This window comes from Bradyrhizobium sp. SZCCHNPS1003, assembly GCF_032381555.1.
GTDB lineage: Bacteria > Pseudomonadota > Alphaproteobacteria > Rhizobiales > Xanthobacteraceae > Bradyrhizobium.
In genome coordinates this window covers 1-56,494 of the sequence record NZ_JAUHIU010000019.1, presented here as the reverse complement: position 1 = coordinate 56,494, position 56,494 = coordinate 1, and the positions used below count along the sequence as shown (strand labels likewise).

General features: G+C 65.6%; 53 protein-coding genes and 2 tRNA genes (1 of these 55 cut by a window edge). 25 read left to right on the top strand and 30 right to left on the bottom strand.

Annotated features, from left to right (window positions below):
• The 4 genes from pheS to infC form a co-directional block, all read right to left on the bottom strand.
• Positions 1 to 463, bottom strand: the start of a protein-coding gene (gene pheS, locus QX126_RS27125; protein WP_315778125.1) for a phenylalanine--tRNA ligase subunit alpha. Its footprint begins 620 nt before the window's first position; the window shows 463 of its 1,083 coding nt (coding positions 1-463); the start codon lies at positions 461 to 463; the stop codon falls past the left edge of the window.
• Between the two features lie 143 nt (positions 464 to 606).
• A complete protein-coding gene (gene rplT, locus QX126_RS27120) occupies positions 607 to 966 on the bottom strand; it encodes a 50S ribosomal protein L20 (RefSeq protein WP_012040570.1) in 360 nt (119 codons plus the stop codon).
• A gap of 77 nt (positions 967 to 1,043) precedes the next feature.
• A complete protein-coding gene (gene rpmI / locus QX126_RS27115) occupies positions 1,044 to 1,244 on the bottom strand; it encodes a 50S ribosomal protein L35 (RefSeq protein ID WP_008539890.1) in 201 nt (66 codons plus the stop codon).
• A 466-nt stretch (positions 1,245 to 1,710) separates the two neighbouring features.
• Positions 1,711 to 2,250, bottom strand: coding sequence for a translation initiation factor IF-3 (infC, locus tag QX126_RS27110; RefSeq protein ID WP_315740503.1), 540 nt, complete (start codon positions 2,248 to 2,250; stop codon positions 1,711 to 1,713).
• A gap of 327 nt (positions 2,251 to 2,577) precedes the next feature.
• Here infC and QX126_RS27105 point away from each other — a divergent pair, with 327 nt between their 5' ends.
• Positions 2,578 to 3,363, top strand: a complete 786-nt coding sequence (locus QX126_RS27105; protein ID WP_315784921.1) for an alpha/beta hydrolase — start codon at positions 2,578 to 2,580, stop codon at positions 3,361 to 3,363.
• A gap of 11 nt (positions 3,364 to 3,374) precedes the next feature.
• Here QX126_RS27105 and queG read toward each other — a convergent pair whose 3' ends face one another.
• Positions 3,375 to 4,559: a tRNA epoxyqueuosine(34) reductase QueG gene (gene queG / locus QX126_RS27100; protein WP_315785044.1), complete on the bottom strand. Its 1,185-nt coding sequence runs from the start codon at positions 4,557 to 4,559 to the stop codon at positions 3,375 to 3,377.
• The gene (locus QX126_RS27095; RefSeq protein WP_315758183.1) at positions 4,508 to 5,200 is read right to left on the bottom strand and encodes a glutathione S-transferase family protein; all 693 of its coding nucleotides are present in this window, start codon (positions 5,198 to 5,200) and stop codon (positions 4,508 to 4,510) included. Before QX126_RS27095 ends, queG begins: the two co-directional genes overlap by 52 nt.
• 357 nt (positions 5,201 to 5,557) lie before the next feature.
• Between QX126_RS27095 and QX126_RS27090 the strand changes: the two genes are divergently transcribed.
• Positions 5,558 to 6,364 (top strand): undecaprenyl-diphosphate phosphatase, encoded by an 807-nt coding sequence (locus QX126_RS27090; protein WP_315740364.1) that lies wholly within the window; start codon positions 5,558 to 5,560, stop codon positions 6,362 to 6,364.
• A gap of 124 nt (positions 6,365 to 6,488) precedes the next feature.
• Here QX126_RS27090 and QX126_RS27085 read toward each other — a convergent pair whose 3' ends face one another.
• The gene (locus QX126_RS27085) at positions 6,489 to 7,457 is read right to left on the bottom strand and encodes a complex I NDUFA9 subunit family protein (protein ID WP_315784918.1); all 969 of its coding nucleotides are present in this window, start codon (positions 7,455 to 7,457) and stop codon (positions 6,489 to 6,491) included.
• A 222-nt stretch (positions 7,458 to 7,679) separates the two neighbouring features.
• Here QX126_RS27085 and QX126_RS27080 point away from each other — a divergent pair.
• From QX126_RS27080 to QX126_RS27070, 3 genes are all read left to right on the top strand, one after another.
• A tRNA-Leu gene (locus QX126_RS27080) sits at positions 7,680 to 7,766 on the top strand.
• Between the two features lie 906 nt (positions 7,767 to 8,672).
• The gene (locus QX126_RS27075; protein WP_315739830.1) at positions 8,673 to 10,289 is read left to right on the top strand and encodes an IS1182 family transposase; all 1,617 of its coding nucleotides are present in this window, start codon (positions 8,673 to 8,675) and stop codon (positions 10,287 to 10,289) included.
• A 270-nt stretch (positions 10,290 to 10,559) separates the two neighbouring features.
• Positions 10,560 to 11,276 (top strand): hypothetical protein, encoded by a 717-nt coding sequence (locus QX126_RS27070; RefSeq protein WP_315784916.1) that lies wholly within the window; start codon positions 10,560 to 10,562, stop codon positions 11,274 to 11,276.
• A gap of 489 nt (positions 11,277 to 11,765) precedes the next feature.
• On the opposite strand, the gene QX126_RS27065 is transcribed toward QX126_RS27070, so the two are convergent.
• From QX126_RS27065 to QX126_RS27050, 4 genes are all read right to left on the bottom strand, one after another.
• A complete protein-coding gene (locus QX126_RS27065) occupies positions 11,766 to 12,356 on the bottom strand; it encodes a hypothetical protein (protein ID WP_315784913.1) in 591 nt (196 codons plus the stop codon).
• 489 nt (positions 12,357 to 12,845) lie between these two features.
• On the bottom strand, positions 12,846 to 14,138 hold the full coding sequence (locus tag QX126_RS27060) for a TRAP transporter large permease (protein ID WP_315784909.1): 1,293 nt from the start codon (positions 14,136 to 14,138) through the stop codon (positions 12,846 to 12,848).
• Positions 14,129 to 14,674, bottom strand: a complete 546-nt coding sequence (locus QX126_RS27055) for a TRAP transporter small permease (RefSeq protein WP_315784906.1) — start codon at positions 14,672 to 14,674, stop codon at positions 14,129 to 14,131. Before QX126_RS27055 ends, QX126_RS27060 begins: the two co-directional genes overlap by 10 nt.
• Positions 14,675 to 14,749: 75 nt before the next feature.
• Positions 14,750 to 15,721, bottom strand: coding sequence for a TRAP transporter substrate-binding protein (locus QX126_RS27050; RefSeq protein ID WP_315784903.1), 972 nt, complete (start codon positions 15,719 to 15,721; stop codon positions 14,750 to 14,752).
• A gap of 467 nt (positions 15,722 to 16,188) precedes the next feature.
• Between QX126_RS27050 and QX126_RS27045 the strand changes: the two genes are divergently transcribed.
• From QX126_RS27045 to ptsN, 7 genes are all read left to right on the top strand, one after another.
• A complete protein-coding gene (locus tag QX126_RS27045) occupies positions 16,189 to 16,803 on the top strand; it encodes a ribonuclease D (protein ID WP_315784900.1) in 615 nt (204 codons plus the stop codon).
• A 159-nt stretch (positions 16,804 to 16,962) separates the two neighbouring features.
• Positions 16,963 to 17,664, top strand: coding sequence for an LPS export ABC transporter periplasmic protein LptC (gene lptC, locus QX126_RS27040; RefSeq protein WP_315716868.1), 702 nt, complete (start codon positions 16,963 to 16,965; stop codon positions 17,662 to 17,664).
• Positions 17,665 to 17,668: 4 nt separating this feature from the next.
• A complete protein-coding gene (locus QX126_RS27035) occupies positions 17,669 to 18,355 on the top strand; it encodes an LptA/OstA family protein (RefSeq protein WP_315784897.1) in 687 nt (228 codons plus the stop codon).
• 352 nt (positions 18,356 to 18,707) lie between these two features.
• Positions 18,708 to 19,718 carry an LPS export ABC transporter ATP-binding protein gene (gene lptB, locus QX126_RS27030; protein ID WP_315784894.1) on the top strand — a complete coding sequence of 337 codons (1,011 nt, stop codon included), beginning with the start codon at positions 18,708 to 18,710 and terminating at the stop codon, positions 19,716 to 19,718.
• Between the two features lie 212 nt (positions 19,719 to 19,930).
• Positions 19,931 to 21,568 (top strand): RNA polymerase factor sigma-54, encoded by a 1,638-nt coding sequence (gene rpoN / locus QX126_RS27025; protein ID WP_315784891.1) that lies wholly within the window; start codon positions 19,931 to 19,933, stop codon positions 21,566 to 21,568.
• Between the two features lie 72 nt (positions 21,569 to 21,640).
• Positions 21,641 to 22,243, top strand: a complete 603-nt coding sequence (gene hpf, locus QX126_RS27020; protein WP_315741249.1) for a ribosome hibernation-promoting factor, HPF/YfiA family — start codon at positions 21,641 to 21,643, stop codon at positions 22,241 to 22,243.
• Between the two features lie 328 nt (positions 22,244 to 22,571).
• On the top strand, positions 22,572 to 23,033 hold the full coding sequence (gene ptsN / locus QX126_RS27015; RefSeq protein ID WP_315716874.1) for a PTS IIA-like nitrogen regulatory protein PtsN: 462 nt from the start codon (positions 22,572 to 22,574) through the stop codon (positions 23,031 to 23,033).
• On the opposite strand, the gene QX126_RS33615 is transcribed toward ptsN, so the two are convergent.
• From QX126_RS33615 to QX126_RS26965, 10 genes are all read right to left on the bottom strand, one after another.
• On the bottom strand, positions 22,994 to 23,992 hold the full coding sequence (locus QX126_RS33615) for a sulfotransferase domain-containing protein (protein WP_409999128.1): 999 nt from the start codon (positions 23,990 to 23,992) through the stop codon (positions 22,994 to 22,996). The two genes, ptsN and QX126_RS33615, sit on opposite strands and share 40 nt — an antisense overlap.
• Before the next feature lie 186 nt (positions 23,993 to 24,178).
• Positions 24,179 to 24,685, bottom strand: a complete 507-nt coding sequence (locus tag QX126_RS27005) for a GNAT family N-acetyltransferase (protein ID WP_315784884.1) — start codon at positions 24,683 to 24,685, stop codon at positions 24,179 to 24,181.
• Positions 24,686 to 24,853: 168 nt separating this feature from the next.
• A complete protein-coding gene (locus QX126_RS27000) occupies positions 24,854 to 25,117 on the bottom strand; it encodes a DUF1150 family protein (protein WP_009026315.1) in 264 nt (87 codons plus the stop codon).
• Positions 25,118 to 25,175: 58 nt separating this feature from the next.
• Positions 25,176 to 25,601 (bottom strand): Hsp20 family protein, encoded by a 426-nt coding sequence (locus QX126_RS26995; RefSeq protein ID WP_006613108.1) that lies wholly within the window; start codon positions 25,599 to 25,601, stop codon positions 25,176 to 25,178.
• A 134-nt stretch (positions 25,602 to 25,735) separates the two neighbouring features.
• Positions 25,736 to 26,815 (bottom strand): sn-glycerol-3-phosphate import ATP-binding protein UgpC, encoded by a 1,080-nt coding sequence (locus QX126_RS26990; protein ID WP_315758164.1) that lies wholly within the window; start codon positions 26,813 to 26,815, stop codon positions 25,736 to 25,738.
• Between the two features lie 110 nt (positions 26,816 to 26,925).
• A complete protein-coding gene (gene ugpE, locus QX126_RS26985) occupies positions 26,926 to 27,774 on the bottom strand; it encodes a sn-glycerol-3-phosphate ABC transporter permease UgpE (RefSeq protein WP_315758163.1) in 849 nt (282 codons plus the stop codon).
• Positions 27,774 to 28,655: a sn-glycerol-3-phosphate ABC transporter permease UgpA gene (ugpA, locus tag QX126_RS26980; RefSeq protein WP_315741244.1), complete on the bottom strand. Its 882-nt coding sequence runs from the start codon at positions 28,653 to 28,655 to the stop codon at positions 27,774 to 27,776. Before ugpA ends, ugpE begins: the two co-directional genes overlap by 1 nt.
• Positions 28,656 to 28,704: 49 nt before the next feature.
• Entirely contained in the window at positions 28,705 to 30,024 is a 1,320-nt protein-coding gene (gene ugpB / locus QX126_RS26975) for a sn-glycerol-3-phosphate ABC transporter substrate-binding protein UgpB (protein WP_315741243.1), read from the bottom strand.
• 210 nt (positions 30,025 to 30,234) lie between these two features.
• The gene (locus tag QX126_RS26970) at positions 30,235 to 31,437 is read right to left on the bottom strand and encodes a CaiB/BaiF CoA-transferase family protein (RefSeq protein WP_315784881.1); all 1,203 of its coding nucleotides are present in this window, start codon (positions 31,435 to 31,437) and stop codon (positions 30,235 to 30,237) included.
• A gap of 151 nt (positions 31,438 to 31,588) precedes the next feature.
• A complete protein-coding gene (locus tag QX126_RS26965) occupies positions 31,589 to 32,014 on the bottom strand; it encodes an organic hydroperoxide resistance protein (RefSeq protein ID WP_315741241.1) in 426 nt (141 codons plus the stop codon).
• 170 nt (positions 32,015 to 32,184) lie between these two features.
• Here QX126_RS26965 and QX126_RS26960 point away from each other — a divergent pair, with 170 nt between their 5' ends.
• Positions 32,185 to 32,646 (top strand): MarR family transcriptional regulator, encoded by a 462-nt coding sequence (locus tag QX126_RS26960; RefSeq protein ID WP_315785041.1) that lies wholly within the window; start codon positions 32,185 to 32,187, stop codon positions 32,644 to 32,646.
• Between the two features lie 7 nt (positions 32,647 to 32,653).
• Here QX126_RS26960 and QX126_RS26955 read toward each other — a convergent pair whose 3' ends face one another.
• The 3 genes from QX126_RS26955 to QX126_RS26945 all read right to left on the bottom strand — a co-directional run bounded on the left by QX126_RS26955 (position 32,654) and on the right by QX126_RS26945 (position 33,714).
• Entirely contained in the window at positions 32,654 to 32,905 is a 252-nt protein-coding gene (locus QX126_RS26955) for a GIY-YIG nuclease family protein (RefSeq protein ID WP_315784879.1), read from the bottom strand.
• A 247-nt stretch (positions 32,906 to 33,152) separates the two neighbouring features.
• Positions 33,153 to 33,228: transfer RNA gene (locus QX126_RS26950), tRNA-Ala, on the bottom strand.
• A gap of 81 nt (positions 33,229 to 33,309) precedes the next feature.
• A complete protein-coding gene (locus QX126_RS26945) occupies positions 33,310 to 33,714 on the bottom strand; it encodes a TIGR02300 family protein (RefSeq protein ID WP_315741238.1) in 405 nt (134 codons plus the stop codon).
• A gap of 151 nt (positions 33,715 to 33,865) precedes the next feature.
• Between QX126_RS26945 and aroA the strand changes: the two genes are divergently transcribed.
• The 12 genes from aroA (at position 33,866) to QX126_RS26885 (ending at position 45,866) form a co-directional block, all read left to right on the top strand.
• On the top strand, positions 33,866 to 35,203 hold the full coding sequence (aroA, locus tag QX126_RS26940; protein ID WP_315784876.1) for a 3-phosphoshikimate 1-carboxyvinyltransferase: 1,338 nt from the start codon (positions 33,866 to 33,868) through the stop codon (positions 35,201 to 35,203).
• Positions 35,200 to 35,838 carry a (d)CMP kinase gene (gene cmk / locus QX126_RS26935; protein ID WP_315784873.1) on the top strand — a complete coding sequence of 213 codons (639 nt, stop codon included), beginning with the start codon at positions 35,200 to 35,202 and terminating at the stop codon, positions 35,836 to 35,838. The genes aroA and cmk overlap by 4 nt, the downstream gene beginning before the upstream one ends.
• Positions 35,839 to 36,086: 248 nt before the next feature.
• Positions 36,087 to 37,796, top strand: coding sequence for a 30S ribosomal protein S1 (rpsA, locus tag QX126_RS26930; protein ID WP_315716886.1), 1,710 nt, complete (start codon positions 36,087 to 36,089; stop codon positions 37,794 to 37,796).
• 219 nt (positions 37,797 to 38,015) lie between these two features.
• Complete coding sequence (gene sppA, locus QX126_RS26925) at positions 38,016 to 38,996, top strand: signal peptide peptidase SppA (RefSeq protein ID WP_315741234.1); 981 nt, start codon at positions 38,016 to 38,018, stop codon at positions 38,994 to 38,996.
• 169 nt (positions 38,997 to 39,165) lie between these two features.
• Positions 39,166 to 39,483, top strand: a complete 318-nt coding sequence (locus tag QX126_RS26920) for an integration host factor subunit beta (RefSeq protein WP_315716888.1) — start codon at positions 39,166 to 39,168, stop codon at positions 39,481 to 39,483.
• A 77-nt stretch (positions 39,484 to 39,560) separates the two neighbouring features.
• Positions 39,561 to 39,953 (top strand): lipopolysaccharide assembly protein LapA domain-containing protein, encoded by a 393-nt coding sequence (locus QX126_RS26915; protein WP_315784870.1) that lies wholly within the window; start codon positions 39,561 to 39,563, stop codon positions 39,951 to 39,953.
• 77 nt (positions 39,954 to 40,030) lie between these two features.
• On the top strand, positions 40,031 to 40,690 hold the full coding sequence (locus QX126_RS26910) for a phosphoribosylanthranilate isomerase (RefSeq protein ID WP_315784867.1): 660 nt from the start codon (positions 40,031 to 40,033) through the stop codon (positions 40,688 to 40,690).
• Positions 40,687 to 41,910, top strand: coding sequence for a tryptophan synthase subunit beta (gene trpB / locus QX126_RS26905; protein WP_315741231.1), 1,224 nt, complete (start codon positions 40,687 to 40,689; stop codon positions 41,908 to 41,910). Before QX126_RS26910 ends, trpB begins: the two co-directional genes overlap by 4 nt.
• Positions 41,907 to 42,743 carry a tryptophan synthase subunit alpha gene (gene trpA, locus QX126_RS26900; RefSeq protein WP_315784864.1) on the top strand — a complete coding sequence of 279 codons (837 nt, stop codon included), beginning with the start codon at positions 41,907 to 41,909 and terminating at the stop codon, positions 42,741 to 42,743. Before trpB ends, trpA begins: the two co-directional genes overlap by 4 nt.
• Before the next feature lie 94 nt (positions 42,744 to 42,837).
• Positions 42,838 to 43,776: an acetyl-CoA carboxylase, carboxyltransferase subunit beta gene (gene accD / locus QX126_RS26895; protein ID WP_315741229.1), complete on the top strand. Its 939-nt coding sequence runs from the start codon at positions 42,838 to 42,840 to the stop codon at positions 43,774 to 43,776.
• A complete protein-coding gene (locus tag QX126_RS26890; RefSeq protein WP_315784861.1) occupies positions 43,773 to 45,113 on the top strand; it encodes a folylpolyglutamate synthase/dihydrofolate synthase family protein in 1,341 nt (446 codons plus the stop codon). Before accD ends, QX126_RS26890 begins: the two co-directional genes overlap by 4 nt.
• A 12-nt stretch (positions 45,114 to 45,125) precedes the next feature.
• Positions 45,126 to 45,866: a metallophosphoesterase family protein gene (locus QX126_RS26885; protein ID WP_315784858.1), complete on the top strand. Its 741-nt coding sequence runs from the start codon at positions 45,126 to 45,128 to the stop codon at positions 45,864 to 45,866.
• Positions 45,867 to 45,868: 2 nt separating this feature from the next.
• On the opposite strand, the gene QX126_RS26880 is transcribed toward QX126_RS26885, so the two are convergent.
• From QX126_RS26880 to QX126_RS26855, 6 genes are all read right to left on the bottom strand, one after another.
• The gene (locus tag QX126_RS26880; RefSeq protein ID WP_315785038.1) at positions 45,869 to 46,882 is read right to left on the bottom strand and encodes an ATP-dependent DNA ligase; all 1,014 of its coding nucleotides are present in this window, start codon (positions 46,880 to 46,882) and stop codon (positions 45,869 to 45,871) included.
• A 142-nt stretch (positions 46,883 to 47,024) separates the two neighbouring features.
• The gene (gene trxA / locus QX126_RS26875; protein ID WP_015663255.1) at positions 47,025 to 47,345 is read right to left on the bottom strand and encodes a thioredoxin; all 321 of its coding nucleotides are present in this window, start codon (positions 47,343 to 47,345) and stop codon (positions 47,025 to 47,027) included.
• 98 nt (positions 47,346 to 47,443) lie between these two features.
• A complete protein-coding gene (gene addA / locus QX126_RS26870; protein WP_315784855.1) occupies positions 47,444 to 50,917 on the bottom strand; it encodes a double-strand break repair helicase AddA in 3,474 nt (1,157 codons plus the stop codon).
• Positions 50,911 to 54,057 carry a double-strand break repair protein AddB gene (gene addB, locus QX126_RS26865; RefSeq protein ID WP_315784853.1) on the bottom strand — a complete coding sequence of 1,049 codons (3,147 nt, stop codon included), beginning with the start codon at positions 54,055 to 54,057 and terminating at the stop codon, positions 50,911 to 50,913. Before addB ends, addA begins: the two co-directional genes overlap by 7 nt.
• Positions 54,058 to 54,951: 894 nt before the next feature.
• Positions 54,952 to 55,674, bottom strand: a complete 723-nt coding sequence (locus QX126_RS26860; protein WP_315778422.1) for a nucleotidyltransferase family protein — start codon at positions 55,672 to 55,674, stop codon at positions 54,952 to 54,954.
• 156 nt (positions 55,675 to 55,830) lie between these two features.
• Complete coding sequence (locus QX126_RS26855; protein WP_008963143.1) at positions 55,831 to 56,136, bottom strand: PilZ domain-containing protein; 306 nt, start codon at positions 56,134 to 56,136, stop codon at positions 55,831 to 55,833.
• Between the last annotated feature and the right edge of the window lie 358 nt (positions 56,137 to 56,494).

Genomic DNA, 56,494 nt, shown 5'->3' with positions numbered 1-56,494 from the left:
CCCGCGCCGGATGGCCTTCCGGGAAGTTCAGCTTGGTGAAGTTGTAGTCGTCGGTCTCGACATCGGGGCCCTCCGCGATCGAGAAGCCCATGTCGGCGAAAATCGTGGTCAATTCGTCCATCACCTGGCTGAGCGGATGGATGCGGCCGGTCTCGGCCGGCGAATCCTGCAGCGGCAGGGTGACGTCGATGGTCTCGGCCGCGAGCCGCGCGTCCAGCGCAGCGGCCCGGAGCACCTCGCGGCGCGCGGTGAGCGCCTGTGTGACCTTGTCCTTGGCAAGGTTGATCGCAGCACCCTGCGTTTTGCGCTCGTCCGGCGACATCTTGCCGAGGGTGGCCAGCAGCGCCGAGATCGAGCCCTTCTTGCCGAGGGCGGCGACGCGCACGGCTTCCAGCGCGGCTTCATCGCCGGCGGTGGCGATCTGGTCGAGGATCGAGGTCTCGAGCGAGGCGAGGTCGGACACGGTCAAAATCTCCGCGGGACAAAGGCGGCTGGGTTGTCGCCGCGCGGGCGACAGGGGTCAAGCGAAAGGATCGATGTCGCCGAACAGCAAAAAGCGGCCGAGATCGTCGGCCGCTTCGCAGTCCTCGCGATGAGGAAGGGCGATCAGGCGGCGAGCGCCGCCTTGGCCTTCTCAACGATCGCCTGGAACGCGGCGGGCTCGTTGATCGCGAGATCCGACAGCACCTTGCGGTCGACGGTGATGCCGGACTTGGACAGGCCGTCGATAAATCGGCTGTAGGTCAGCTCGAACGGACGCACAGCGGCGTTCAGGCGCTGGATCCAGAGCGCGCGGAAGGTGCGCTTCTTGCGCTTGCGATCGCGGAACGCATACTGGCCGGCCTTCTCGACGGCCTGCTTGGCGGTGCGGATCGTGTTCTTGCGGCGGCCGTAATAGCCCTTGGCGGCCTTGAAGACTTTCTTGTGCTTGGCGTGGGCGGTCACACCGCGTTTGACGCGAGACATGCCGGGTATCCTTGGATTCAGAGATGACGATCAGCCGCGGCTTGGAGGCGGCCAGGGTTTCGGAAGCGAGAGGCCGGTCAGGCGTTCGGCAAGAAGTACTTCTTGACGTTGTCGCCGTCGGTCTTGAACAGCACGCGGGTGCCGCGCAGCTGCCGGATCTGCTTCTTCGTCCGCTTGATCATGCCGTGGCGCTTGCCGCGCTGGGCGTGCATCACTTTGCCGGTGGCAGTCACCTTGAAGCGCTTTTTGGCGCCGGATTTGGTCTTCAGCTTGGGCATTTGGCTCTCCTTCATGCCAACGGCAAGCCGCCCGCTAAAGCGGCGCCATCAGGCGAAAATGCTCGTTAGAGCGTTGGTTGTGCTCAGGTATTGGGTCCAAACAAGGATCCACCCGCACAGGGACATCGCCACGGCAGCCCTTGATCAGCCGGGCGACGAAGGCCGCGCTTATGCCAGAGACGGTGGCTCTTGGCAACGCTGAACCGCCGAATCGGCTCGTCCGAGCCATGGTCAGCCGACATGGTCAGCCGACATGCGAGCCGCGGGTACAGGTATCCCAGGGCGGCCCTCGGCCACCAGCACCGGCCGGCTCCGTTCGGTGGAGCCGCAAAGGCTCCTCCGGCAGCTGCAGCGGGCGGTGGCAGGTCCTGATCCGCGCCCGCAAAGAGCGGTTCTGACGGGGGCCTCAAGAGAAAAGCCCGCCAGACGTGTGGCGGGCTCGGTTTGGTGCGTCGGTGGCTGGCGACTAGCGCGGGGCCAGAACCATGACCACCTGGCGTCCCTCGAACCGCGCGTCCTGCTCGACCTTGGCGAAAGCCGCGACGTCGGACTTGACCTTGTCGAGCAGCTTGGTGCCGATCTCCTGGTGCGCCATTTCGCGGCCGCGATAGCGCAGTGTGATCTTGACCTTGTCGCCCTCTTCGAAGAAGCGCTGCATCGCCCGCATCTTCACGTCGTAGTCGTGATCATCGATCATCGGGCGGAGCTTGATCTCCTTGATCTCGACGACCTTCTGCTTCTTGCGGGCCTCGGCGGCCTTCTTCTGCGCCGAATACTTGTACTTCCCGTAGTCCATGATCTTACAGACGGGAGGATTGTTGTTCGGCGAAATCTCGACCAGATCCATGCCGGCATCAGCGGCCATCTTGATCGCAACCACGGTCTCGACAGTGCCGCGGTTGGTACCTTCTGAATCGATCAGCTGGATCTGCGCATTGCGAATCTCATCATTTGTGCGCGGCCCGTCTTTGACGGCAGCGGGCGGGGCTCGATTGGGGCGGCGAATGGGTAGTTCTCCAAGGTTGTGGAAGAAGGCGACTATTTTGAAGGAAGATGCCCTCGCGGGCAAGACAGCTGGCGTCCCGTGCGTCGAATTAACATCCGGCCGTCATGGCTCTTGCGTCGCACGCGCAGGACTTCGGCGCGGCCGTGCATTCCCCCAAAGGGACCACATGGCCAAGAATGGCGATCAAAACCGCACTTTCGAGGCCTCGTGGCTCCGCTGGCGGACATAGAGTGCGCGGGGCCCTTTCGCAAGCGGCAGCGCCCGGTCGACCGGATTGACGCGACCGGCTGGTTCGCCCACACAGCCCCCGAAATCGAGTAACGATCCATGAACCCTGCTGCAGAAAATGCCGATACGCCCGTCTTCGTCACCGTCGGCGCGGGCGAATCGTCGCGCCGGATCGCGGTGCGGGCGCGGCCAGGCCGCCCGCCTGGGCTGTTCTGGCTCGGTGGCTTCAATTCCGACATGAAAGGCACCAAGGCCCTGACCCTCGACGCCTGGGCCGCCGAGCGCGGCCGCGCCTGCGTCCGCTTCGACTATTCCGGTCACGGTGAATCCGGCGGACGCTTCGTCGACGGCACCATCAGCCGCTGGCTCGAGGAGAGCGTCGCGGTGTTCCGGCAATTCTGCCGCGGACCCCAGGTCGTGATCGGTTCCTCGATGGGCGGCTGGATGGCGCTGCTGCTGGCGCGCGAGCTGCTCAAGGACCCGGCGGAGGCGACGCTGGCGGGCCTGGTCCTGATCGCCCCGGCGCCCGATTTCACCGAGGAGCTGATGTGGAAGGGCTTTGCGCCGGCGGTCCGGACCGAGATTGAGATCAACGGCGTCTGGATGCGTCCGTCGGAGTATGGCGAGCCCTATCCCATCACCAGGGCGCTGATCGAGGACGGGCGCAATCATCTCCTGCTCGGCGGTGCCATCAAGGTCGGCTGCCCGGTGCGCATCCTGCAGGGCGCGCAGGACCGCGACGTCCCCTGGCAGCATGCGTTCGCACTGACCCACCGCCTGCCGGCCGAAGACGTGGTGCTGACCATGATCCAGGACGGCGACCACCGGCTGTCGCGTCCGCAGGACATCACGCGCATGCTGGCCGCCGTCGGCGAGATGGGCTAACGCGGCCCGCCTCAGCATCGCGCCTGCCATTCCGCGCGGACGCTCTCGTCGGTCTCCGACGTCAGCGCCGCCTCCGCACGTCGCGCGTAAGCAGCCTCGTCGAGCAGCCAAGCGAGCGCCCAGGCGGCGGCACCGCGCACCAGCGGACTCGGATCGGTCGCCAGCCGCTCGGCGGACGGCGTCAGCGCCGCATCGCCGGAGTTGCCGATCGCGATCAGCACGTTGCGCAGGAAGCGGTCGCGGCCGACGCGCTTGATCGGCGATTTCGTGAACAGTGCGCGAAACGCGGCGTCGTCGAGCGCCGCCAGCGCGGCGAGATCGGGGGACCGCAGCGATTCGCGGGCCGCCAGCTTCGCCTCGCGCCCCGCTTGCGCGAACTTGTTCCACGGGCAGGCGGCGAGGCAGTCATCGCAGCCGTAGATGCGGTTGCCCATGGCCTTGCGGAACTCGCGCGGGATCGGCCCCTTGTTCTCGATGGTGAGATACGAGATGCAGCGCCGCGCATCGAGGCTGTAGGGGGCCGGGAACGCCGCGGTCGGACAGCTGTCGAGGCAGGCTCGGCACGAGCCGCAATGATCGCGCTCCGGCGCATCGGCGGGCAGGTCCAGCGTGGTGTAGATGGCGCCGAGGAACAGCCAGGAGCCGAAACCGCGCGACACCAGATTGGTGTGCTTGCCCTGCCAGCCGAGCCCTGCCGCTTCGGCCAGCGGCTTCTCCATGACGGCCGCGGTGTCGACGAACACCTTCACATCACAACCGGCCTGTGCGACCAGCCAGCGGGCGAGCGTCTTGAGGTTCTTCTTGATGACGTCGTGATAGTCGTCGCCGCGGGCATAGACCGAAATCGCAGCATTGCTGCGCTGGGATAGGACCGCGCGCGGATCCTCGTCGGGGCCGTAATTGACGCCGAGCATGATGATGCTGCGGACCTCGCGCCACAGCGTGGTGGGATCGGTGCGGCGGGACGGCTCGCGCGCCAGCCAGTCCATGTCGCCGTGCTGGCCGGCGGCGAGGAAGCGTTCGAACGCGGCGGCCCGCTCGGCGCTCACGACCGGGGCGGTGATGCCGATGGCATCGAAGCCCAGCCGTTGCGCCTCGGCGGCCAGCGCCGCCTTCAACGTCTCCGGCGTGGGCCTATCGGCGCTCAGAAGTCCAGGTCCACATAGGTCCGCGACGCCGGCACGCCCGCCAGCCAGTCGGAGAGCAGCGGCCGGAACGACGGCCGCGACTTCACCCGCGCGTACCACGCCTTCGCTGCGTCGTCCTCGATCCATGGCACGTCGCCCAGATAGTCGATCGCCGACAGATGCGCGGCGGCGGCCAGGTCGGCATAGGTCAGCCGGTCGCCGGCCAGGAAATTGCGCCGCTGCGCCAGCCAGCCGATATAGGCGAGATGATAGCGCACATTGGTCTTGGCGGCGCGAATCACGTCGGTCGACGGCGGCCCGCCGCCATCCTCCTCGCTCATGAAGCGCTTATAGATGCGCTCGGTGACCAGCAGGTTCGAGGCCTCCTCGAAGAACTTGGTGTTGAACCAGTCCATCAGCCGGCGCACCTCGACGCGCTCGGCCGCCGACGCCGGCATCAGCCGGCGATCGCCCATCTCGGGCCCGCAGGTCTCGTCGATGAATTCGGCGATCACGCCGACACCGGGCACCGGCGGCAGGCCTTCGACCGACAGCACCGGCGTGGTGGCCGCGGGATTGAGCACGAGAAACGCCTCGCGGCGCTCCCAGGCGCGTTCCTCCACCAGGCGCAGATCGAGCCCGTATTCGCCGAGCACCAGCCGGACGAAGCGTGAATGCGGGCAGAAGGGATGGTGGTAGAGCGTGTACATGGAGCCTTTCGACGATTCCGCGGCTACGGCGCTTAACGAACAATCAACCATCGGTTCGCACCGACGCCTCGTCCCGATACCGGCGCGCGGGTGCGCTCGCGAATCGGACCATTAGCGCATGGTCGGCGAAAGTGTAAGCAGTAGGGCGACGGGCGGTCATGCGGGAAACGGCGCTTTCGGGAACAGCGATCAGCGCGCCCGATCCGCTGTCCGGCATTGCCTCGTTCTGATTCGCATGGCCGATCACACGCCGGTTCATTCATCGGATGTGGCCGGTTCGAGCGCTTTTTGCAATTGCGGGCGGGAGCCGAATAGGCGAGAAGGGCCGCGTTTTGCCGGCAATCCAGGATCCGATCAATGATGTCAGATACGCTGCGGGCGGTGCTTCTCGGCATAATCGAGGGCGTCACCGAGTTTCTTCCCGTATCCTCGACCGGCCATCTGTTGCTGGCGGAACGCTTCTTCGGGCTCGGCGACGAGGGGTTCTGGAAGAGTTTTGCGATCCTGATCCAGCTCGGCGCCATCCTCGCCATCGTCGCGCTGTACTTCTTCAAGCTGTCGCGCGTCGCCATCGGCGCGATGTCGAACGCTGACGACCGCCGATTCATCATCGGCGTGCTGATCGCCTTCCTGCCCGCCGTCATCATCGGCCTCATCGCCGGCAAGTACATCAAGGCGCTCCTGTTCGATCCCTGGGTCGTGTGCTTCTCGCTGATCGTCGGCGGCGCCATCCTGCTGTGGGTCGATCAGATCGATCTCAAGCCGCGGGAGCACGACGCCACGCGCTATCCGCTCATGATGTATCTGTGGATCGGCGTCGCGCAGTGCTTGGCCATGATCCCAGGCGTGTCGCGCTCCGGCGCCACCATCGTGGCGGCGATGCTGCTCGGCGGCGACAAGCGCTCGGCCGCGGAGTTCTCCTTCTTCCTGGCGATCCCGACCATGGTCGGCGCCTTCGTCTACGACTTCTACAAGAGCCGCGCCGAGATGACGTCCGATCACCTCGGCCTCATCGCGATCGGCTTCGTCGTCTCCTTCATCACCGCCATGATCGTGGTGAAGGCCTTCCTCGGCTACGTCACCCGCCACGGCTTCGTGCTGTTCGCCTGGTGGCGCGTGATCGTCGGCACCCTCGGCCTGATCGCGCTGGCGCTGGGGAAGTGAGCTGAGCCCCAGCTCCATCCACCGTCATTGCGAGCGTAAGCGAAGCAATCCAGTTTGGTGGGCGAGACTCTGGATTGCTTCGTCGCTTCGCTCCTCGCAATGACGTGGAGAGGCCGGTGGCCCCTCACGCGTTCTTGCGCTGGAACTGCCCGGACGGACGGAAGCGCCAGAGATATTGCGGGGCGACCGCCTCGAGCGAGTCCGGCGTGATGCCGAGGCCCTGCAAGGTCAGCCCGGCCGCCTTTGCCGCCTCCGACACTACGTTGTCGTAGCGCAAGAGCTCGACCTGGTCGGGCGTCAGCTTCAGCGGCCCCGGCGCGAACTGCAGGATTGCGGCCTGCAGTTTGGCGAGCCCGAACGGCAGCGGCAGTAGCGCGCGGTCGCGATCGGTGATGTCGAGGATGATTTTCAGGATTTCCCGGAAGCTCAGCACCTCCGGCCCGCCGAGCTCGTAGGTCGCGCCGGGCTGCGCCTTGCCGTCGACCGCATTGGCCACCGCGGTGGCGACGTCGCCGACATAGACCGGCTGCATCTTCGTCTCGCCGCCGCCGATCAGCGGCAGGAACGGCGAGATCCGCGCGAGCCCTGCAAAGCGGTTGGTGAACTGGTCCTCGGGGCCGAACACGACCGAGGGGCGCATGATCACGGCCTCGGGCACCGCGGCCAGCACGGCGGCCTCGCCGGCCGCCTTGGCGCGGGCATAGCTCGATGCCGACTCCGCGTCGGCGCCGATCGCCGAGACGTGCACCATGCGGGCGCCAGCGGCGGCCGCCGCCTTGGCGACGGTGGCGGCGCCCTCGGCCTGCACGGCCTCGAAGGTCTGCGCGCCGCTCTCGGTCAGGACGCCGACGAGGTTGATCGCGACATGGCTGTCACGCAGCGCTGATGCGACCGAGTCGGGATAGCGCAGATTGGCCTGTACGGCGTGGATCTGGCCGACCCGGCCGAGCGGCTGCAGGTGGCCGGCGAGCTCCGGCCGGCGCACCGCGACACGGATGCGGTAGTCGCGCTTGGCCAGCGCCCGGACCACGTTGCGCCCGACGAAGCCGGAGCCGCCGAAGACGGTAACCAATGTGTCCAGATTCGATGCCATGGAATGAGTCCTGGGATTGCCGGGCGGTCGGTCCGCCCCGGACGAGATAGCTGTCAGCGGCGATTCGCACCCCGCGGCCCGCCATCCTGGGCCGCTGTATAGCCCATCGTCCGCACTGCGGAAAAGGGAGCCGTGTTTTTGCGCATGGCTTCAGAAAAATTGTCATCTTGGGCGTTCAGCGGTTTGACAAGCGCCCGTTCGATCCGTACACAGCGCCCCCATGCCCAGGTGGCGGAATTGGTAGACGCGCTGGCTTCAGGTGCCAGTGGCTTAACGGCCGTGAAGGTTCGAGTCCTTTCCTGGGCACCATTTTGGTGGTGACCTCCCCCGCACAAGAGATCTCCGACAGACGAGCGCGCTGATGCGCGTTGCGGTCGAATAGAGGTCGGTGTCGATTGGCCCGGTGTCTTCGACACATCGGCCTCACGGGTTTCCCCGAGATTGCGAACGATTTTGCTTCAGGCTTCCGTGATGCCGCTGCTGCAAGCCGCGAGCTCCCACCCTCCCCTGGAGGGGGAGGGTCGATCGCACGCGAAGCGGGCGAGCGGGGTGGGGTGATCTCTCCACGCACGCCAGCGCCAGGGGAGAGATCACCCCACTCCGCCTCACGATTCGCTTCGCTCTCCGCGAGGCGACCCTCCCCCTCCAGGTGAGGGTGGGCGCCGCCTTCGTGTTGAGTGATCACCATGACCGCCGTGGTCTTTCTCGTTTAGGGCAAGACCTATCAGCCTCGCGGCGCGCTTTGCGCCCGAGCTGTGCTGATCGTCTCGCCCTCGATATCATGAGGGCGCAGGGAGAGCCGGGTGCCGACCGCACCCATGGCCCGCCAGCGAAGGAAAATGCTGGCGGCAGGAACCACAGGTACGCGCCGGATCATCCGGCCCTCCCTGCGCGACTGGTTTTAACGGCTGCTTCGCGTTCTCCCTGGTGCGCCGGGCTTGTTGGCCACCATCCCCACGCGAAGCGAAAGCTTCGACATGAGTTGATATCAGCATCGGGATATCAGGACCGCGCGACTTGACCGTGCGTGCATCGCCGTTCGTCCGCGCAAGTAGCTCGCGCTGCGTCGACACACGCCCATCGCATCCCACTGCCAACGTCTCGTGACGGTCGCGACACGCCCCTCATGCGGCAGCAGGGACGCGCGGAAATGTGCAGGTGATTTGCCCGACGAGGCTGGGCAAGAACTCAGTGTTCACGGTAAGATTTGGGGGCATGACGAATCGGCCGTTCAAGAGCGGCGAGAGCCGCGATCAAAAGAGCCTGCTTCCGCCTCGGATTGAGGATTATGTCGGGCCGGACAATCCGGTTCGTGCGATTGACAGCTACGTCAACGCTCTCGATCTGGCCAAGCTTGGCTTCCGCCACGCCAAGCGGAGGGGATCGGGTGTCGGGCAGCCGCCGTACGATCCGGCGGACCTGCTGAAGCTTTATCTCTATGGTTATCTGAACCAGATCAGATCGTCGCGCCGGCTCGAGCGTGAAGCCGGCCGCAATCTGGAGCTAATCTGGTTGTTGAGGAACCTGAAGCCCGGCTATCGGACGATTGCGAACTTCCGCAAGGAGAACTGGGCTGCCTTGAAGGCGGCGAACCGTAGCTTCGTCCTGTTGCTGCAGGAGATCGGGTTGATCGGCGGGACCCTGGTCGCGGTCGACGGCGCGCTGTTCCACGGCAATGCCAGCAAGGACAGCATCTTCACGCGCGGGAAGCTCGCCAAACAGATCGCCAAGCTCGATGAGGAGATTGAGGCGTACGGCAAGTCTCTCGACACCAACGACGCGGCGGAAGCCAAGCAGCCCGACGACGGCAAGGATGGCAACAAGGATGGCGGCGATGTCGGGGACAAGATCAAGGAGCTGATGGCCAGGCGTGAACGCGCACAGTCCGATCTGGAGAACCTGGACAAGGGCGACAAGGGACAGGTGTCGAAGACCGATTCCGATGCGCGACTGCTGAGCAAGGGCGACCAGACGATCGCAGGCTACAATGTCCAGAGCGTCGTCGACGACAAGCATAAGCTGATCATCGCCAGCGAGGTCGTCAATCGCAGCGATACAGGACACCTTCATATGATGGCGAAGGCGGCCAAGGAGGGCCTCCAGGTCGAGGCGCTGCAGATACTGGCAGATGTTGGCTATTACAACAGCGAGGATATCAAGGCTTGCGAGGATGACGGCGTCACCGCCTATGTCCCGCTGCATCACGGCAATGGCAAGAAGCACGGTCGCTTCACGCGAGGTGACTTCACCTACAATTCCGCGACCGACACCTACCAGTGTCCCGCAGACCAAGCGCTGCATCCAACAAAGAAGCTCTGGAAGAATACGAGCGGCAGGATGGAACGCCGCTACCTGGCCTCCGTGGCGACTTGCGGCATCTGCCCCCTCAAGGCGTCTTGTCTCTCTGCGAAGGAAAAAAGCCGCCGCGTCTCTCGATGGGAGCACGAAGAGGTGCTGGATCGTCACCGCCAGAGGATGGCGAGCGAACAGGCCGGCCAATTGATGCGCCGCCGCTCGGCCATCGTCGAGCACCCGTTCGGCACGCTCAAGTGCCGCGCCGGCTATCAGCACTTCCTTGTCCGCGGCTTCGACAAGGTTCGCGGGGAATGGAGCCTCATGGCGCTCTGCTACAATCTCACCCGCGCCCTCAACATTCTCGGCTTCGACGACTTCCTCGCCCGCATCGCCGAATGGGCTCTTGCAGCTCTACATGCCACTTCCGGCGAAGCGAGGGGCGCATGGGAGGCGGTTTCGCTTGCCCTGATCCGATTCTGGACCATGATGCAGTCATGGCTCGAAATTGCACCGCGCCGAGCCCTCTCACCCCCCTAATTCGGATTCTTGCCCAGCCTCGACGGTGCAAGCCCGCACCCATGCGACAAACTAACACGACGGGCAATTTGGAGATGGGAGGTATGCGGGATATCGTCTCCGATGTGGAGCGACAATGGACGGCCCGTTAGTCTTTCTGCGTCACCATCTGCAACGAGAGCGATAGATGGGATGATGCGAACATCGAATCCGCGTAGCAGTCGGATGGACCTACCCATGTCCCAATGTGCGTCCGCTCTGGGGCGGGCTGTTCGGACCATCGGGCGGCTCATGGGCCTGATGGTGCTCCTCCTGCTCATGTCGCATCATCCTGCGGATGCGCATCGTCCCGCATTTACGCGAACCGCACCAACTATGTTGCCGAACGGTCAACCCGGCGAACTTCGGCTCTTGCGTGGCGATGGGATCTTCGGACCCGATCTCGTTCGCGCGCTGATCCTGGACGCGAAGGGAAACCTGCTAGCCCGCAGCCATCGCAGCCACCTCATCGCGGTGTCCTGCGCGGCTGCGTGCAAGGTCTTCGATCTGGGGAGCGACACGGTTCTGGAGCTGGAGCCCTCTTCCTTCCGATCGGGTCAGATCGTTCCGGGTCTGGGAGACGAAGACCGGGACCGGCTATGGCCGCTCGAGGCGGGAGACGACGCTTGGGGGTTCCGTGTCCGGCCGGCGACGGCGATCGAGCGCATTGAAGGCAATTGGGCCATGGTCACGGATGGGCCGATCCAGTTCGTACTTCTGGCCTTGCCAGGTGTAATCGCGGCCCTCATCGGCCTGATGATCTTGAAATCGTTTCGCCGTCGCGGAATGCCTGTCATGCGCGCGTTGGCAATCTGCGCCGCCACCCTGGGGACTGGGTGTCTTGTTGTGATTGGCTTTCTGCTCGCGATCTTGGGGTCGTTCACGACCGAGCTCTGGTTGGCCGCTACCTTGATTGGCGTGTTAGCTGTCCTCGCCATTTCCCAACTCGTCGCGCTGCGGACCCAATGATGTGTCAGTCTCTGGGCGGATAAAGGCTGCGAGATTGGTTGTACAATGTGGTCACGGCCCAGCTTTACGGGCTTCGCCTTGCATCAGCTATCCGCCAGCCGAGCCCAATGAGCTGTCGGGTCAGCGCGCCGCCGCCGAAGCCGTGATAAATCTCGATCCTGCTAGTCGTGCGACAGCAGGATGATTTGCCGCTTAGGTCTTGCTGTCACCAACCTCTACCAGCAAAGCGGGAGAGCGCATTCGATCGCTGCAGCGAACGGTAGGCACGTCAGGTGTACGTTGATTGCACCTTGCGTAAGCGGCGTTTGCTTCGCCGGCACAAATCACCTAAATAAGTGCGGCTCAAAGACCCGGAAACCTCTCCACCAAGCATCCCCCGCCAAGGTTCCGCGAAGTGGCTGTGTCTATGTACGGGTCTCGGTTTCGCGGTGAGGCCGCTACTACCGGAGCCTAGGGCAATGGCCGTAGCCAGCACCCATATATGGGCCGCTAAGGCGAATCCTTGGGTTCGTCGACCGTCGCAAACGCTTGGATAACGTTTGCGAGCTTAGCAGCCTCTTGTTTGGTTAAGTCGCTCGGCAGTCCCACGATCTTTACAATCGTGTTGGCTCGGATGGGGATGGGGACGACGATCTCTATCTCGGACGGACTTACGAAAACGTGGTGGGTGGGCGCACCCTGGTGCACAGCGGCGGATGTGGCAATGGGTGACGGCGCGATGGGTTGCGTGGTCGCTTTCTCTGCCCTCACATTCGACGGCTTTGGGACAAGGGCGACTCTGAAGTTGAGAGGGTCGGCGCGGTAGCTCTTGAAGTCAGCGATAGCGCTTTGCACGCGCGACTTGTACACTTTCACACTGTCCGGCTTGACCTCGCCCGGCCGCTTGTTCATGAACCGCCGGGCAACGTCGTCGAGATTCAACTTCGTGACGTCGGCAGTTTCGTCTGCATCTAGAGCGCTAAGCAGCGTGTTGACGGCCGCCTTGCGGCTCGCAGCCGTTTGCGCGTTCATCATCCCCTTGCCGGCAAGCCAGTCGAGGAAGGCGATGAGGTCCTTCTGGGATGTGTTGGTCGCAGTCATTGGTCAATCCAAGTGAACGGGAACTCGTCTAATCGGAATCCATGGGCAAATCAACCCGTCCGAACAGACAAATCTATGTCTATTAACATCACGAACGCGTGACGAGATTTGAAGTGGGTCAATCTCTGTCTGTCCAGATCGGTGATGTGCTGCCGCAGATCGGCCCGGGCGTGCTCCCGACCCAGGATGCAAAAGATCGGCATCGTCACGGAGGTCGCCTGAAGTGAGTGTCGGGGCCTTTTTTCCCGCCCTCCAGCGTCGTCCTCGCGAACGCGAGGACCCATACCGCGTGATGTCTGAAGGGGGCAGGCGGCACGTTCCGTGCGCCCTATGACAGCCGGTGGTTATGGATCCCGGATCGGCGCCCACCGACGCGTTGCGTCGGCGGGCTTGTCCGGGATGACAGCGGAGGATGTCGCTGTCATCAAACCATCGCAGGCGCGGTTCGCTGGCCGGGGCTGGCCAACATAGCCGGCGAACCCTCGACGGCTATCCCTTATATCCCATCAGCAGCCGTGGCAGCCACAGCGAGAATGCCGGCACGTAGGTCACGAACATCAGCGCGGCGATCAGGGCGGCGTAGAACGGCAGGATGGTGCGCATGACGGCGCCGACCGAGATGCCGCCGATGGCGCAGCCGACAAACTGCGTGGTGCCGACCGGCGGGGTGTTGAGGCCCAGCGCGCAGTTGATCAGCATCAGCATGCCGAACTGCACCGGATCCATGCCCGCCTTCATCGCGATCGGCAGGAAGATCGGGGTGCAGATCAGGATGGTGGCCGCCATGTCCATGAACGTGCCGAGCAGGAACAGGATGACGTTGATCAGCAGGAAGATCATCCAGGGCTGCGTCGACACCTTGCTCATCAGGTCGCCGGCGAAGTCGGCGACTTCGTAGAGTCCCATCAGGTACTGGAACATGGTGGACACGCCGATCAGGAGCAGCACCACTCCGGTCGTCTTGACCGCCTTGGCGGCGGCCCGCAGGAAGTTCTGCAGGGTCATGGTGCGGTAGATGAAGAACGTCAGCAGGATCGTGTAGGTGACCGCGACCGCCGCGGATTCGGTGGCGGTGAAGACGCCGGACAGGATGCCCGCCAGGATGATGCCGACGATCAGAAGCCCGGGCAGCGCCGCCGCGAACGAGCGGGCCACCTCCGCCCAGCCTGGAAACTTGCCCGCGGGATAGCCGCGCTTCACGGCGACCGCGTAGGCGGCCACCAGCATGCAGATCATCAGCACCAGCGCCGGCAGGAGGCCCGCGGCAATCAGCGCGCCGATCGACACCTTGCCGCCGGCGGCGAGCGCATAGATGATCATGTTGTGACTGGTCGGCATCAGGGCTCCGACCAGCGAGGCATGGGTGGTGACGTTGACGGCGTAGTCGGTGTCGAACCCTTCCTTCTTCATCATCGGGATCATCACCGCGCCCATCGCCGACACGTCGGCCACGGGCGAGCCGGAGACGCCGCCGAACAGCGTGCAGGCCACGACGTTCGACATGCCGAGCCCGCCGCGGATGTGACCGACGAGATTCTTGGCGAGCTGCACGATCTTGTCGGCGACGCCGCCATGCAGCATCAGCTCGCCGCTGAAGACGAAGAACGGGATGGCGAGGAACGAGAAGATGTTCATCCCCGACATCATCTGCTGGAAGATCACGGCGACCGGCAGGCCTTCATAGAGGATGGTGCAGATCGCCGAGAGGCCGATCGCAAACGCAACGGGAACGCCGAGGACCAGGAAGCCGAAGAAGGTGACGCCGAGAATGATCAGTTCCATGACGGGACGACCTCTTCACCGCGCAAGAGAGCCATGATGTGCTCGATGGAAAACATGACGATCAGGATTCCCGAAGCGATCAGCGGCACGTAGCGGACGACTTCGGGCAGGCCGAGATTGGCGATCCTCACGGTGCCCACGGAGGCGCCGAGGATCCAGCCGTTGTAGGCCATCGCGACGCCGAATATCGCGACCAGCACGTGGATGACGAGCTCGATCTTTTCCCGCATATGATCCGGCAGCATCACCAGCAGACTGTCCATGCCGATATGGCCGGCGTCGCGAACGCCGACGGCGGCGCCGATCAGCGTGACATAGAGGATCAGGACCAGCGCCAGATTCTCGGTCCAGGTCGGGCTGGAGTTGAGAACGTAGCGTCCGAACACCTGGTAGAAGACGATGGTGACGATGACGAGCAGGCCGGCGACGGACAGATACATGCCGACGCGCGCGATGACGGCGTTGATCCGCGAGAGCAGGCCGGTCGACGGACGTCCCTCCTGCTGCTCGTGGTCTCCAACATGAGGATCTGTCATTCCCGGCCCTCCCTGGCCTGAGTCCGGTGCCGCCGCACGGCGACGCCGGACCCGGTCCCTATTTTTATGTGGTTCTTACTTGGTGTCCTGGATGCGCTTGACGAGGCTCGAGAGCTTCTCGTCGCCGGCGAATTTCTGGTACACCGGCTTCATCGCGTCGACGAATTCCTGCTTGTTGGCGATCGTCACGACCTGGACGCCGGCGGCCTCGACGGCCTTGCGGGAGGTCTGCTCGCGCTCGTCCCAGAGCTTGCGCATGACCGGCACGGATTCCTTGGCCGCCTTGCGGATCATCGCCTGATCCTCCTTGCTCAGCGTGTCCCAGACCTTCTTGGACATCACGAGGACTTCGGGCGCCAGCGAGTGCTCGGTGACGTTGTAGAACTTGGCGGCCTCGAAGTGACGCGAGGACTCGTAGGACGGCCAGTTGTTCTCGGCGGCGTCGACGAGGCCGGTCTTGAGCGCGGTGTAGACCTCGCCATAGGGCATCGGGGTCGGGTTGGCGCCGAGGCTCTGGATCATGCCGACCCAGAGGTCGGACTGCTGGACGCGGATCTTCAGGCCTTTGAGGTCGGCGAGCGACTTCACCGGCGCCTTGACCGTGTAGATCGAGCGCGCGCCGCTGTCATAATAAGCCAGGCCGACCAGGCCGGCGGGCTCCATGGCGGCCAGGATCTCGTCGCCGATCGGCCCGTCCAGGACATTGCGCATATGCTGCGTGTCGCGGAACACGAAGGGCAGGCACAGCGCGACGGTCTCCGGCACGAAATTGTTGAGCGGCGACGAGTTGATCCGCATCATGTCGAGCGCGCCGATCTTGAGCTGCTCGATCGTGTCCTTCTCGGAGCCGAGGGCGCCGTTCGGAAACACCTTGACGCCAAGCTTGCCGCCGCTCGCGGTTGCGAGCTGCTTGCCCATGAACTTGACGGCTTCGACGGTCGGATAATCGGCGGGGTGCACATCGGCGGAGCGGAAATCGCGCGCGGTCGCCAAAGGCGACGAGACCGCCAGCACAGCGGCCGCAATGATACCTGTAAGTGCCTTCATCTTGGTTTCCTCCTCAATTGATTATGTCGTTGTTGTTGGGCAGATGCTGCAGGCCGCCTTGGGTCGCTGCACTCCAGATGCGAAGTCATGCGACAATATCACGCGTACGGCCAGTGGCATTTTCTGTCCAAGCCAAAGGCGGCATCGATCAATGCAAGAGTTGCATCGATCGATCGGGTGCGATCTGGCGCGATGCAACCAGCGGATCGACCGCCTCAATGATGAAGGCGCCGCCTCGAACGGCCGCGGAGACATTTGCCGGCGCCACCTCAGATGCGATCACCTGACCCTGTCCGGCCCTTGCGCCCGGGCGGCGGGGCTGGCATTCCCACGGCTGATCTCCGGACCGGCCCGGCGGGTTTGCCGGTTGGTTACCAGCGCCGGGCTACAGCCGGTTCCCGAGCGCTTCCCGCGGCGTTGCTCCGGCCCGTCGCGTCCGATTTCGATTCGACGAGGTTTTGAGAGCCATGACCGTACGCCTGCACCGCGGCGACCTGCCCGATCTTTCCCGCTACACCACCTCGGTGGCGATCGACACCGAGACCATGGGGCTCAATCCGCACCGCGACCGGCTGTGCGTGGTGCAGCTGTCGCCCGGCGACGGCTCGGCCGACGTGGTGCAGATCCCCAAGGGGCACACCGACGCGCCGAACCTGAAGGCGCTGTTCGGCAACCCGGACATCACCAAAATCTTCCACTTCGCGCGCTTCGACGTCGCGGCGCTGTTTCACGCGTTCGGGGTGATGCCGCAGCCGGTCTATTGCACCAAGATCGCCTCGCGGCTGGCGCGCACCTATACCGACCGCCATGGTCTCAAGGACCTCGTGCGCGAGCTGCTCAACGTCGATCTCTCCAAGCAGCAGCAGTCGAGCGACTGGGGCGCCGAGCAGCTCAGCGAGCCGCAGCTCGCTTATGCTGCCTCCGACGTGCTGCATCTGCATGCGCTGCGCGAAAAGCTCGACGGGATGCTGGCGCGCGAAGGGCGGCTGGCGTTGGCGCAGGCCTGCTTCGCGTTCCTGCCGCACCGGGCGACGCTCGATCTGGGCGGATTCGAGGCCGAGGACATCTTCGCGCATTCCTGAGGGGGGCGAATCGCAGCCGCGTTCACGATCATTAATGTCTCGTAATGATCGCGAGGCCCCTGCGTCGCGATTTAGCGCCAGTTCCAGGCTGCAATGGTGGGGCCCCCCATGGTAGGATGCGTGCTGTTTCGCGCGCATCCCGTGTCCGTCGGAGCCCTGGTGAACTCGGTCCACAACCCCGCCTATGATCCCACCCTGCAGGCGCGCTTCGCGGTCGCGGCGCGCCACAGCCGCTTCGTGCGCGTGCTGCGGGTCGCGGTGCCGGCGGCGGTGGGACTGGCGATGGCGGTCGTGATCGGCATCGCGCTGTTCAATCCGTTCCACATGGAGATCAACACCCCGAATCTCACCGGCAACCTCGTCATCTCCGGCCGCAAGATCACGATGGAGACGCCGCATCTGACCGGCTTCACGCCGGACCAGCGGCCGTATGATCTCGTCGCCCGGAGCGCGGTGCAGGACCTCACCGATCCCGATCACGTCGAGCTCAACATCCTCCGCGCCAAGGTGCTGATGGAGGATCAGTCGACGGTGACGTTGAAGGCGAATACCGGCGTGTTCGACACCAAGCAGCAGCAGCTCGAGCTGACGAAGGACATCCTGCTGACGACGTCGACCGGCTACGAGGCGCGGCTGAGCCGGGCCTCGGTCGACATGGCCAAGGGCACCGTGAGCTCGGACGAGCGCGTCGACGTCAAGCTCACCAACGGTACACTTTCCGCCGACCGCCTGCGCATCACCGACAATGGCGAGGTCATCCGCTTCGAGGGCAATGTGATGATGAACCTCGACAACATGAATGCCGCTCCGGCCACGACGGCGAGCGCCGATCCGGGCCGTCCGGCCCGCAACGTGAAGTGAGCTCATGACGACGTGTCGTTTCATTCCCGTAGCGATTCGCGGCGCCGGCTTCGCCGCGCTGGCGTTGCTCGCGCTTGCCGACTCATCGCAGGCGCAGAGCGCGACCACCGGTGTTCCGAACGCGCTGCAGGGATTTTCCCAGAACCGCGACCAGCCAATCCAGATCGAGGCCGCCGCGCTGGAGATGCGCGACAAGAAGAAGGAGGCGACCTTCACCGGCAACGTCAAGGTCGTGCAGGGCGACACCACCATGACCTCGAAGTCGCTGGTCGTGTTCTACGACGGCGGCGCCCAGCAGGGCGGTGCCAAGGCGACCAAGGCGACGCCGGCTGCGACGCCCGGGCCGGACGGCAGCTCGGCGATTCGCCGTCTCGAGGCGCGCGGCGACGTCAAGGTGACGCAGAAGGACCAGGTCGTGACCGGCGAGACCGCAGTCTACGACACCAAGACCAACATGATCTCGATGCAGGGCGGCGTGGTGCTGACCCAGTGCAAGAACGTGATGCGCGGCGACCGGCTGACGGTCGACATGACGACCGGCGTGTCGCGGGTCGAATCGGACAGCGGGCGCGGGGTGCAGGTGCTGCTGCCGCAGGCGGGCGCGGGCGCGAGCGGCGGCTGCGGCCCGTCGACGGCCTCGGCTCCGGGCGGCGCCGGGCCGCTGCAGCTCGGTCCAGGCAAATCGAAGTGACTTCAATTATTTAGCAAAACGCCGGCGGCCCAGTTGAACCGCGGCGCTGCTGCCTCTATCTAGCGAGCGGGCGGTTCTGTCGCAGGACCGATGCAACGGGAGGCCGTGGAACCCGTTGCGTGGCTGCGAAAGAGTGATGCCGGACACGATTGCGATCTTGCGATCGGTCGCCTGCGTGGCGACCGCGACTTCGCCGTCAGACGACAAACTCCGAAGCGCGGCCTGCCGCGCTTTGGCCGGCCTCGCGCTCCCTGTGATCCGCGAGAGGTGAGATGCGTTCGCTCGCGGTGGGCGGGCGAGCCAGCGCTGCGGTCGATGACGGGCAGCCTCGAAGGGCGTAAGCGAAGCGGGGATGGTGGATCTACTCGGCATGTTTCGTGGGCGTCCCGCCAAGCGCGGCCAGCGAGGCTCCTCGCGCCGGCGCGACGACATCACGGCCATGGACGATCCGTTCGGCAATTCCTACAGCGATGATCCGCTCGCCGCGCTCGCCGACTCCGTGCGCGACGAAACGGTGCCACGCATCAATCCGCGCTCGCCGCAGAACACCGAGCAGATCCAGCGCAAGCGGCCGGCCTCGCAGCCGATGCCAGCCAAGCCGCGCAACAATGGCAGCGGCGGCCCGCAGCTGCTGCGCCGGCCAGGCTTCCTCGCCGTGCACTCGATCGAGAAGAGCTTCGGCAGCCGCCAGGTCGTGCGGGGAGTGTCGATCTACGTCCGCCGCGGCGAGGCCGTCGGCCTGCTCGGGCCGAACGGCGCCGGCAAGACCACCGTGTTCTACATGATCACCGGCCTGATCAAGGCCGATCGCGGCGCCATCGAGCTCGACGGCCATGATGTCACGCGGCTGCCGATGTATCAGCGCGCCCGGCTCGGCATCGGCTATCTGCCGCAGGAAGCCTCGATCTTCCGCGGCCTCACCGTCGAGCAGAACATCCGCGCCGTGCTCGAGGTCGTCGAGCCCTCGCGCAAGAAGCGCGAGCGCGAGCTCGACGCGCTGCTGGAAGAATTCACCATCACGCGGCTGCGCAAGTCGCCGTCGATCGCGCTGTCCGGCGGCGAGCGCCGCCGCGTCGAGATCGCGCGCGCGCTGGCGACGCGCCCGAACTACATGCTGCTCGACGAGCCGTTCGCCGGCATCGATCCGATCGCGGTCGGCGACATCCAGCAGCTGGTGCGCCATCTCACCAATCGCGGCATCGGCGTGCTCATCACCGACCACAACGTCCGCGAGACGCTCGGCCTCACCGACCGCGCCTACATTGTGTACGCGGGGCAGATTCTTACCGAAGGCAGCCCGGAGGAGATCGTCGCCGATCCCGACGTGCGCCGGCTGTATCTCGGTGAGGAATTCCGGCTGTAGGATTACGGACGCGGTGTTTGTCGGCTTTTGTCGTCTGCGCGACATCAGGCGGAAACGCTACGATCAACGCTGTTTCCAGCAGGTTCGCGAGGACCGGTAACCTCGTCTTCTCCGCGCGCCATACTCCGTTTTTCTTATTCGTCAAGCCGTGTACATCGCGCGCGGATTAGGATAAGCAAGAATTGGACCAGTAAGGGAATGTTCTTGCTCCCATGGCGTTGACGCAGAGATTAGAATTCCGCCAGTCGCAGTCGCTGGTGATGACGCCGCAGCTGATGCAGGCGATCAAGCTGCTGCAACTGTCCAATCTCGACCTCTCCACGTTTGTCGAAGAGGAGCTGGAGCGCAATCCGCTGCTGGAGCGCGCGAGCGACGGTCCGGAAGCGCCGGTCGCCGGCGAGCAGCAGATGTCCGAGCGCGCCGAGTTCTCGGAAGGCAGCGAAGCCAACGGCGACGATTTCGGCGAGGCCGGCGGCAGCGGCGGCGAGAGCTTCGAGGGCGCCCAGGAAGACTGGATGAGCCGCGATCTCGGCACCCGTACGGAGATCGAACAGACGCTCGACACCGGGCTCGACAACGTGTTCTCCGAGGAGCCGGCTGAGGCCGCCGCGCGTACCGCGCAGGACGCAGCGCCGACCACCTACACCGAATGGGGCGGCGGCGCCTCCGGCGACGAGGATTACAATCTCGAAGCCTTCGTCGCGGCCGAGACCACGCTGTCGGATCATCTCGCCGAGCAGGCGGCGGTGGCCTTCACCGCGCCGGCGGACCGCATGATCGGCCAGTACCTGATCGATCTGGTCGACGAGGCCGGCTATCTGCCGGCCGATCTCGGCCAGGCCGCCGACCGCCTCGGCGCCGAGCAGGCCGACGTCGATGCCGTGCTCGGCGTGCTGCAGACCTTCGATCCGCCGGGCATCTGCGCGCGCAACTTGAGCGAATGTCTCGCGATCCAGCTGCGCGAGCTCGACCGCTATGACCCGGCGATGCAGGCGCTGGTCGAGCATCTCGATCTGCTGGCGAAGCGCGACTTCGTTGCCCTTCGCAAGCTGTGCGCCGTCGACGACGAGGACCTCATCGACATGATCGGCGAGATCCGCAGGCTCGATCCGAAGCCGGGGCTGAAGTTCGGCACCACGCGCACGCAGACCATGGTGCCCGACGTCTACGTCCGTCCCGGTCCCGACGGCGGCTGGCTGGTCGAGCTCAACAGCGACACGCTGCCGCGCGTCCTCGTGAATCAGGTCTATTACTCCGAGCTGTCGAAGACGATCCGAAAGGACGGCGACAAGTCCTACTTCACCGACTGCCTGCAGAACGCGACGTGGCTGGTGCGCGCGCTCGATCAGCGCGCCCGCACGATCCTGAAAGTGGCGACCGAGATCGTGCGCCAGCAGGACGGCTTCTTCACCCATGGTGTCGCGCATCTGCGTCCGCTCAACTTGAAGGCCGTTGCGGATGCGATCCAGATGCACGAATCGACCGTGTCGCGCGTTACCGCCAACAAATACATGGCGACCAATCGCGGCACGTTCGAGCTGAAATATTTCTTCACCGCCTCGATCGCATCGGCCGATGGCGGCGAGGCGCATTCGGCAGAGGCCGTACGTCACCACATCAAGCAACTGATCGATGCGGAAGATCCCTCCGCAATTCTCTCCGATGATACGATCGTCGAGAAGCTGCGCGCCGCGGGCATCGACATCGCCCGCCGCACGGTCGCGAAATACCGGGAGGCGATGCGGATCCCGTCCTCGGTGCAGCGCCGCCGCGACAAGCAGAGCATGCTGGCGCATGCCCTCTCGGCCCCTGCCAGCGCCGACCGCACCCGGGATACCGCGTCAGTTTGACCGCTGCGCAAGATTGCGCCTTCACCAAATAGGCTTAGTGTCATACTTGGTTCACATGAATCGAGGCGGCACATGACCCTGCGGATTTCCGGAAAGAGCATCAGCGTCAGCGAAGCGCTGCGTGGGCGCGTCAGCGAGCGCACCGACGAGGTCTTGCGAAAATACTTCGACGGCAACTATTCCGGCCATGTCACGCTCTCCAAGGACGGTTTCGGGTTCAAGACCGATTGCGCGCTGCACCTCGATTCGGGCATCACGCTCGAGGCCGAATCGAACGCGCCGGACGCCTATGCCAGCGCCGACCAGGCGCTCCTGATGATCGAGAAGCGCCTGCGCCGCTACAAGAGCCGGCTGAAGGACCGCTCGGGGCGCAAATCCCACGCCGCCAATGCGGCGCTCGCCAATCTCGACGGCGCGGTGCTGGATGCGCCGAGCTACGTGATCGAGGCGCCGGCCGAGGGCGACGAGGAGATCACCGGCTACAGCCCGGTGATCATTGCCGAGAACACCACGGCGTTGAAGCGCCTGTCGGTGTCCGAAGCCGTGATGGAGCTCGATCTTTCGGGGGCACCCTGCATGGTGTTTCAGCACGGCTCCAGCGGCCGGGTGAACATCATCTACCGCCGCGCCGACGGAAATATCGGCTGGGTCGATCCGCCGGCGGTGAAGCCGTAGTCCCGCGGATGCGTTCCAGGGATCTTCCGGCGGCGCGAAAACCGGTTCCCGATCAGGCGGTTGGCCGACCGGTTGCGACGTCACGCCACGGCAATGAATAGATGCGATCAAGCGGTTGGGGCGCTGGCGCCTTCAGGCCGCCACGCTCCGGCGATCTTTAAGGATAGGCTGCGGGAACACGCTTGCGGGTGTTGGCACGGCCGTTGCGTTGGGGTAGAAGCCCCACCCATCGGACACGGGTTAAGCCCGCCTGCCGCCTCAGCTTCTTGACGCCGGTCTGTCCCGACCTATTTCGCACCCTGACGGTTCAATCACCTCGGAACGCCCTATGCCGATTACCGATCTGGTCGCACCCGAGGCGATCGTGCCGGCTTTGAAGGTCATCAGTAAGAAGCAGGCGCTGCAGGAGCTGGCAGCGCGCGCGGCTGCGCTGACCGGGCAGAATGAGCGCAACGTGTTCGAAGTCCTGCTGCAGCGGGAGAAGCTCGGAACCACGGCCGTCGGCTACGGCGTCGCGATTCCCCACGGCAAGCTGCCGAAGCTGGAGAAGCTGTTCGGCCTGTTCGCCCGGCTGGAGCGGCCGATCGATTTCGAAGCCATGGACGGCCAGCCGGTCGATCTCGTGTTCCTGCTGCTGGCGCCGGAAGGCGCCGGTGCCGACCATCTGAAGGCCCTGGCGCGGATCGCCCGCCTGCTCCGCGACCAGGATGTCGCCAAGAAGCTCCGCGCCTCGCGCGACGCCCAGGCGATCTATTCGGTGCTGGCGCTGCCGCCCGCTTCCGCGGCCTGACGTCGTATCGCGCCGCCCCGCAAGGACCGAGAAAGCCTGCTGGCGAACCTCCGCGCGGCCCCGAGCCCGTTCGTCCGAGCGCACGTGGGCAACGGCGTCGGCTCGTAGCCGAACTCGACGACGAGCTCCTGGAATGCCTCGCTGCGGAGCAGGTCGAAATGATGCGGCATCATTCGCTCCTTGTAGATGCCGACTTTCCGGCCGCGTCCCGACGACGTCAGGCCGCGGCCGAGCACATCGAGCTCCGCGGCCGTCTTGCGCGGAAGTCCCAGGTAGTCGCAGATGCGGTTAAGGACAGGAAACGACGACCGCGCCACATCGTCGATCGCGAGCTCTGAATAGAGCTCTTCGAACTTCACGGTCAGGCAGGCTGGCGAGTCCAGCCAGCTCATGAACTTCTTGATGCCCGATCGGGGCAAAGAGAGGAGGGTCGATGTGATTCGGGAGGCGTCATCGGGGTGAGCGGCCGATCCGGCCGACCGCAGATAGGCGTTCCACTTCCGCATCTTCGGGTAGGCCGCCGAGTGGTAGACGAAGTCGACCCAGCTCACGACGATGTCGCGGGGGTCGCGGACGATGAACAGCATCTTGTGTTCCGGTCTGCCCAGGAGATATTGCTCGAGATAGGGACAATACTCGGTGTGCGAGGCGCAGGAGTAGCCGGAGCGCAGGGCCGACGCCCAGAGCGGGGCCGGAAGCGCGCGTCCGTAGTCGAGCGAACCGTCGGGATTCAGCTTGCTGATCGATGACGTGTAGGTGTGATAGCCGACATCGACATGACCGCCCAGCGCTCTGACGAGTTCGACCAGCAGGTACGTCCCCGCTTTCGGCACGCTGTTGCAGATGACGTAGTAAGGGCTCGGCCCCGGCGGAGGACTGTCAAGAAAGACGTGCCGGTTGGGTAGGGTCCCGAGTGCAAGTTCTCGAAAGACGCCTGCATCAAGCCGTGATCCATGCATTTGCCATCCCTACACATGCTCGTCACACAGCGGACTAGCGCGTGCCGCAACAGGGACAACTTAAGGATTGGACACCTTCGCCTTAAACCGGGTCGGATTGTATCTGGTTGTCAAATCGACCGTTCCGGACATCGACGGAAACAAATTTCTCAAAAGCACTTCGGCAGCCGCTTCGTCCTTCCCCGGCTATCGCAATGATCTCGCCATGTAGCGCACCGTCTTGGCGCCGCCATGGATGCTGGCCGCCGCCAGCGGCGCGAAGCCGAGCGCAGCATGGAACGCGTCCGACTGCGGATTGGGCGGATCCAGATTGACCTCGCAGACGATGCGGTCGTGGTCCGCCGCGGTCGCCTCCCGAATCAGCTCCTCATAGAGCTGCCGCGCCAGGCCCCGGCCGCGGGCGGCCGGCGCCACCACGATGCGGTCGACATAGATGAACCGATCGTAGCGCGAGCGAAACCAGCGGTGATTGGGATTATCGTAGACGGCGGCGTGGTCCAGCGCGATCATCAGCGCATCGGCCCCGCCAATCCGCCAGGCCCGCCATGCCCGATCGAGCAGCTGCATGAGCGTTTCGGGCGTGAGCCACGACAGCTCGGAGGCATGCGCGTTGTTGAGCGCGAGCAGTGCGTCCGCGAGCGCAGGATCTGCGCGCAAACCGGCCGCGCTCATGGGTGTTGTCAGCAAGGTCATGCGCGGCGATCGCTCCAAGCAGCCCAGCAGAAAAAAGGGCCGTCCCCGTTTCCGGGGACCGCCCTCGTGTCAGTCCGTGAGCTGCATGCTCCTCATGAGCATCGCGTCTCAATGAGCATCGAGTCTCACGAGAGCGGTCGCTGCAGGCGCTGCGGCTCGGCCTTTGCGTCAGTGGACGCTCACGGCCTGGAGTTCGTGGCTCCACGCATTCGCAATCGCTGCTTCGCGGCTGTCGGTAAGCATGATCGGCGTGCCGTCGGCGGCATGCAAGGCGAACAGCTTCAGTCCCGGCGCGATGTGCGGCGCCTGCGGAAACAGTCCCGGTACGTCTTCGGAGCGGATCTGCTTCACATAAGCGATGTGGCCCTCGCCCAGGGTCGCCAGTGACTCCAGGGAGACGGGGGATTCCGACGCGACATTACCTTCAGTCATGGTCTCGACTCCTTCTGAGACTCAAGCGGTCGAGTCCGCTACTCGTTCCATCAAACCATTATTCGTGTTCATTGATAGCGATTGTCTTAACGATCCGCTCAGGCTCGGGCCTGGCCAGATCGACCGACAACAACCCGTTCTTCAGGTCCGCACCGAGCACATGCATTCCCTCCGCCAGCACGAAGGTGCGCTGGAAGTGGCGCGCGGCGATGCCGCGATGAATGTATTGCCTGGTCTTGTCGTCCTGCTGCCGACCGCGGATGACGAGCTGGTTTTCCTCAATGGTGACATCGAGTTGGTCGCGGGTAAAACCCGCCACCGCCAGCGTGATCCGCAGACGCTCGGGCTGGCCATTGGTGCGCTCGAACCGCTCGATATTGTAGGGCGGATAACCGTCGGCACCTTTGACGACGCGGTCGAGCACGCGCTCGATCTCGTCGAAGCCCAGCAGGAACGGACTGGAGAGCGAAGGAACACGAGACATGGTTTACAAAGTCCTCTCGAAGCGACTTTGATGTATCAGGGCCCTGACGGCACCCCTTGAGCAGCAATATGGGCACGATCCGGGGCGCGTTCAAGCACCCCGAATGCGCCGGAACGGCCAGCCTGTGGAAGGGTTTAAACGGACAGCCGCTGCCGGCCGTCGGCCGAGAACAGATGCAGCTTGGCCCGCGGCGCCACGGCGCGAATCCGCGCGCCGATCTCCGGCGCGGCGGTGCCCGGCAGCCGCACGATGATGTCGTTGGCGGTCGCGGTGAGCCGGTCATCGCTGCCCATATCCTGGCGCGCGCCATAGACATAGGTCTCGGCGCCGACATGCTCGATCGCCTCGACGCGGAGGTCGAGCCCGACCCCGCCCGCCGGAACGGTGTCGCCGAGCTGGAAATCCTCAGGCCGGATGCCGAGCTGGCCCGCCTCTGCGGGAACCGCGTCGGCGCCGTGCAACTGGGCGCGCACGCCATCGGTCGGCATCAGGTTCATCGGCGGTGCGCCGATGAAGGACGCGACGAAGGTGGTCGCGGGCTTCTGATAGATGTCGAGCGGATTGCCGATCTGCTCGACCTTGCCGCCGTTCATCACCACCAGGATGTCGGCGAGCGTCATGGCCTCGAGCTGGTCGTGGGTGACGTAGATCGCGGTGGTGTTAAGCCGGCGCTGCAATTTGCGGATCTCGACCCGCATCGCGATGCGCAGCTTGGCGTCGAGGTTGGACAGCGGCTCGTCGAACAGGAACACCTTGGGTTGGCGCACGATGGCGCGGCCCATCGCCACGCGCTGACGCTGGCCCCCGGACAGCTGCCGCGGCTTCCGCTCGAGCATGGAGCCGAGCTCGAGAATGCGCGCGGCGTCCTCGACGCGCGTCCTGATCTCCTTCTCCGCCATGCCGCGATTGCGCAGGCCGTAGGCCATGTTGTTATAGACGGTCATGTGCGGATAGAGCGCATAGTTCTGGAACACCATCGCGATGTCGCGATCGGCAGGCTCGATGGCATTGACGATGCGGCCGCCGATGTCGATCTCGCCCGACGTGATCGTCTCGAGCCCCGCGACCATCCGCAGCAGGGTGGATTTGCCGCAGCCCGACGGCCCGACCAGCACGCAGAACTGACCATCGCCGACATCGACATCGACGCCTTTGATGGCTTCGAAGCCGCCGGGATAGACCTTGCGGACGTTGCGGAGTGTGACGTTGGCCATGGGTTACCTAGCGAATAGCGAATGGGGAGTAGCAAATAGGGAAGGGGACGAGGCGAGCCGTTGCGCGAACATCCCTGTTCGCCACTCGCCATTCGCTATTCGCCCCCTCGTCACTTTTCCGTCTCCACCAGCCCCTTGACGAACAGGCGCTGCATGACGACGACGACGAACACCGGCGGCAGCATCGCGAGCACGGCGGTCGCCATGACGACCGGCCACTCCGTCAGCGCGTCGGTTGTCGTGATCATCTTGCGGATGCCGATCTGGATGGTCTGCATGTCGTCGCGTGTGGTGATCAGCAGCGGCCAGAGATATTGATTCCAGCCGAGGATGAACAGGATCACGAACAGCGCCGCCATGTTGGTGCGCGACAGCGGCAGCAGGGTGTCCCAGAAGAAGCGGAGCGGCCCGGCGCCGTCGATGCGGGATGCCTCCAGGAGCTCATCCGGCACGGTCATGAAGAACTGGCGGAACAGCAGCGTGGCGGTGGCCGAGGCGATCAGGGGCAGCGCCAGCCCCGCATAGCTGTCGAGCATGTGCAGGTCGGCGACGATCTTGTAGGTCGGATAGATGCGCACCTCGACCGGCAGCATGAGGGTGATGAAGATGAGCCAGAAGATCGGCATGCGGAACGGGAAGCGGAAGTAGACGACCGCATAGGCCGAGATGATCGAGATCGCGATCTTGCCGACGGCGATCAGCAGCGCCATGACCAGCGAGTTCAGCAGCATGGTCGCCACCGGCTCGCGGGTCGAGCCGCTCGTGCCGACGAAGATGGTCTGATAGTAGGTCGACAGGAAGTGCCCGCCCGGCAGCAGCGACATCTGCCCGTTGGCGATGACCGCATTGTCCTGCGTCGAGGCGACGAACGCGAGATACACCGGGAACGCCACGATCGCGATTCCGATCCACAGGATGGCGTGCGCGACGTAGCGTCGAATGCCTTCTTGCTCGACCATCAGTAGGTCACCTTGCGCTCGACGAAGCGGAACTGGATCGCCGTCAGCACGATGACGATGACCATCAGAACGACGGATTGTGCGGCCGACGAGCCGAGATTGCCGCCGAGCAGGCCGTCCGTGTAGACCTTGTAGACCAGCGTCTCGGTGGACTTGCCCGGGCCGCCACGGGTCATCGTGTCGATGATGCCGAACGTCTCGAAGAAGGCGTAGACGATGTTGATGACCAGCAGGAAAAAGATGGTCGGCGACAGCAGCGGGAAGGTCACGGTCCAGAACCGCCGCATCGGCCGCGCGCCGTCGATCGCGGCGGCCTCGAGCACGCTGCGGGGGATGCTCTGCAGCCCGGCGAGGAAGAACAGGAAGTTGTAGGAGATCTGCTTCCAGGCGGCCGCGAGGATGATCTGCAGCGCCGCCTGGTCGCCGTCGAGCAGCGGATTCCAGTCGATGCCCATCGCGCGCAGATAGCGCGAGATCACGCCGAGCGACGGATGCAGCATGAAGATCCAGAGCACGCCCACCACCGGCGGCGCGACCGCGTAGGGCCAGATCAGCAGCGTCCGGTACAGCGTGACGCCGCGCAGCGGCTTGTCCGCCATGACCGCGAGCAGCAGCGCGACCGAGAGCGACGAGAGCGCGATGGCGAAGGAGAAGCCGAATGTGCGGAGAATGGCTTGAAAATAGTCAGGCTGACTGAGCAGGTCGGCGTAGTTCTCGAACCAGACGAAGCTCGTGGACAGGCCGAACGCGTCCTGCAGCAGGAACGACTGGATAACGGCCTGGATCGCGGGCCAATAGAAGAAAATCAGCACGATCGCGAGCTGGGGAGCGACCAGCACGAACGGCAGCAGTTTTGATTGGAAGATGGCGTTCTTCTGCATGGTCGGTCGGCGAGCCGGCAGGCCGCGGGTGGCCTGCCGGCTCTTGGCCTCACTTCACGGCCGTCTTTTCGAACTGGCGCAGCATTTGGTTGCCGCGCTCGACCGCGGCGTCCAGCGCCTGCTTGGCGGTCTTCTTGCCGGCCAGAGCCTGCTCGATCTCCTCCGACCAGACGTCACGCAGTTGCACCATGTTGCCAAGACGCAGGCCGCGGGAATTCTCCGTCGGCTCCTTGTTGGTCAATTCGAGCAGCGGCGTCTCCAGGTAGGGCTGATCCTTGTAGAAGCCCTCGGCCTTGGCCTTCGCGTAGGCCGCCTTGGTGATCGGCAGATAGCCCGAGGCCTTGTGGATATAGACCTGACGATCGGTGTCCGAGAGGAAGGTCAGGAACTTCGCCACGCCCTTGTATTCGTCCGCGCTCTTGCCGCCCATCACCCAGAGCGAGGCGCCGCCGATGATCGAGTTCTGCGGTGCGCCCTTGGCGTCGGGATAATAGGGCATCGGCGCAGCGGTGAAGGCGAACTTGGCCTGCGCCTTGACGTTGCCGAAGAACGCCGACGAGGTCAGGTAGATCGGGCATTCGCCCGAGGTGAAGCGGCCCTCGCCGGTGTTGGTGCGGCCGGCATAGTCGTAGGTCTTGTCCTTCTGCAGCTCGACCAGGTTTTCGAGATGCTTCACCTGCAGCGGACCGTTGAACTCAAGGACGGTATCGAAGCCGTCGAGACCGTTCGCCTTGCTGGCGAGCGGCACGTTGTGCCAGGCGGAGAGCTGCTCGAGATTGACCCAGGTGACCCACGAGCCGGAGAAGCCGCAGGTCGGATGGCCGGCCGCCTTCAGCTTCTTGGCGGTCTCGAACAGCTCGGGCCAGGTCTTCGGGATCTCGGCGTTGACCTTCTTCAGCTCGTCGAGATTGACCCACATGACGGTGGATGAGGAGTTGAAGGGGAAGGAGAGCATTTCGCCCTTCGAGGTCGAATAGTAGCCGGTGATGGCCGGCAGGTAGCTCTTGGGATCGAACTTCTCGCTGGCGTCCTGCATCAGCTTGTAGACCGGCTTCACGGCGCCGGTGGCGGCCATCATCGTGGCGGTGCCGACCTCGAACACCTGCATGATATGCGGCGCATTGCCGGCGCGGAAGGCGGCAATGCCGGCATTCATCGTGTCGGCGTAGTTGCCCTTGTAGGTCGGAACGACCTTGTAGTCGGTCTGCGAGGCGTTGAAATCGTTGGCGAGCTTGACGATGACGTCGTTGTTGGCGCCGGTCATCGCGTGCCACCACTGAATCTCCGTCACCGCATGCGCGGGTGCGGCGGCGCCAAGGACCAGCGTGGCTGCCGCAGCGGCGGCGGTCCAGAATTGTCGAAGTGACATTAAAAAATACCTCCCATGGAACGTCATCGGCGTCGCGGCCGTAGCAGCGCGAGATGACAGTTTTGTGAATGTATAACCGGTTGGATCGTCAGCGGAAAGCGCGTTCGTCGCGGCTTCGCGGCGGAATGCCGCGACTTGCGCGAGACGGCGCGGCGCCGGGGCGATGCCCCAGGCGACGCTAGCGTGGGGAGACGACAGGCTGATGGCGCTTCAGCGCTTGCGCTCGGCGCACACCGTGCCCTGGGACAGCAGGGCCTGGATCTCGTGCTCCGAATAGCCGAACTCGCTGAGCACCTCCTGCGCATGCTGGCTGAACTTCGGCGGCGTGGAGCGCAGGGTCGGCTTGGTGCGTTCGAGCCGGATCGGCGACGCGACGCCCTTGTACCAGTCCTTTTCGATGACATCGCCGCGGTAGATCGTGTGCGGATTGGTCAGCGCCTGGTCGATCTTCTGCACGGGTCCCGCCGGCAGGCCGGCCGCGAGCAGCCGGTCGCACAGCGGCGCCGCCTCGAATTGGCTGAAGACGGCGGCGAGCTCGCCGCGCAGCGCCTCGCGATTGGCGACGCGATCCTTGTTGCGGGCGAAGCGCGGATCGGTGCCGAGCTCCGGCCGGCCGATCTCCTTGGCGAGCTTGCGGAAGGTGCCGTCATTGCCGACGCCGATGAAGATATCGTCCGTCTTGGTCGGGAAGATCGCGTAGGGAACGAGGTTCGGATGCTCGTTGCCGGTCAGCGACGGCGGCTTGCCGTGCATGAAGTAGTTTGCGGTATGCGGATGCATGATCGCGAGGCCGGTCTCATACAGCGTGACCTCGAGGAACTGGCCGAGCCCAGAGCGCTGCCGTTCCGACAGCGCCATCAGGATGCCGATCGCGGCATAGAGTCCGGTGGTGATGTCGACCAGCGGCACGCCGATCCGCATCGGTCCGCTCTGCGACGAGCCGGTCGCGGCGATCATGCCGGTCATCGCCTGGATGATCGCGTCATAGCCGGGATTGCCGCCGCGCGGACCGTCGGCGCCGAAGCCGCAGATGCGGCAGTGCACCAGCTTCGGGAATGTCTCGCGCAGCGTGTCGCTGCCGATGCCCCACTTCTCCAAGGTGCCGGGCTTGAAGTTCTCGATCAGCACGTCGGCGGTCTCGAGCATCCGCATCAGCACGACGCGGCCACCCTCGGAAGCGAGATCCAGGCCGATCGAACGCTTGTTGCGGTTGATCCCGACGAAATAGGCAGCGTCTTCGTCGTGGAAGGGAGGGCCCCAGTCGCGGACCTCGTCGCCGGCCGGCGGTTCGACCTTGATCACGTCGGCGCCGTGATCGGCCAGGATCTGTGTGCAGTAGGGCCCGCCGAGCACGCGCGTCAGATCGATCACGCGCAGTCCGGCCATGGCGCCGGGAGCAAATTGGGGTGTCATCGGATGTCGCGAGGTTGGTTTCAGCTCGCGGCCATTAAGCATTGCTGCGGCGCTGGTGCAAACGTGGCTCGCCGAATGGCGCCGTCGCGAAAACGCGAGGCCTGCCCTGCGGCGGGCGCGGGAAAACGCTGCCGCAGGGCGGAATTCAGCCTCAGACGACGGTCAGCTTGACGTCGACATTGCCGCGCGTGGCGTTGGAATAGGGGCACACCTCGTGCGCCTTGGCGACCAGAGCCTCGGCGTCGGCCTTGGCGAGGCCGGGCAGCGACACCGCGAGCTCGACGGTGATGCCGAAGCCGCCTTCTGAACGCGGGCCGATGCCGACGGTCGAGGTCACCGACGTGTCGGCGGGAACCTTCGGGCCGCCCTGCGAGCCGACAAACTTCATCGCGCCGATGAAGCAGGCCGCATAGCCGGCCGCGAACAACTGCTCCGGATTGTTGCCGGCGCCACCGCCGCCGCCGAGCTCCTTCGGGGTGGAGAGCTTGACCTTGAGCGAGCCGTCGAGGGTCGCGGCTTCGCCGTCGCGGCCGCCGGTCGCCTTGGCGCTGGTCTTGTAGAGCACGTTCACGGACATGGGGTGTCTCCCGGTTGGATGGACGAATTCAGTGGCGCTATATTGCACGCAATTGAATTGCGAGCAATATAATTGTTCGGTAGAAAATTCGTGATCGGGGCGCCGGGCCCGTTGTCGACCCGAGGCGTGCGGGCTCAAGATGCCGATAGGATCGACCTGTGGTGACCTCGATGCGAAAGAAGTCCGCGGCAGACCTGCCGCTCCAGCTCGGCAACCAGCTCTGCTTCGCCGTCTATTCGACCGCCCATGCCTTCAACCGGGTCTACAAGCCTTTGCTCGACCGTCTCGGCCTCACCTATCCGCAATATCTGGTGATGCTGGTGCTGTGGGAGCGCGACGGCCTGTCGGTGAAGGAGATCGGCGAGCGGCTATTCCTGGATTCCGGCACGCTGACGCCGCTGCTGAAGCGGATGGAGGCGCTGCATTTCATCAGGCGGACACGATCGGCCGAGGACGAGCGTCAGGTGATCGTCACCCTCACCGCCCAGGGCGCGGGACTACGCGACAAGGCAAGGTCGATCGTGCCGCCCGCGATCCTGGATGCGACGGGCTGCTCGCTCGCGGAACTGGCCGACCTGCACGGCAAGCTGGTGCGCCTGCGGGAGCAGTTGAATGCGGCGGTGGAGGGGTGAGGAGCGGTCAGACTGGACCGAGCAGGCGCTTCTTTGAGAATGCCCACCCAGAATGCGATTTCAGGTAGGTCTCGAACGCCAACGCGCGATGCTTGTCCGGAAAGGCGCAATACCAGACCAGCATCCACGGCATGAACTTGGACGTGTGAACTGACCGGCCAGCGTTGTGATCCTTCAGGCGCTGTCTGATGTCCGCTGTCGCGCCGACATATTCCTGCTCGGGGAAGGCGAGGCTGCGGATGATGTAGATGTACCGCATGCGAAGGCACTCGCCGCGAAGGACTGCGGGCCGGCATTCTGCAATCGGGAAGGGAGTTTGTCATCCCGGCTGCCTGCGTACGAAATCAGGTCGTAAACCGTAGGCAGGCGTGACTCGAGAAAACACCATCTGGAGAAGATGACGGGCCTCCCAAAGCCCGGCTTCGCCAAGGGGCTTCGCCGGGCACCACGCTTCGCCCCTCGGGCTCCGTCGTGGCTGCGTCACGCGTAGCCCGAAGGGCGAAGCGTGGTGGAGCCAGGCGGGATCGAACCGCCGACCTCTTGCATGCCATGCAAGCGCTCTCCCAGCTGAGCTATGGCCCCTGAACCGAGCCGGCGGTCTGGGTGACCGCCGGGGAGCACCGTGAACCACAGTTCGCGGCTGATCTCAAGTGTCTTCGACGATTATTCTTCGTCGCCGCCGACATCGCCGATGATGTCGGTCACGTCCTCGTCGCCTTCTTCCTCGTCGGCGATGAAGGTGGAATCATCATCCTCGTCGTCGTCGAGGGTCTCGTCGATCTCGATGTCGTCCTCGGTCTCAGGCACGACGGCCTTGACCTTGCCGGTGTTCTCCTCGGCATCGGCCTCCTCGAGCGACACCAACTCCTCGGCCTCGGCGGGCTCGACCACGTCGGCCGCCGCAGCGGCACGCGCAGCCTCGCCGCGCATCGCGCGGGTCGGAGCCACCGGCGCGATCGGCACGACCTCGCCGGTGTAGGGCGAAATCACCGGGTTCTTGTTGAGGTCATAGAACTTTTTGCCCGTCGTCGGGCAAATGCGTTTGGTTCCGAGCTCGGATTTGGCCACGTGCAGGCGTCCTGGCAATGTCTGAAAAGCGGTGTCTCACTTGGCTAGTTGCCGCGCCGCTGTCAATAGCGCTGTCAACGGGAAAATCACCGCTCGTGACGGAGGGCGGGGGCTGTGATACCTGCCGCGTCCGAAACACGAGGATCCTGCCGTGAGCACGTCAATCGCCCCGACTCCCCTGGAATCACGCGCCTCCGGGCCCCTCTCGGGCACGATTCGCGTGCCCGGCGACAAGTCGATCTCGCACCGGGCGCTGATCCTGGGGGCGTTGTCGGTCGGCGAGACCCGAATTTCCGGCCTGCTCGAGGGCGAAGACGTCCTCAACACCGCCCAATCGATGCGGGGCCTGGGTGCGAAGGTCGAACGCACCGGCGACTTCGCGTGGACCGTCCGTGGCGTGGGGGTCGGCGGCTTCGCCCAGCCGAGCGCGCCGCTCGATTTCGGCAACTCCGGCACCGGCTGCCGGCTGGTGATGGGCGCCGTCGCCGGCTGCCCGATCTCGGCCGTTTTCGACGGTGATGCCTCGCTGCGCAGCCGCCCGATGCGGCGCATCTTCGACCCGCTGGTGCTGATGGGCGCCAAGGTCACCGCTATCGCCGAGGGCGGCAAGCTGCCGTTGACCCTGCAGGGGGCCAGCAACCCGGTCCCGATCGAATACCGCACCCCCGTCGCCTCGGCCCAGATTAAGTCGGCCGTGCTGCTGGCCGGCCTCGCCGCGCCCGGCGTCACCACGGTGATCGAGCAGGAGGCGAGCCGCGACCATACCGAGCTGATGCTGAAGCATTTCGGTGCCGAGATCGTGACCACGCCGGAAGGCACCCACGGCCGCCGCATCGCGCTGACCGGCCAGCCGGAGCTAACAGGCGCGCCGGTAATCGTGCCGGCTGATCCGTCGTCGGCTGCGTTCCCGCTGGTCGCCGCGCTGATCGTCGACGGCTCGGATCTCGTGCTGTCGGACGTGATGACCAACCCGCTGCGCACCGGCCTGTTCACGACCTTGCGCGAGATGGGCGCCTCGATCGAGGAGGACGACGTCCGCGGCGATGCCGGCGAGCCGATGGCCCGCCTGCGGGTGCGCGCTTCGAAGCTGCGCGGCGTCGTGGTGCCGCCGGAGCGGGCGCCCTCGATGATCGACGAATATCTCGTGCTGGCGGTCGCCGCCGCCTACGCCGAGGGCACGACCGTGATGCGCGGCCTGCATGAGCTGCGCGTCAAGGAATCCGACCGGCTCGAGGCCACCGCGGCCATGCTGCGTGTCAACGGCGTCAAGGTCGAAATCACCGGCGACGATCTGATCGTCGAGGGCAGGGGCCATGTGCCGGGCGGCGGGCTGGTTGCGACCCACATGGACCACCGCATCGCGATGTCCGCGCTGGTCATGGGCCTCGCGTCCGACAAGCCGGTCACCGTCGACGATACCGCCTTCATCGCCACCAGCTTCCCCGATTTCATCCCGCTGATGTGCAAGGCGGGCGCGGATTTCGCATGATCATCGCCATCGACGGCCCGGCTGCCTCGGGCAAGGGCACCATGGCCAAGCGTCTCGCGGCGCATTACGGCCTCAGGCACCTGGATACGGGCGTGATCTACCGGGCCGTCGCGCATGCGCTACTGACCGCCGGCATCGATCTCAAGGACGAGACGCGGGCGGCGGACGTCGCCATGGCCCTGGATCCCTCGACCTTCGACAACCCGGCGCTCAGGTCGCACCAGGTCGGGTCCGCGGCCTCCGTGGTCTCGGCGTTGCCGAAAGTGCGCGAGGCGCTCGTGGCTTTCCAGCGTCAGTTCGCGAGCCAGCCGCCCGGCGCCGTGCTCGACGGCCGCGACATCGGAACCGTGATTTGCCCGGATGCCGAGGTGAAGATCTACGTCGTCGCCGATCCCCGCATCCGGGCGCATCGTCGCACCCTCGAGGCGCTTTCACGTGGGGAACCGGCGGACGAGGCGGCCATTCTGGCCGACATCCTGGCGCGCGACGAGCGTGACCAGAACCGGGCCGTCGCGCCTTTGAAACAAGCCCCGGATGCTTACTTGCTTGACAACTCCCATTTGGATATAGAAGGCGGCGTCCGGGCCGCCATCGATATCGTCGAGGCCGTTCGAGCGGGCCGTCAGCGGGTTTGATTTCCGCCGGCGTCATTGGAGGAATGCCCGCTCCCGCCCTTGACCGTCGATAGCTCGATTGCGGTTCAATCGAGTCCGATCATCCGGACGCACTTCATACGTATCGCATGTGCAGGCACTGCCGGCCCGCGTCGTTTGCGCTTATCGCGCATCACGCGGACGTCTGGGGATTTGTGGACCTCCAGGCACTGTCCATTCGATGCGCCGATCAACCCAAGCTGGCGAGAATGTCCGCATCTGGAGAACAAATGGCTTCGAGTACCTCTGCTTCTTCCTACAATCCCAGCCGCGATGATTTCGCCGCGATGCTGGACGAGTCCTTCACCAAGGGCAACCTGCAGGAAAGCTCCGTCGTCAAGGGCAAGGTTGTTGCGATCGAGAAGGACATGGCCGTCATCGACGTCGGCCTGAAGACCGAAGGCCGCGTGGCGCTGCGCGAATTCGCCGGGCCCGGCCGTGACAGTGAATTGAAGGTCGGCGACGAGGTCGAGGTGTTCCTCGATCGCATCGAGAACGCGCTCGGCGAAGCCGTGCTGTCGCGCGACAAGGCCCGCCGCGAAGAGAGCTGGGGCAAGCTCGAGAAGGCGTTCCAGAACAACGAAAAAGTCAACGGCGTCATCTTCAACCAGGTCAAGGGCGGCTTCACCGTCGACCTGGACGGCGCCGTGGCCTTCCTGCCGCGCTCGCAGGTCGACATCCGTCCGATCCGCGACGTCGCGCCGCTGATGAACAACTCGCAGCCGTTCCAGATCCTCAAGATGGACCGCCGCCGCGGCAACATCGTCGTGTCGCGCCGGACCGTGCTGGAAGAGACCCGCGCCGAGCAGCGCCAGGAGCTGGTGCAGAACCTCGAAGAGGGTCAGGTCATCGACGGCGTCGTCAAGAACATCACCGATTACGGTGCGTTCGTTGACCTCGGCGGCATCGACGGCCTGCTGCACGTCACCGACATCGCGTGGCGCCGCGTCAACCATCCGACCGAGGTGCTCAGCATCGGTCAGACGGTGAAGGTCAAGATCATCAAGATCAACCACGAGACGCACCGCATCTCGCTGGGCATGAAGCAGCTGCTCGACGATCCGTGGCAGGGCATCGAGGCGAAGTATCCGCTGCAGGCCCGCTTCCACGGCCGCGTCACCAACATCACCGACTACGGCGCGTTCGTCGAGCTCGAGCCGGGCATCGAAGGCCTGATCCACGTCTCCGAGATGTCGTGGACCAAGAAGAACATGCACCCCGGCAAGATCGTGTCGACCTCGCAGGAGGTCGAAGTGCAGGTGCTCGAGGTCGACAGCGTCAAGCGCCGCATCTCGCTCGGCCTCAAGCAGACGATGCGCAATCCGTGGGAGGTCTTCGTCGAGAAGCATCCGACCGGTTCGGTGGTCGAGGGCGAGGTCAAGAACAAGACCGAGTTCGGCCTGTTCCTGGGTCTCGAAGGCGACGTCGACGGCATGGTCCATCTGTCGGATCTCGACTGGAAGCTGCCGGGCGAGCAGGTCATCGACAACTACAAGAAGGGCGACATGGTCAAGGCCGTGGTGCTCGACGTCGACGTGGAGAAGGAGCGCATCTCGCTCGGCATCAAGCAGCTCGAAGGCGATCCCTTCGCCGAGCCGGGCGATGTCAAGAAGGGCGCGGTCGTCACCTGCGAAGTGCTCGACGTCAAGGACGGCGGCATCGACGTCAAGATCACCGGCACCGACTTCACCACCTTCATCAAGCGCTCCGAGCTGGCGCGCGATCGCAACGACCAGCGCACCGAGCGGTTCGCCGTCGGTGAGAAGGTCGATGCCCGCGTGATCCAGTTCGACAAGAAGGCCCGCAAGGTGCAGGTGTCGATCAAGGCGTTGGAAGTCGCGGAAGAGAAGGAAGCCATCGCGCAGTACGGCTCGTCCGATTCGGGCGCCACGCTGGGCGACATCCTGGGCACCGCGCTCAAGAACCGCGACTCGAAGTAAGCCTTCGGTTCGCGTGATCAGATCAAAGCCCCGGCGAAAGCCGGGGCTTTTTTTTGTTCCAACGAGGCAGAGATACGCGCTCTGTTCCGGGCGGATCGGGCATCCGGCCGCTTCGCCGCAAGCCTTCCTTTCTTCAAATTGCGCCGCGATTGATGTAATCGGATAACGAGATATTCAGGCTGCGGATGCAAAACGCGCCGAGACTTCCAGGAGCTGTCCATGTCGCTTGATTCGGATGTGATCGTCGATCGCCGCAGGCTGCGCCGCAAGCTGACGTTCTGGCGCGTCGTCGCGGTGCTGATTGCGATTGCGGCTCTTTCCGCCATCGGTCTGGCGATGTCACCGCGCGGCCGCACCGCGCTCTCGACCTCTGGCTCGATCGCCCGCGTCAATATCGAGGGCCTGATCCGCAGCGACCATGAGCGCGTCGCGGCGCTGGAGCGGCTGGAGAACTCCTCGGCGGAAGCCGTCATCGTTCACATCAATTCGCCGGGCGGCACCACCGCCGGCTCCGAGCAGCTCTACGACTCGCTGGTGCGGCTGAAGGCGAAGAAGCCGCTGGTCGTCGTCGTGGAAGGCCTGGCGGCTTCCGGCGGCTATATCGGCGCGATCGCTGCCGATCACATCGTCGCGCAGCAGAGCTCGCTGGTCGGCTCGATCGGCGTGCTGTTCCAGTATCCGAATGTCGGTGAGCTGTTGAAGACGGTCGGCGTGAAGATCGAGGAGGTCAAATCCTCGCCGCTGAAGGCCGCCCCCAACGGCTACGAGCCGACCAGCCCGGAAGCGCGCGCGGCGCTCGACGCCCTGGTCAAGGATTCCTACGCCTGGTTCCGCGGACTGGTGAAGGACCGCCGCGCCATGAACGATGAGCAGTTGGAGAAGGTGGCCGACGGCCGCGTCTTCACCGGCAGGCAGGCGATCGAGCTGAAGCTCATCGACGAGCTCGGCGACGAGAAGGCCGCCGTCGCGTGGCTCGTCGCCAACAAGAACGTCAAGAAGGACCTTCCGGTGCGCGACTACAAGCTCACGCCGCGGTTCGGCGATCTGACCTTCCTGCGGACGGCGACCTCGATCGCGCTCGATGCCGTCGGCCTCTCCGGGATCGCCCGCCAGATCGAGCGCACCGGCGTGGTCCAGGCGGTCGATCGGATTGGTCTCGACGGCATGCTCGCGCTCTGGACGCCCGCGCCGGGCAATTGAACCCGCCAAGACCATCCTCAGGGCGATCTTCCCGTTTTGCGTGTGCCATGGCGAGGCCCCGTACCGGGCCTCGCAACCCGATTCATGGCCGCGATGAATGATTTAGCGTCTTGACAGTCCAGCATATTTTCACGGAAATGGGACTTGTCTCCCCGGGTACATTTTCTCGATGATCAAATCCGAGCTTGTTCAGCGTATCGCCGAGCACAACCCGCATCTCTACCAGCGGGATGTCGAGAACATCGTCAATGCGATCCTCGATGAGATCGTCGCGGCGCTCGCCCGCGGTGACCGCGTCGAGCTGCGCGGCTTCGGCGCCTTCTCGGTCAAGCATCGGCCGGCCCGCGCCGGGCGCAACCCACGGACCGGAGCTCATGTCCCGGTGGACCAGAAGAGCGTCCCGTTCTTCAAGACGGGCAAGGAAATGCGCGAGCGGCTGAACCGGGACAATCCCGCCGGCGCCGCGGCTGACGACGCCGACGATTGAAGCATCTCGCGCCGGCCGTGCTAATCGTCTGCGGCTGATTTCGAGGCGAATCCCGCCTGACTGACACGAGCGAGCGCATGCGAAAATTCTTCACTGTCGTGGTCATCCTTCCGCTGCTGGTGCTGTTCGTCATCTTCGCGGTCGCCAATCGGCATTTCGTTACCGTATCGTTTGATCCCTTCAACGCGACTGATCCGGCGCTTGCGGCGTCGGTCCCGCTGTTCGCCTTGATCGTCGCCGTCGCGATCCTGGGCGTGATCGCGGGTGGCTGTGCCACCTGGATCGGCCAGCGCCGCTGGCGGCGGGCCGCGCGCCGCCATCAGGCCGATGCCGAAGCGGCCCGCGCGCAGGTGGCGCAGTTGAGCGCCGCGGCGCGTGCAAAACAGGGCTCTGCGCAATCTCTGGTTCCGGCTGCGCCGGCGCGGCTTTTCGCCCCTTATGGGCGAGACAAGCAGGGCGCCGCGTTGTAGAAGGCGCCAAAGCTCGGCGGCCTTCGAAGCCGCGGGCTTCTGGTGATCCCTTCCGCCCGGACGTGCGTTGTTCATCGATGTCCCTGATCGTCAAAATCTGCGGCCTGACTACGCCCGACACCCTCGCTGCGGCGCTCGACGCGGGCGCCGACATGGTGGGCTTCGTGTTCTTTCCGCCGTCCCCACGCCATGTCGGTCTGACGGCCGCGCGTGAGCTGGGTCGTGACGTCAGGGGCCGCGCGCTCAAGGTGGCGCTGACCGTCGATGCCGACGACACGACTGTCGAGAACATCGTCGAGACCCTGCACCCCGATCTCTTGCAGCTGCACGGACGTGAAAGCGTCGCGCGCATCCGTGACCTCAAGCAGCGCTTCGGCCTGCCCGTCATGAAGGCCATCCCGGTCGCGACCGCCGCCGATCTCGCGCCGCTGGCGGGCTATGCCGATGTGTGCGATCGCATCCTGTTCGATGCGCGGGCGCCCAAGGATGCGACCCGCCCCGGCGGCCTCGGTGCCACCTTCGATTGGCGTCTGCTACAGGGCCTGAAGCTCGATCGCCCGTTCATGGTCTCTGGCGGCCTGAGCGTCGACAACGTCGCCGAGGCCGTGCGGATCACCCGCGCGGGCGGCGTCGACGTGTCATCGGGCGTCGAGCGGGCGCCGGGTGTGAAGGATTGCGACATGATCCGGGATTTCATTCGCGCGGCGCGGGCCGCTGAAGAGTTGAGCGTTCAATGACGACAGCCATTCCCAATTCCTACCGCAGCGGTCCGGACGACCGCGGTCACTTCGGCATCTTCGGCGGCCGCTTCGTCGCCGAAACCCTGATGCCGCTGATCCTCGATCTGGAAAAGGCCTATGCGGAGGCCAAGGCCGATCCCGCGTTTCATGCCGAGATGAACGGCTATCTGAAGAACTACGTGGGCCGGCCCTCGCCGCTGTACTACGCAGAGCGCCTGACCGAGCATCTCGGCGGCGCCAAGATCTACTTCAAGCGCGAGGAGCTCAATCACACCGGCTCGCACAAGGTCAACAACGTGCTCGGCCAGATCATGGTCGCGCGCCGCATGGGCAAGAAGCGCATCATCGCCGAGACCGGCGCCGGCCAGCACGGCGTGGCGACGGCGACGCTGTGCGCGCGCTTCGGTCTCGATTGCGTCGTCTACATGGGCGCGGTCGACGTCGAGCGGCAGCAGCCCAACGTGATCCGCATGGAGATGCTCGGCGCCAAAGTGGTGCCGGTGCAGTCCGGTGCGAAGACCCTGAAGGACGCGATGAACGAGGCGCTGCGTGACTGGGTCACCAACGTCCACGACACGTTTTATTGCATCGGTACCGTCGCCGGCCCGCACCCCTATCCGATGATGGTGCGCGACTTCCAGTCGGTGATCGGCAACGAGACGCGCACGCAGATGCAGGAGGCCGAGGGCCGGCTGCCGGACTCGCTGATTGCCTGCATCGGCGGCGGCTCCAATGCGATGGGCCTGTTCCATCCGTTCCTCGATGATCCCTCGGTCGAGATCTATGGCGTCGAAGCGGCGGGCCACGGCCTGACGCATCTGCACGCCGCCTCGATCGCCGGCGGCCGCCCCGGTGTGCTGCACGGCAACCGAACCTATCTGCTGATGGACGAGGACGGGCAGATCGAGGAGGCGCATTCGATCTCGGCCGGTCTTGATTACCCCGGCATCGGCCCAGAGCATTCCTGGCTGCACGACGTCGGCCGCGTGAACTATTTGTCGGCGACCGACGAGGAGGCGCTTGCGGCGTTCCAGCTGCTGTCGCGGCTCGAGGGCATCATTCCCGCGCTGGAGCCGGCGCACGCGATCGCCAAGGTCATGGAGCTCGCGCCGAAGAAGCCGAAAGACCACTTGATGGTGGTCAACATGTCCGGCCGCGGCGACAAGGACGTGCCGCAGGTCGGCGATATCCTGCGAGGAAGGGCGAAGGCATCGTGACCAGCCGGATGGATGCGCGCTTCGCGCAGTTGAAGCAGGAAGGCCGCTCGGCGTTCGTCACCTTCGTCATGGGTGGTGATCCCGATCCCGAGACGTCGCTCGCCATCGTCAAGGCGCTGCCGCAGGCGGGCGCCGATATCATCGAGATCGGCATGCCGTTCACCGATCCGATGGCCGATGGTCCGTCGATCCAGGCGGCGGGTCTGCGCGCGCTCAAGGCGGGGATGACCATGAGGAAGACGCTGCGACTGGTGCGCAGCTTCCGCGAGAGCGATGCTGACACGCCGATCGTGCTGATGGGCTACTACAACCCGATCTACATCTACGGCGTCGACAAGTTCCTCGATGATGCGAAGAGCGCCGGCGTCGACGGCCTGATCATCGTCGACCTGCCGCCGGAGGAAGACAGCGAGCTGTGCATTCCCGCCCTGAAGGCCGGGCTGAATTTCATCCGGCTGGCGACGCCGACGACCGATGATAAGCGGCTGCCGGCCGTGCTCGCGAACACCTCGGGCTTCGTCTACTACGTCTCGATCACCGGCATTACCGGCGCGGCGGCGGCCGATTCGTCCGCTGTTGGAGCCGCCGTGGCCCGGATCAAGCGGCATACGGAGCTGCCCGTCTGCGTCGGCTTCGGCATCCGGACACCGGAGACCGCCCGCGCCATCGCCGCCAATGCCGATGGCGCCGTGGTCGGCACCGCCCTGGTCGATGCGCTCCGCGCCAGCCTCGATGCCGAGGGACGCGCGACTGCCAAGACCGTGAGCGCCGTTGCCGATCTGGCCGCTGCGCTGGCAAGGGGCGTGCACGGGGCGCAACAGGCCGCGGAATAGGCCGTCAACCACTATTCGACCGGGCGTCGCGGCCGTCTTGCCGTGACCCCGCCGTCCCGCCATATATCCGGGCGACCGCAACACGGAGCGACACATGAACTGGCTTACCAACGTGGTCCGGCCGAAGATCCGCAACATCCTGCGCCGCGAGACGCCGGAGAACCTCTGGATCAAGTGCCCGGATTCCGGACAGCTCGTGTTCTACAAGGACGTCGAGGCCAACCAGTTCGTCATTCCCGGCTCCAACTACCACATGCGCATGGGCGCGGTGGCGCGGCTGAAGTCGATGTTCGACAACGAGACCTGGTTCGACGTCGCCCTGCCCGAGGTGACGCCCGATCCGCTGAAATTCCGTGACGAGCGCCGCTATGCCGATCGCATCAAGGATGCCCGGGCGCGGACCGGCATGAACGATGCGGTCAAGGTCGGCTTCGGCAAGCTCGAAGGCATGGGCGTTGTCATCGCCGTGCAGGATTTCGATTTCATGGGCGGCTCGCTCGGCATGGCCGCGGGCGAAGCGATCGTGCGTGGCCTCGAGCTCGCGGTCGAGAAGAAGTCGCCGTTCATCGTGTTCGCGGCCTCCGGTGGCGCGCGCATGCAGGAAGGCATCCTGTCCTTGATGCAGATGCCGCGCACGACGGTGGCCGTGCAGATGCTGCGCGAGGCCAAGCTGCCCTACATCGTCGTGCAGACCAATCCGACCACCGGCGGCGTCACCGCGTCCTACGCGATGCTCGGCGACGTCCACATCGCCGAGCCCGGCGCGCTGATCGGGTTCGCCGGCGCCCGGGTGATCGAGCAGACCATTCGCGAGAAGCTGCCCGAAGGTTTCCAGCGCGCTGAATACCTCCTGGACCACGGCATGGTCGACATGGTCGTGCATCGTCATGACCTGCGCCCGACCCTGGCGCGGCTGTGTCGCCTGCTGACCAAGGCGCCGGCTGTCGAACACGCCAAGCCCGCGCCGCAGCTGCCGCCGCCGGCGAAGGCCGTTGAGGCGGCGGATGCGCCGGCGGTCGCGCCGACCGCGTGAACGATCTCGCCAAGTCACCGCCCTCGCTCGACGAGTTGATCGCGCGGCTGTCCGTGCTGCATCCGAGCAAGATTTCGCTCGGGCTCGAACGCATGCACCGGCTGCTCGGCCAGCTCGGTCATCCCGAGCGCAAGCTGCCGCCGGTGATCCACGTCGCCGGCACCAACGGCAAGGGCTCCACTGTCGCCTATCTCCGTGCCATGCTCGAAGCGGCGGGCCTGCGCGTCCACGTCTTCACCTCGCCCTGGCTGGTGCGCATCAACGAGAGCTATCGGCTCGGCAAGGTCGGCGGCGGCGTCCTCGTCGACGACGAGGCGCTGATCTCCGCGCTGCTGGAATGCGAGCGGGTCAATGCCGGCGCGCCGATCACCTTCTTCGAGGTCAAGACCGTCGCAGCGTTCGTGCTGTTCGCGAAGCATCCGGCCGATGTCGTGCTGCTCGAGGTCGGCCTCGGCGGCCGGCTGGATTCCACCAATGTGCTCGAGCAGGTCGCAGCGTCGGTGCTGACCCCGATCGGCATGGACCACATGGAATTTCTCGGCGACACCCGCGCGCTGATCGCGGCCGAGAAGGCCGCCATCATCAAGCGCGGCTGTCCGGTGATCTCGGCCGCGCAGGAGCCCGATGCCATGGCCGTGATCGAGCGTGAGGCCAGGCGCCAGCGCGCGCCGTTGTTTGCCGCCGGCGAGAGCTGGCACGTCAGTGTCGAGCGCAACCGGCTCGTCTATCAGGACGACCGTGGTCTTCTTGATCTTCCGGCGCCAAAACTGTTCGGCCGGCATCAGTTCGACAATGCGGGCCTCGCGATCGCGACCTTGCGCGCGGTCGATCAGTTCAAGCTCACCACCAAGGCGTTCGAGGACGGCATCGTCGGCGCTGAATGGCCGGCGCGCATGCAGCGGCTGTCGAGCGGTGCGCTCACCGCCATCGCCCCGCAGGGCGCGGAGATCTGGCTCGATGGCGGCCACAACGCGGACGGCGGCCGCGTCGTTGCGGCGGCGATCGGCGACCTCGAGGAACGCGTGTCGCGGCAGCTCGTCGTGATCGTCGGGATGATGGGCAACAAGGATGCGGCGGCGTTCCTCGCCAATTTCGCGGGCCTGACGCGGCACATCATCGTCGTGCCGATACCCAATGAGAGCAAGGCGATGGCGCCGGCTGATCTGGCCGCCGCCGCGCGCACGCTCGGCATGCGCGTCGAGATCGCCGATGGCGTCGCGTCCGCGCTCGCCAGCATCGCGCGGCTTGCCTATGAGGTCCCGCCGCGTATCCTGATCACGGGGTCGCTCTATCTCGCAGGGCACGTGCTCGACCTCAACGGCACGCCGCCGACCTGAGGGGAATAGCGCATGCGCTTTGCCGCGATCGCAGACGTCCACGGCAACCATCTCGCGCTCGAAGCCGTGCTGGCCGACATCCGGGCGCAAGGCGTGACTGATATCGTCAACCTCGGCGACATGGCCAGTGGTCCGCTCGACGCGCGCAAGACAATGGACTTGCTAATGCCGCTTGAGGCGATGCATGTGCGCGGCAATCATGACCGCTGGCTGATCGATCGGCCGCCGGAGAAGATGGGGGCTTGGGAGCGACCCGCCTACGCCCAGCTCGAAGCTGATCATCTCGACTGGCTGCGCGCGATCCCGGCAACCGCCGTCTATCGGGACCAGGCCTTCCTTTGTCACGCGACGCCCGACGACGATAACGTCTACTGGCTCGAGAGCGTCGCTCAGGACGGTGCGATCACTTGCGCGCCGCTCGATGCGATCGAGAAACTTGCCGCTGATATCTCGCAGCCGCTGATCCTGTGCGGCCATACGCACACGGCTCGCGCGGTGCGCCTGCGCGACGGGCGGCTGATCGTCAATCCCGGTAGCGTCGGCAGTCCCGGCTATTCCTACGACGTGCCGCATCCGCATGTCGTCGAAGCGGGCACGCCCGATGCGCGCTACGCGATCCTGGAGCAGCGGTCGGCCGGCTGGAGCGTGACCTTCCGCCACGTGCCCTATGATCACCAGGCCATGGCCGCGCTCGCGCGCGCCAATGGTGACGGCGAGTTTGCCGCTGCGCTCGCGACCGGCTGGATCCGCTGACCTCACGCGAGCAGCTTCAAGGGATCAGCAACCTTCTGCCTGAGCTGCTCGAAGGTGCACTGCCGCGGCGACTTGTCGGGGCGCCAGCGCAGGATCGAGGTGCCGTGGCGAAAGCGCTCGCCGGAGAAATGGTAGTAGCAGACCTCGATCACCAGCTTCGGCTTCAGCGGACACCATTCCGCCGAGCGCTCGGTCGACCACCGGCTCGGCCCGCCCGGCGTATTGCCGGTGAAGCCGGGCGGCGAGATCAGCGGCTCGAGCTTGTCGGTCAGCGCGGGCTTCTCCTCCTTCTTGAGCGCGGAGGTGAAGCCGACGTGGTGCAGCAGGCCGTCATCGTCGTAGAGCCCGAGCAGCAGCGAGCCGACCAGCTTGCGCCCGTTGGCGCCCTTGTTGGTGGCGTAACGGAAGCCGCCGATCACGCAGTCGGCTGAGCGGTAGCGCTTGATCTTCTGCATGCCCTCGCGGTTGCCGGCCTGGTAGGGCAGGTCGACGCGCTTGGCGATCACGCCATCCGAGCCGCCGCCGGACTGCGCCAGCCAGCTTTGCGCGGTCGCGAAGCGCCTCGTCGCCGGCGACAGCCGGAAACTCGGATGTCCGGCGAAGTTCGCCTTCGCGAACGCTTCCAGCACCGGTCGCCGTTCCTGCAGCGTCTGTGTCATCAGCTCCTTGTCCTTCGCGGTCGCCAGCAGGTCGAAGGCGAGGAACAGCGCCGGCGTCTCGATTGAGAGCTTCTTCACCCGGCTCGCGGCGGGATGAATCCGCTGCAGCAGCGCGTCGAACGCGAAGCTCTTGCCCTGTGGCACCACCAGCTCGCCGTCGAGTGTGAAGCTGGTCGCCTTCAGCTCGCGCGCCGCAGCGACGACCTCGGGGAAGTAGCGCGTGAGGTCCTCGCCGGCCTTCGACTGCATCGTCACCGTTGCGCCGTCGCGCGTCAGCAGGCAACGGAAGCCGTCCCATTTCGGCTCGTATTGCCAGTCCTCGCCGCGCGGGATTGCATCCACCGAGCGCGCCTCCATGGCCAGCAGGCCGGATTTGCGGGAGGACGAGCGATGGGCGCGGGCGGGCATGACGACATCCGAAAACGCTGACTCACACCCCTCAACGCGAACGGCCGGCGATTCCGCCGGCCGCTCGACAAAAATCACGGTTCTCGACGCGTCACACCGCCGACGAGATCCACTGCTGCAGCTTCGCCTTCGGCGCGGCGCCGACCTGGCGCGAGGCCATCTCGCCGCCCTTGAACACCATCAGGGTGGGGATCGACATCACGCCGTACTTCGAGGCCGTCTTCGGGCTCTCGTCGACGTTCAACTTCACGATCTTGACCTTGTCGCCCATCGCGCTCGAGATCTCGTCGAGGGCCGGCGCGATCATGCGGCACGGGCCGCACCACTCGGCCCAGAAGTCGACCACGACCGGGCCGTCGGCCTTGAGCACTTCGCTTTCGAAATCGGCGTCGGAAACCTTGCCAACGGCCATGGGATTACCTCGTTCGGTTGGAGGAAGCGGCGCGGACGCGCCGCTTCTGCGTGGGCGTCAAATTAGGAATGGCGTGATGCCGGGTCAAGCGGGCTCACTCAGACGTGCTGGGATGGCAGCATGGCGTCCAGCGCGGAGGCCGGAAGCTCCATGAATTCAGCGGCTTCGGTCCAGAGCAGGGCGGCCCGGACGGCGCGCCCGGGGTACAATTGGCCGAGCACGGCGCGGTACAGCGCGAGCTGCCGGACATAGGCTGGGGGCACCTCGGCCAGCTCCGCGGGCGGCTGCTGGTTGGTCTTGAAGTCGACGATCAGCACCTCGGCCTCGGTCACCACCAGTCGGTCGATCTGGCCGGAGACCAGCGCCGGCGGCTGGCCGGCCAGTGCGAGGCGGCCCACGATCGAGACTTCCGCCCGGCTCCCGGCCGCGAACACCGCGGCAAAGCGCGGGTCTTCGATGACGGCGAGCACGCGGTCCGCGAGACCCGCACGGTCATCGTCCGGCCAGTCGGCGGCGTTGCGAACCAGATATCGCAGCGCGGCATCGCGCCGCCGCTCCGGCGCCACGTCGGGCAGCGACTGCAGCAGGCGATGCACCAGCGTGCCGCGCTGCATCGCAAGACTGCGCGCCGCCAGCGATTCGCCCGTGCGCACCGGCCGCTCGTCGGCGGATGGATCGGACGGCCTGAGCACGGCGACCTCGCCGGGCGCCTCCGCCGCCGCCGTGCGCAGCCAAGCCGGCAGCTCGACCGCCGTCCCCACCATGCGCCGCGTTTCGTCAGCAGCGGTTTCCGCGATGTCCTCGGCCCGCGCATAGCGCTTGACCGGTCCGTCTTCGGTTTCGATCACCTCGACCTGCAGCTCCGCGGCATCGAGCCCGCGCGCCATCAGGTCGTACCAGCTGCCGCCGCGGACGTTGTTCATGTTGCCCGGCATGCAGCCGCCGATGACCAGCCGATCCGCGGCGCGGGTCATCGCGACATAGAGCAGCCGGCGATACTCGTCCTCGGTCTCCTTGAGCATCGCCACGCGTGCCGCCGCGACGGCTTGCGGATCGTCGGCCTTGCGCCCGGCCCAGACCACGATCTCCTGCTCGCCATGCGGCACGTGGATCAGCCGCAGCCGCTGCGAATCCGCCGGCGACGAGGTGGTGTCGACCAGGAAGACGACGGACGCCTCGAGGCCCTTGGCGCCGTGCACGGTCATCACCCTGATCTCGTCGCGCGAGATCTCCATGTCGCGCTTCACCTCGGTGTCGGCGGCGCGCAGCCAGGCGAGGAAGCCCTGCAGCGAGGCCGGCGCCTTGCGCTCGTAGGACAGCGCGAGCTCGAGGAATTCGTCGAGGGCGTCATTGGCCTCGTGACCCAGCCGCGCCAGGACGCGTCGCCGGCCGCCATCGCCGCCGAGCAGCCAGGCATAGAAGGCGAACGGCGTGTCCTCGGCGGCACGGCGCTCGCATTGCTGGAGCCGGCGCACCACGCCCTGCAGCCGCTCGTCCGTTGTCGCGTGCGCGACGAGCGCATCTCGCAAGGACCCGCGGCGCTGCCAGGCGAGCTTGAACAGATCGTCGTCGTCGAGCCCGAACAACGGGCTCTTCAGCGCGGTCGCCAGCGCCAGATCGTCCTGCGGCAGCAGCAGCGCGTCGGCGAGGTTCATCAGGTCGATGATCGCGATGTGCTCGGTCAGCTTGAGCCGGTCGGCGCCCGCCACGGGGATGCCCGCGTGCTTGAGCGCCTGGATGACAGCATCGAATGCGTTGCCGCGCCGGCGCACCAGGATCAGCATGTCGCCATAGCTCAGCCGCCGCCGCGCGCCGTCATGGCCGGTCATCGTGCCCGTCGAAATCAGCCGCTTGATCTCGGCCTGGATGTGCCTGGAAAGCTTGACCTCGGGGCTGGTGACGGAGACGCCGTCGAACGGCGCACGCCAGCCCTCGATCTCCTTGCGGTCGTCGCGCTCGCACAGGCTCCACAGCTCGACCATACTCGGTCCGGCATCGGTCAGCGCGTTGTGGATGGGATGGCCGATGTCAGGCGAGTGAATGCTGCTGTAGACGTCGCGCTCGCGGAACACGTGGTCGACCGCGTGCAGCACCGTCGGCCCGGAGCGGAACGAATAGGTGAAGGACACCGGATCGAACAGCAGTCCGGCATCGGTGAAGCGCTTCTGCAACTGTCGCCGGCGCGCATCGAACTCGTGCGGGTCGGCGCCCTGGAACGAGAAGATCGACTGCTTCTCGTCGCCCACCGCGAAGATCGTACGCGTGAGTCCGTCGCGCGCCCCGGCGCCGGCGGTGAACTCTTCGATGATGTGGGCGACAATGTCCCATTGCCGTGGGCTCGTGTCCTGCGCCTCGTCGATCAGCACGTGATCGACGCCGCGGTCGAGCTTGTAGTGCACCCAGCCGGCGGAGACTCGGTTGAGCATTGCCAGGGTCTTGTCGATCAGGTCGTCATAGTCGAGCAGACCGCGTTCCTCCTTCTCGCGGCGATAGTTCGCAGCCGCCGCGGTCGCGATCTGCAGCAGCGCCTCGGTGCGGTCGCGCACGACTGCCGCGCGGCGCTTCTCGATCAGGCGATCGAGCCGGCGCGCTTCCGATTCGAACAGGCCGGCGATGCCGGGATTGGCGTCGGCGAACTTCTTGGTGAGCAGGGACTTCCGCGGCTCCTTGTCCTCGGTCAGGAATACGCGGAGATATTCATCGACCTGATCGGCGCCCGAGAACGCCAGCGCCGCGCGCAACTGCTCGGCCTGCTTCTGGTCGGTCTTGGCGCCGCCGTCGAGCCGGCCGGCGATGTCGGTCCAGTCCCTCAGTGGCAGATTGGGGCCGTCGACAATGTCGCGCTCGATGGCTTCCAGCGTCTCGTCGGCGCCGATGCCGAGCACCTCGCCGAGCTGTTGCGCCGCGACCTCGACGCGCCCCGCGCCATCGGTCCAGGCCATGAAGTGATCGCGGCTGAGACAGGCGTCGCGCACGACCTCCTTGAAGGTCGAGTCCGCCGCATTGGCCATCGCCACCTGCAGCGCGCGGCCGACCGCGCTGTCGGGCGCCCGCGCGGCGTCGAGCAGCACCTTGAGATTGGCGCGCTCCATCATCTCGGTCTGGTCGCGCTCGTCGAGCACCGAGAACCGCGCCGGCACGTTGGCTTCGAACGGGAACTGTTGCAGCAGCCGCGTGCACAGCGCGTGAATGGTCTGCACCTTCAGCCCGCCCGGCGTCTCCAGCGCGCTGGCGAACAGCTTTCGCGCCGACGCCCGCAGCTTCTTGTCGGGGTTTGGGATGCCGGTGGATTGGATCGCGCTGTCGAGCGCGTCGTCGTCGAGCGTCACCCAATGGCCGAGCGTCGAGAACACGCGCTCGGCCATGTTGGCGGCGGCGGCCTTGGTGAAGGTGATGCAGAGGATCTTCTCCGGCGGCACGCCGTCGAGCAGCAGTCGGATCACGCGCTGCACCAGCACATGCGTCTTGCCCGAGCCGGCATTCGCCGACACGAAGGCCGACGCCGCCGGATTCGACGCGCGCGTCTGCGCGTCGCGCACGGCCTGCGGAATGGGGCGGGGTGCCTTCACCATTCTTCGACTCCCAGTCCGCCGGCCGCCGACCATTCCTTGATGCGGGCGAGGTCGTCATAGCTGCCGTAGCGGTTCGCCCACATCGACAGGTTCAGCGAGGTGTAGCCTTGATTGACATCCTCGAAGCTGCGGATCAGTGCTTCGAGCTTGGCGCGCGCCTCCTGCGCGGCCTGGTCCGGGTGCTGCGGCGTGTCGCTCTTGTTGATCTTCAGCTCGAGGATGCGCTCTTCGCCTGGCGGATTGTTGCCGGACAGCCTGACATAAACGAGCTGACTGATCATGCTGCCGGCCGGGATGCCCTCGAAGCCGCCTTCGCGCAGGATCGCGGCTTCGAGTGTGAGCTGCGGCGACAGCCCCATGCGCACCTGCTTGGCCGTCGGCGGCTGGCCAGTCTTGTAGTCGAGAATGGCGTAGGTGCCCTCGGCACGCTGTTCGATGCGGTCGGCGCGCGCCGACAGGATGAAGGTGCGGCCCTGATCCAAGGGAATGCCGATCTCGCCGCGGATCTCCGCGGTGATGGCGCCGATCTGCGCGCGCCGCGCGGTCTCCCACGCCGCGAACCAGCCGGCGATGCGCTGGAAACGCGGCCACCACAATGCCCGCGCCTCGGGCCGCTCCATCAGCGGCGCAAAGTGTTTCTCGCCGATGACGCGCAGCGCATGCGCCGGATGCAGCGGCAGGGCATCAGCATAAGTCTGCGTGAATTCGCCGATCGCTTCGTGAATCGCCGAGCCGCGATCGGCCGCCGACAGTGGCATGTCGACAGGATCGAGCGGATCGAGCCGCAGGATGTAGCGCGCGAAGATGGTGTAGGGATCGCGCAGCCAGTCCTCGATGGCGGTCACCGACATGCGCAGCGGCCGTGCTGCCAGCGGCGGCTTCGGCGCCGGCTGTTCGACCGGCTTCACCGCGGCCGGCTGGTCGAGCACCTCGGCATAGCGGACGTAAGTCTCGCCGCGCGCGGTCGCCGCCTTCCAGCGCTCGGCGCCGGCGACGGCTTCGAGACGGTGCAGGAAGCGCGAGGCCACGGCCGGCGCGCCGCCGGACTTGGCGGCGTGCGTCAGGATCACCTCGGGCGCGCCGAGCAGTTGGGCGAAGTCGTGCGCCGACAGGCCGATGCGGCGCTCGGGCAGATCGAGGCCGAGCTGATGCCGCATCGGGCGGCTGAGCCAGGGATCGATGCGCGGCGCCGGTGGCCACACGCCCTCGATCAAGCCGCCGATGATCATGCGATCGGCCTGCATCAACCGCGCTTCGAGCGGACCATAGATCTGCAATTGCGCACCGTGGCGCTCGGGGCGGCGCACCGCGCGATCGGAGAAGGCAGTATGGAACAGATCCGGATAGTCCGACAGCGGCGCCATCAGGCCGCAGCGCTCGCCGGACGCGAGCAGGTCGTCGAAGCAGCGCGCCAGCGCGGCGCCGTCGCGATCGGTGAAGGCGGTGCTGAGACCGACATCGTCGGTCGACAGCGCGATCAGCACCTCGCGATGCCGCGCGGCGAGCTCGGCGAAATCCTGCGGGCGCGGCGAGGCGAGGTTTTCGAGCGGCGCCAAGGCCGTCTGCAATTGCGCAATCAGCGCGCCGGCGCGGTCGAGCTGCTCGGGACTGAGACGCGCGCGCGGCTCGGCCTTGTGCAGCGATGATGCTTCGCCCTGGTGCAGCTTGGTGTGCTCGTCGCGGAAGCGCGCGAAGTCGCGCGCAAGCCCGCTGCTTCCGGCTTGTGGCCGCGTGCCGCGGAGCATGGCGAGCTCCAGCGTCTCGATGGCACTCTTCCAGCCATTCGCGGCGCGGCCGAGCCGGCACAGCGGATGCTTGAGCAGAGCCAGCAAGGTCGGCGGCTCCAGCCCGCGCGCTGCAGCTTCCGCCGCGAGGCGGGCGAAGATGCCGGCCGGCGTCTCCAGCAGCGCGTCACCACCGGAATCGTCAAACGTCAGGTGCCAGCGCGTCAGCGCCGCCATCACCCGGCGCGCCAGCGCGCGGTCCGGCGTCACCAGCGCGGCCGATTTGCCGAGATGGCGCGCCTCGCGCATCGCGATCGCAATCGCCAGCGCCTCCATCTCCGGATTGGGGGCCGCGACGACAGCGAGATTGTCCATTGCTTCGGCGATGTTGGCGGCGATGTCGAACTGGCGCAGCCGCTCGTGCCACATCGCCGTCGCTTCCGACGGCCGCATCGCTTCGGAGATCAGCACCTCGCGGCCACCGCGGCCGGTTGGGGCGAGACGGACCACGTCGCGCCGCTCCAGGCCGAAGCGTTTGAGCAGCAGGTGCATCGCATATTGTGGATGGTTGACGGCGGGTGGCGTCAGCACGCGGCCGCCGCGATCTTTGCTGCCGCCGATCGAACTCCACGCGGTTTCGTCCAGATCGGTGTCGAGCCCCGGCAGCACGACAGCACCATGCGGCAGCTTCGCCACCGCCAGCAGGAACTTTGCCGTGGCCGGCATCGAGCCGGTGGAGCCTGCGGCAATGACGGGACCATCGGGTTGCGCCGACAGCCGCGCCGCTTCGGCCGCGATCAGCAGATCGCGCCGCGCCGCCGGCTCGATGCGCTCGATCTCCTGCAGATAGGCCGGCCACGCGGTCCGCGCGATACGCAGGAACTCGAGCGAATACTGCCAGTATTTGTCGAGCTGATCCGGCACCAGCGCATCGAGCGCATCCCAGGACACGCCGCGCGTCACCATGTCGTCGATCAGCCGCGCCAGGTCGCCGGCCAGGGCCAGCGTCGAGGCGGGCCCGCCGATCACCAGCGGCGCCGACACCGGCGTCTTGGCCCAGGCCGCCACCAGCCGCGCCAAGGTGAGCCGGCGCTGCAGGTCGTCGAGCCGTTCCGGAATCTCCAGCGGCGCCGGCCCGAGGAACGCGTCGCGATCCTCCGCGAAGGCGAGCTCGTCCTCGTCGATGTCGCCGAGCGCCACGAGCCGCGGCAGCACCGCGGCATCGGTCTTCAGCTCGTCGAGGAACATCTCGCGCGCCACCCGCAGGGAGCGCCGCGTCGGCAGATACAGCGTCGCGGTCGCGAGCCGGGCGGGATCGCTGCGCGCCTCGAAGCCGTCGACCAGCCGGCCGTCGACCAGCGCCGCGATCACGCTGCGCAGGAACGGCGCCGAGATGGGAACGGTGAAGACGCGCATGGCCTGCGATTCGGGTTGCTCGAGGCGTCTATATAGGGAGCGATCGGCCGCAGGTCATATCGGGGGTGTGGATGGGTGTTGACAGGTGCGTGACCATTGTCGCGGGCTCAGAGCGCGCCGCGCGGATGAGCCCAGCTGGACCCATTCACCCCCGCCGTCATCGCCCGCTTTCGCGGGACGACTGAGTCTGGAAAGCCAAGCTGCCCACCCGCTCGCAATGACGGGGACGCCCAGCATCGTCCTCCATTGTGGGTACAGATCTCGCGCCGGAGACAAACCCCTGTGCCCTCGCGACGCCGTCGCGCCCGAGTGATGCAAATCGTCCGCCCTCATCCGAAGCAAGGGCGCAGGGAAGGCCGAGCCTCGGCTGAGGCCCGTGGCCCCCGTGCGGGAAAGAGTGCACGGGGCAGGAACCACAGGTTCAGCCGGAACGACCCGGCCTTCCCTGCGCGATGGGTTGACGGCTTATACGTCCTCTCCTCGGTGTGCCGGCTTGTAGCCACCGTCGCCGCGCGGTTCATCCGCCGCACGGCTTGGCATCAGCATCGGGATGCCGGGACCTTACGATTTCGCCGTCCTGCCCGAACCGTTCGTCCGCGTACCCGAAAGCACGCTGCGGTCCTGACAGGCCATCGCATCCCGCGCTCAACGTTCGTGACGATCGCGATACGCCCCTCGCAACGAGGCGGGATGCGCATCAGAGAACATGAATTCTGTAAAAGCGAAAGAAGAATTTTGTGCGCGTCGGATGCGACGAGCGGGATCGGGTTGAATGTGCGGACGAAAATCGTTTCTCGACGCAGATGATTTGAGTGATCCCAGCGCAGGGTCGGCGCCGACGAGGCGGAGCAAATCGCGCAATGCACCGACTTGATTCGCCCGTCGGGCAGTCCGCTACGCCGCACTCTCCATCAGAGCCTCTTCCGCTTCCGCCACCGCGGCCGGCGTGCCGACATGCATCCACACGCCTTCGAGGCGGAGGCCGAACAGGCGGTCCTGCTCGTTCGCCTTGTCGAACATCTTCGTCAGCGAGAACTCGCCCGACGGCGCGCCATCGAAGATCGCGGGCGAGATGATGGCCGCTCCCGCATAGACGAACGGCACCACCTGATGCTCCCGGCGCTTGCGCAAGGTACCGTCGGCGAGCATCGCGTAGTCGCCTTGACCCGCGTAGCCGATCGAGGTCGCGGTCGGCGCCATCAGCAGCATGATGTCCATGCGCTCCGGATCGAACGCGTCGGCGAGACGCGAGAGGTTCTGGCGCACGCCCTCGATCCACATCGTGTCGGAGTTGACGTGGAAGAACGGCTCGTGGCCGAGCAGCGGCAGCGCCTTGACGACGCCGCCGCCGGTGCCGAGCACCTGGTCGCGCTCGTCGGAGATGATCACGCGGGGCGTGCTGCGCGCGGCCGTGTGCGCGATGATCTGGTCGGCGAGATAGTGGACATTGACGACGGCTTCGGTGACCCCGGCTTCGGCGAGGCGGTCGAGCACATGGTCGAGCAGCGGGCGGCCGGCGACGCGCACCAGCGGTTTGGGCATCGTCTCCGTCAGTGGGCGCATGCGCAATCCGAGACCGGCGGCGAGGACCATGGCTTTGTGCGGCTTGACGGGCATCTCAGGCAATCTCGATCAAAGGTGGTACGCACGAATCATACCACGCAAAAACATCTATCGTCTCGGTCGGTTGCGATAGCCCGGCGCGATGACGAATGTGCGACGGCGGCGCCGTCGTCCCGATGCAGGATGCCGCACGTGTCTCCCGGTACGCCGTCAGGCCTCCGCTGTGGCGCGCTTGTTGGTCTTCTTCTTGCCCTGCTTCAGGAAGGTGACGCCGATCTGGTCGCCATTGACCCAGGCCAGCTCGCAGCGCCGGTAGGCCAAGCCGGTCGACGACAACAGCAGGAAGAACTCCTTCAGGTGCAGGCCTTCGACCGAGCCCTCGACCGTCAGCTTCGCCCCGGTCTCCGAGACGTCCTCAATGGTGCAGTTGCGCCGCCAGGTGCCGTCGATGCCCATCATGAAAGCCGGGATGCCGCGCTCGAAGACGACGCGTTCGCCCTTCATCCGCTCTGCCATCGCAACCTCCATTCATGCGCGGCGCGCAACCGGCGCCGCGGGCGCAAGGTAAGGGGGGATGGCTAAGAACCGGTAAAGCGACGCGGGTGGGTGGTTTTGGCGCGTCCTCTTCCCACAACGGCGGTCCGCTCCCCTCCCCCTTGCGGGGAGGGGTTGGGGGTGGGGGGGGCCACGGATGCGGAATTTGTTGGTTTACTCGGACCGGCAGCTGACAGCCGCCGGCGGTCATGATTGCCGCTGATGGCGAGAGGTCTGCGCTCGTCACTTTGAGTCTCGCCCGGTGACCGACCGGGTTGATCCCTGACATTTTGGACCGGGCTGATCCCTGACACTATTCGATCACTGCTGTGTTGTCTCC

Excerpts from the sequence above, each read along its gene's own strand:
- rplT (WP_012040570.1), bottom strand. The coding sequence starts at position 966 with ATGTCTCGCGTCAAACGCGGTGTGACCGCCCACGCCAAGCACAAGAAA.
- rpmI (WP_008539890.1), bottom strand. The coding sequence starts at position 1,244 with ATGCCCAAGCTGAAGACCAAATCCGGCGCCAAAAAGCGCTTCAAGGTG.
- QX126_RS27105 (WP_315784921.1), top strand. The coding sequence starts at position 2,578 with ATGAACCCTGCTGCAGAAAATGCCGATACGCCCGTCTTCGTCACCGTC.
- QX126_RS27095 (WP_315758183.1), bottom strand. The coding sequence starts at position 5,200 with ATGTACACGCTCTACCACCATCCCTTCTGCCCGCATTCACGCTTCGTC.
- QX126_RS27090 (WP_315740364.1), top strand. The coding sequence starts at position 5,558 with ATGATGTCAGATACGCTGCGGGCGGTGCTTCTCGGCATAATCGAGGGC.
- QX126_RS27085 (WP_315784918.1), bottom strand. The coding sequence starts at position 7,457 with ATGGCATCGAATCTGGACACATTGGTTACCGTCTTCGGCGGCTCCGGC.
- QX126_RS27075 (WP_315739830.1), top strand. The coding sequence starts at position 8,673 with ATGACGAATCGGCCGTTCAAGAGCGGCGAGAGCCGCGATCAAAAGAGC.
- QX126_RS27070 (WP_315784916.1), top strand. The coding sequence starts at position 10,560 with ATGGGCCTGATGGTGCTCCTCCTGCTCATGTCGCATCATCCTGCGGAT.
- QX126_RS27065 (WP_315784913.1), bottom strand. The coding sequence starts at position 12,356 with ATGACTGCGACCAACACATCCCAGAAGGACCTCATCGCCTTCCTCGAC.
- QX126_RS27060 (WP_315784909.1), bottom strand. The coding sequence starts at position 14,138 with ATGGAACTGATCATTCTCGGCGTCACCTTCTTCGGCTTCCTGGTCCTC.
- QX126_RS27055 (WP_315784906.1), bottom strand. The coding sequence starts at position 14,674 with ATGACAGATCCTCATGTTGGAGACCACGAGCAGCAGGAGGGACGTCCG.
- QX126_RS27050 (WP_315784903.1), bottom strand. The coding sequence starts at position 15,721 with ATGAAGGCACTTACAGGTATCATTGCGGCCGCTGTGCTGGCGGTCTCG.
- QX126_RS27045 (WP_315784900.1), top strand. The coding sequence starts at position 16,189 with ATGACCGTACGCCTGCACCGCGGCGACCTGCCCGATCTTTCCCGCTAC.
- QX126_RS27035 (WP_315784897.1), top strand. The coding sequence starts at position 17,669 with ATGACGACGTGTCGTTTCATTCCCGTAGCGATTCGCGGCGCCGGCTTC.
- lptB (WP_315784894.1), top strand. The coding sequence starts at position 18,708 with ATGGTGGATCTACTCGGCATGTTTCGTGGGCGTCCCGCCAAGCGCGGC.
- rpoN (WP_315784891.1), top strand. The coding sequence starts at position 19,931 with ATGGCGTTGACGCAGAGATTAGAATTCCGCCAGTCGCAGTCGCTGGTG.
- hpf (WP_315741249.1), top strand. The coding sequence starts at position 21,641 with ATGACCCTGCGGATTTCCGGAAAGAGCATCAGCGTCAGCGAAGCGCTG.
- ptsN (WP_315716874.1), top strand. The coding sequence starts at position 22,572 with ATGCCGATTACCGATCTGGTCGCACCCGAGGCGATCGTGCCGGCTTTG.
- QX126_RS33615 (WP_409999128.1), bottom strand. The coding sequence starts at position 23,992 with ATGCATGGATCACGGCTTGATGCAGGCGTCTTTCGAGAACTTGCACTC.
- QX126_RS27005 (WP_315784884.1), bottom strand. The coding sequence starts at position 24,685 with ATGACCTTGCTGACAACACCCATGAGCGCGGCCGGTTTGCGCGCAGAT.
- QX126_RS27000 (WP_009026315.1), bottom strand. The coding sequence starts at position 25,117 with ATGACTGAAGGTAATGTCGCGTCGGAATCCCCCGTCTCCCTGGAGTCA.
- QX126_RS26995 (WP_006613108.1), bottom strand. The coding sequence starts at position 25,601 with ATGTCTCGTGTTCCTTCGCTCTCCAGTCCGTTCCTGCTGGGCTTCGAC.
- QX126_RS26990 (WP_315758164.1), bottom strand. The coding sequence starts at position 26,815 with ATGGCCAACGTCACACTCCGCAACGTCCGCAAGGTCTATCCCGGCGGC.
- ugpE (WP_315758163.1), bottom strand. The coding sequence starts at position 27,774 with ATGGTCGAGCAAGAAGGCATTCGACGCTACGTCGCGCACGCCATCCTG.
- ugpA (WP_315741244.1), bottom strand. The coding sequence starts at position 28,655 with ATGCAGAAGAACGCCATCTTCCAATCAAAACTGCTGCCGTTCGTGCTG.
- ugpB (WP_315741243.1), bottom strand. The coding sequence starts at position 30,024 with ATGTCACTTCGACAATTCTGGACCGCCGCCGCTGCGGCAGCCACGCTG.
- QX126_RS26970 (WP_315784881.1), bottom strand. The coding sequence starts at position 31,437 with ATGACACCCCAATTTGCTCCCGGCGCCATGGCCGGACTGCGCGTGATC.
- QX126_RS26965 (WP_315741241.1), bottom strand. The coding sequence starts at position 32,014 with ATGTCCGTGAACGTGCTCTACAAGACCAGCGCCAAGGCGACCGGCGGC.
- QX126_RS26960 (WP_315785041.1), top strand. The coding sequence starts at position 32,185 with ATGCGAAAGAAGTCCGCGGCAGACCTGCCGCTCCAGCTCGGCAACCAG.
- QX126_RS26955 (WP_315784879.1), bottom strand. The coding sequence starts at position 32,905 with ATGCGGTACATCTACATCATCCGCAGCCTCGCCTTCCCCGAGCAGGAA.
- cmk (WP_315784873.1), top strand. The coding sequence starts at position 35,200 with ATGATCATCGCCATCGACGGCCCGGCTGCCTCGGGCAAGGGCACCATG.
- rpsA (WP_315716886.1), top strand. The coding sequence starts at position 36,087 with ATGGCTTCGAGTACCTCTGCTTCTTCCTACAATCCCAGCCGCGATGAT.
- sppA (WP_315741234.1), top strand. The coding sequence starts at position 38,016 with ATGTCGCTTGATTCGGATGTGATCGTCGATCGCCGCAGGCTGCGCCGC.
- QX126_RS26920 (WP_315716888.1), top strand. The coding sequence starts at position 39,166 with ATGATCAAATCCGAGCTTGTTCAGCGTATCGCCGAGCACAACCCGCAT.
- QX126_RS26915 (WP_315784870.1), top strand. The coding sequence starts at position 39,561 with ATGCGAAAATTCTTCACTGTCGTGGTCATCCTTCCGCTGCTGGTGCTG.
- QX126_RS26910 (WP_315784867.1), top strand. The coding sequence starts at position 40,031 with ATGTCCCTGATCGTCAAAATCTGCGGCCTGACTACGCCCGACACCCTC.
- trpB (WP_315741231.1), top strand. The coding sequence starts at position 40,687 with ATGACGACAGCCATTCCCAATTCCTACCGCAGCGGTCCGGACGACCGC.
- accD (WP_315741229.1), top strand. The coding sequence starts at position 42,838 with ATGAACTGGCTTACCAACGTGGTCCGGCCGAAGATCCGCAACATCCTG.
- QX126_RS26885 (WP_315784858.1), top strand. The coding sequence starts at position 45,126 with ATGCGCTTTGCCGCGATCGCAGACGTCCACGGCAACCATCTCGCGCTC.
- QX126_RS26880 (WP_315785038.1), bottom strand. The coding sequence starts at position 46,882 with ATGGAGGCGCGCTCGGTGGATGCAATCCCGCGCGGCGAGGACTGGCAA.
- trxA (WP_015663255.1), bottom strand. The coding sequence starts at position 47,345 with ATGGCCGTTGGCAAGGTTTCCGACGCCGATTTCGAAAGCGAAGTGCTC.
- addA (WP_315784855.1), bottom strand. The coding sequence starts at position 50,917 with ATGGTGAAGGCACCCCGCCCCATTCCGCAGGCCGTGCGCGACGCGCAG.
- addB (WP_315784853.1), bottom strand. The coding sequence starts at position 54,057 with ATGCGCGTCTTCACCGTTCCCATCTCGGCGCCGTTCCTGCGCAGCGTG.
- QX126_RS26860 (WP_315778422.1), bottom strand. The coding sequence starts at position 55,674 with ATGCCCGTCAAGCCGCACAAAGCCATGGTCCTCGCCGCCGGTCTCGGA.
- QX126_RS26855 (WP_008963143.1), bottom strand. The coding sequence starts at position 56,136 with ATGGCAGAGCGGATGAAGGGCGAACGCGTCGTCTTCGAGCGCGGCATC.